At 45.0% G+C, this 54,650-nt stretch carries 51 protein-coding genes and 1 pseudogene (1 of these 52 only partly in view); 10 read left to right on the plus strand and 42 right to left on the minus strand.

Annotation, left to right across the window (positions count from 1 at the left end):
- The 27 genes from AB4493_RS07990 to trmJ all read right to left on the minus strand — a co-directional run.
- Positions 1 to 290, minus strand: the 5' end (the start) of a protein-coding gene (locus AB4493_RS07990; RefSeq protein WP_017062504.1) for an urease accessory protein UreD. 658 nt of this gene lie to the left of the window's left edge; only the first 290 of its 948 coding nucleotides appear in the window; its start codon is at positions 288 to 290; the stop codon falls past the left edge of the window.
- Entirely contained in the window at positions 287 to 982 is a 696-nt protein-coding gene (urtE, locus tag AB4493_RS07995; RefSeq protein ID WP_017062505.1) for an urea ABC transporter ATP-binding subunit UrtE, read from the minus strand. Before urtE ends, AB4493_RS07990 begins: the two co-directional genes overlap by 4 nt.
- Before the next feature lies 1 nt (position 983).
- Positions 984 to 1,826: an urea ABC transporter ATP-binding protein UrtD gene (gene urtD / locus AB4493_RS08000; RefSeq protein ID WP_017062506.1), complete on the minus strand. Its 843-nt coding sequence runs from the start codon at positions 1,824 to 1,826 to the stop codon at positions 984 to 986.
- Complete coding sequence (gene urtC, locus AB4493_RS08005; RefSeq protein WP_017071842.1) at positions 1,823 to 2,995, minus strand: urea ABC transporter permease subunit UrtC; 1,173 nt, start codon at positions 2,993 to 2,995, stop codon at positions 1,823 to 1,825. Before urtC ends, urtD begins: the two co-directional genes overlap by 4 nt.
- 10 nt (positions 2,996 to 3,005) lie before the next feature.
- The gene (gene urtB / locus AB4493_RS08010) at positions 3,006 to 4,634 is read right to left on the minus strand and encodes an urea ABC transporter permease subunit UrtB (RefSeq protein WP_372154804.1); all 1,629 of its coding nucleotides are present in this window, start codon (positions 4,632 to 4,634) and stop codon (positions 3,006 to 3,008) included.
- A gap of 160 nt (positions 4,635 to 4,794) precedes the next feature.
- Positions 4,795 to 6,081, minus strand: a complete 1,287-nt coding sequence (gene urtA, locus AB4493_RS08015; protein ID WP_004735113.1) for an urea ABC transporter substrate-binding protein — start codon at positions 6,079 to 6,081, stop codon at positions 4,795 to 4,797.
- 294 nt (positions 6,082 to 6,375) lie between these two features.
- Positions 6,376 to 6,603 (minus strand): zinc ribbon domain-containing protein, encoded by a 228-nt coding sequence (locus AB4493_RS08020; RefSeq protein WP_017056199.1) that lies wholly within the window; start codon positions 6,601 to 6,603, stop codon positions 6,376 to 6,378.
- 36 nt (positions 6,604 to 6,639) lie between these two features.
- Positions 6,640 to 7,641, minus strand: coding sequence for a sensor domain-containing diguanylate cyclase (locus AB4493_RS08025; RefSeq protein WP_029236536.1), 1,002 nt, complete (start codon positions 7,639 to 7,641; stop codon positions 6,640 to 6,642).
- Positions 7,642 to 7,930: 289 nt separating this feature from the next.
- Complete coding sequence (locus AB4493_RS08030; RefSeq protein WP_372154807.1) at positions 7,931 to 8,833, minus strand: alanyl-tRNA editing protein; 903 nt, start codon at positions 8,831 to 8,833, stop codon at positions 7,931 to 7,933.
- 131 nt (positions 8,834 to 8,964) lie between these two features.
- Entirely contained in the window at positions 8,965 to 10,446 is a 1,482-nt protein-coding gene (gene der, locus AB4493_RS08035) for a ribosome biogenesis GTPase Der (RefSeq protein WP_017062511.1), read from the minus strand.
- 158 nt (positions 10,447 to 10,604) lie between these two features.
- The gene (gene bamB / locus AB4493_RS08040) at positions 10,605 to 11,765 is read right to left on the minus strand and encodes an outer membrane protein assembly factor BamB (protein WP_372154809.1); all 1,161 of its coding nucleotides are present in this window, start codon (positions 11,763 to 11,765) and stop codon (positions 10,605 to 10,607) included.
- Between the two features lie 10 nt (positions 11,766 to 11,775).
- Positions 11,776 to 12,390: a YfgM family protein gene (locus AB4493_RS08045; RefSeq protein ID WP_372154811.1), complete on the minus strand. Its 615-nt coding sequence runs from the start codon at positions 12,388 to 12,390 to the stop codon at positions 11,776 to 11,778.
- Between the two features lie 79 nt (positions 12,391 to 12,469).
- Positions 12,470 to 13,738, minus strand: a complete 1,269-nt coding sequence (gene hisS, locus AB4493_RS08050) for a histidine--tRNA ligase (protein WP_004735105.1) — start codon at positions 13,736 to 13,738, stop codon at positions 12,470 to 12,472.
- Between the two features lie 70 nt (positions 13,739 to 13,808).
- Positions 13,809 to 14,930 carry a flavodoxin-dependent (E)-4-hydroxy-3-methylbut-2-enyl-diphosphate synthase gene (gene ispG, locus AB4493_RS08055; RefSeq protein ID WP_009848294.1) on the minus strand — a complete coding sequence of 374 codons (1,122 nt, stop codon included), beginning with the start codon at positions 14,928 to 14,930 and terminating at the stop codon, positions 13,809 to 13,811.
- A gap of 7 nt (positions 14,931 to 14,937) precedes the next feature.
- Positions 14,938 to 15,894: a cytoskeleton protein RodZ gene (rodZ, locus tag AB4493_RS08060; protein ID WP_372147193.1), complete on the minus strand. Its 957-nt coding sequence runs from the start codon at positions 15,892 to 15,894 to the stop codon at positions 14,938 to 14,940.
- Between the two features lie 440 nt (positions 15,895 to 16,334).
- Positions 16,335 to 17,477, minus strand: a complete 1,143-nt coding sequence (locus tag AB4493_RS08065) for a bifunctional tRNA (adenosine(37)-C2)-methyltransferase TrmG/ribosomal RNA large subunit methyltransferase RlmN (RefSeq protein WP_019822113.1) — start codon at positions 17,475 to 17,477, stop codon at positions 16,335 to 16,337.
- Positions 17,478 to 17,918: 441 nt separating this feature from the next.
- Positions 17,919 to 18,353 carry a nucleoside-diphosphate kinase gene (ndk, locus tag AB4493_RS08070; protein WP_016797173.1) on the minus strand — a complete coding sequence of 145 codons (435 nt, stop codon included), beginning with the start codon at positions 18,351 to 18,353 and terminating at the stop codon, positions 17,919 to 17,921.
- Positions 18,354 to 18,459: 106 nt separating this feature from the next.
- The gene (pepB, locus tag AB4493_RS08075) at positions 18,460 to 19,755 is read right to left on the minus strand and encodes an aminopeptidase PepB (RefSeq protein WP_372154813.1); all 1,296 of its coding nucleotides are present in this window, start codon (positions 19,753 to 19,755) and stop codon (positions 18,460 to 18,462) included.
- Between the two features lie 206 nt (positions 19,756 to 19,961).
- Positions 19,962 to 20,162, minus strand: coding sequence for a Fe-S cluster assembly protein IscX (iscX, locus tag AB4493_RS08080; RefSeq protein ID WP_004740335.1), 201 nt, complete (start codon positions 20,160 to 20,162; stop codon positions 19,962 to 19,964).
- A 134-nt stretch (positions 20,163 to 20,296) separates the two neighbouring features.
- On the minus strand, positions 20,297 to 20,635 hold the full coding sequence (fdx, locus tag AB4493_RS08085) for an ISC system 2Fe-2S type ferredoxin (protein ID WP_010440525.1): 339 nt from the start codon (positions 20,633 to 20,635) through the stop codon (positions 20,297 to 20,299).
- Between the two features lie 20 nt (positions 20,636 to 20,655).
- Entirely contained in the window at positions 20,656 to 22,506 is a 1,851-nt protein-coding gene (gene hscA / locus AB4493_RS08090; RefSeq protein ID WP_048658837.1) for a Fe-S protein assembly chaperone HscA, read from the minus strand.
- Between the two features lie 22 nt (positions 22,507 to 22,528).
- Positions 22,529 to 23,044, minus strand: a complete 516-nt coding sequence (gene hscB / locus AB4493_RS08095) for a co-chaperone HscB (protein ID WP_019822106.1) — start codon at positions 23,042 to 23,044, stop codon at positions 22,529 to 22,531.
- A gap of 84 nt (positions 23,045 to 23,128) precedes the next feature.
- Entirely contained in the window at positions 23,129 to 23,452 is a 324-nt protein-coding gene (gene iscA / locus AB4493_RS08100; protein ID WP_010440519.1) for an iron-sulfur cluster assembly protein IscA, read from the minus strand.
- Positions 23,453 to 23,549: 97 nt separating this feature from the next.
- Positions 23,550 to 23,927, minus strand: a complete 378-nt coding sequence (gene iscU, locus AB4493_RS08105) for a Fe-S cluster assembly scaffold IscU (protein WP_004740340.1) — start codon at positions 23,925 to 23,927, stop codon at positions 23,550 to 23,552.
- Positions 23,928 to 23,960: 33 nt separating this feature from the next.
- Positions 23,961 to 25,175, minus strand: a complete 1,215-nt coding sequence (locus tag AB4493_RS08110; protein ID WP_017629866.1) for an IscS subfamily cysteine desulfurase — start codon at positions 25,173 to 25,175, stop codon at positions 23,961 to 23,963.
- A 27-nt stretch (positions 25,176 to 25,202) separates the two neighbouring features.
- Positions 25,203 to 25,724 (minus strand): Fe-S cluster assembly transcriptional regulator IscR, encoded by a 522-nt coding sequence (iscR, locus tag AB4493_RS08115; protein WP_010440512.1) that lies wholly within the window; start codon positions 25,722 to 25,724, stop codon positions 25,203 to 25,205.
- Between the two features lie 116 nt (positions 25,725 to 25,840).
- Positions 25,841 to 26,569, minus strand: coding sequence for a tRNA (cytosine(32)/uridine(32)-2'-O)-methyltransferase TrmJ (gene trmJ, locus AB4493_RS08120; RefSeq protein WP_017062835.1), 729 nt, complete (start codon positions 26,567 to 26,569; stop codon positions 25,841 to 25,843).
- 181 nt (positions 26,570 to 26,750) lie between these two features.
- On the opposite strand from trmJ, the gene suhB reads away from it, so the two are divergent.
- Positions 26,751 to 27,554 (plus strand): inositol-1-monophosphatase, encoded by an 804-nt coding sequence (suhB, locus tag AB4493_RS08125; protein ID WP_017062836.1) that lies wholly within the window; start codon positions 26,751 to 26,753, stop codon positions 27,552 to 27,554.
- Positions 27,555 to 27,835: 281 nt separating this feature from the next.
- Here the strand turns inward: suhB and secF are convergent, their stop codons facing one another.
- The 5 genes from secF to queA form a co-directional block, all read right to left on the minus strand.
- On the minus strand, positions 27,836 to 28,783 hold the full coding sequence (secF, locus tag AB4493_RS08130; RefSeq protein ID WP_048658840.1) for a protein translocase subunit SecF: 948 nt from the start codon (positions 28,781 to 28,783) through the stop codon (positions 27,836 to 27,838).
- 14 nt (positions 28,784 to 28,797) lie between these two features.
- Positions 28,798 to 30,654 (minus strand): protein translocase subunit SecD, encoded by a 1,857-nt coding sequence (secD, locus tag AB4493_RS08135; protein ID WP_372154816.1) that lies wholly within the window; start codon positions 30,652 to 30,654, stop codon positions 28,798 to 28,800.
- 20 nt (positions 30,655 to 30,674) lie between these two features.
- Complete coding sequence (gene yajC, locus AB4493_RS08140; protein WP_010440492.1) at positions 30,675 to 31,004, minus strand: preprotein translocase subunit YajC; 330 nt, start codon at positions 31,002 to 31,004, stop codon at positions 30,675 to 30,677.
- Between the two features lie 111 nt (positions 31,005 to 31,115).
- Complete coding sequence (gene tgt, locus AB4493_RS08145) at positions 31,116 to 32,252, minus strand: tRNA guanosine(34) transglycosylase Tgt (protein WP_017056177.1); 1,137 nt, start codon at positions 32,250 to 32,252, stop codon at positions 31,116 to 31,118.
- Positions 32,253 to 32,447: 195 nt separating this feature from the next.
- A complete protein-coding gene (queA, locus tag AB4493_RS08150) occupies positions 32,448 to 33,500 on the minus strand; it encodes a tRNA preQ1(34) S-adenosylmethionine ribosyltransferase-isomerase QueA (RefSeq protein ID WP_017629870.1) in 1,053 nt (350 codons plus the stop codon).
- A gap of 334 nt (positions 33,501 to 33,834) precedes the next feature.
- Here queA and AB4493_RS08155 point away from each other — a divergent pair, with 334 nt between their 5' ends.
- Positions 33,835 to 34,281 (plus strand): CBS domain-containing protein, encoded by a 447-nt coding sequence (locus AB4493_RS08155; RefSeq protein ID WP_017062524.1) that lies wholly within the window; start codon positions 33,835 to 33,837, stop codon positions 34,279 to 34,281.
- 69 nt (positions 34,282 to 34,350) lie between these two features.
- Here the strand turns inward: AB4493_RS08155 and AB4493_RS08160 are convergent, their stop codons facing one another.
- Positions 34,351 to 35,256, minus strand: coding sequence for a hydrogen peroxide-inducible genes activator (locus AB4493_RS08160; protein ID WP_017062525.1), 906 nt, complete (start codon positions 35,254 to 35,256; stop codon positions 34,351 to 34,353).
- Positions 35,257 to 35,466: 210 nt separating this feature from the next.
- Between AB4493_RS08160 and AB4493_RS08165 the strand changes: the two genes are divergently transcribed.
- The 3 genes and pseudogenes from AB4493_RS08165 to AB4493_RS08175 all read left to right on the plus strand — a co-directional run.
- The gene (locus tag AB4493_RS08165) at positions 35,467 to 36,075 is read left to right on the plus strand and encodes a peroxiredoxin C (RefSeq protein ID WP_017062526.1); all 609 of its coding nucleotides are present in this window, start codon (positions 35,467 to 35,469) and stop codon (positions 36,073 to 36,075) included.
- A 311-nt stretch (positions 36,076 to 36,386) separates the two neighbouring features.
- A complete protein-coding gene (locus AB4493_RS08170) occupies positions 36,387 to 37,130 on the plus strand; it encodes a copper homeostasis protein CutC (RefSeq protein WP_017062527.1) in 744 nt (247 codons plus the stop codon).
- A 146-nt stretch (positions 37,131 to 37,276) separates the two neighbouring features.
- Positions 37,277 to 37,540, plus strand: a pseudogene (locus AB4493_RS08175) (hypothetical protein); the annotation flags it as partial.
- A gap of 9 nt (positions 37,541 to 37,549) precedes the next feature.
- Here the strand turns inward: AB4493_RS08175 and phoU are convergent.
- The 4 genes from phoU to AB4493_RS08195 all read right to left on the minus strand — a co-directional run bounded on the left by phoU (position 37,550) and on the right by AB4493_RS08195 (position 43,179).
- On the minus strand, positions 37,550 to 38,248 hold the full coding sequence (gene phoU / locus AB4493_RS08180; RefSeq protein WP_009848270.1) for a phosphate signaling complex protein PhoU: 699 nt from the start codon (positions 38,246 to 38,248) through the stop codon (positions 37,550 to 37,552).
- A gap of 74 nt (positions 38,249 to 38,322) precedes the next feature.
- Positions 38,323 to 39,141, minus strand: a complete 819-nt coding sequence (gene pstB, locus AB4493_RS08185) for a phosphate ABC transporter ATP-binding protein PstB (protein WP_009848269.1) — start codon at positions 39,139 to 39,141, stop codon at positions 38,323 to 38,325.
- Positions 39,142 to 40,851 carry a phosphate ABC transporter permease PstA gene (pstA, locus tag AB4493_RS08190; RefSeq protein ID WP_372154822.1) on the minus strand — a complete coding sequence of 570 codons (1,710 nt, stop codon included), beginning with the start codon at positions 40,849 to 40,851 and terminating at the stop codon, positions 39,142 to 39,144.
- 111 nt (positions 40,852 to 40,962) lie between these two features.
- A complete protein-coding gene (locus tag AB4493_RS08195; protein WP_372154818.1) occupies positions 40,963 to 43,179 on the minus strand; it encodes an ABC transporter permease subunit in 2,217 nt (738 codons plus the stop codon).
- A gap of 200 nt (positions 43,180 to 43,379) precedes the next feature.
- Here AB4493_RS08195 and ppk1 point away from each other — a divergent pair, with 200 nt between their 5' ends.
- Complete coding sequence (gene ppk1 / locus AB4493_RS08200) at positions 43,380 to 45,476, plus strand: polyphosphate kinase 1 (protein ID WP_017066137.1); 2,097 nt, start codon at positions 43,380 to 43,382, stop codon at positions 45,474 to 45,476.
- The gene (gene ppx, locus AB4493_RS08205) at positions 45,467 to 46,978 is read left to right on the plus strand and encodes an exopolyphosphatase (protein ID WP_210447367.1); all 1,512 of its coding nucleotides are present in this window, start codon (positions 45,467 to 45,469) and stop codon (positions 46,976 to 46,978) included. The genes ppk1 and ppx overlap by 10 nt, the downstream gene beginning before the upstream one ends.
- A 76-nt stretch (positions 46,979 to 47,054) precedes the next feature.
- Here the strand turns inward: ppx and AB4493_RS08210 are convergent, their stop codons facing one another.
- The 3 genes from AB4493_RS08210 to phoB are packed head-to-tail and all read right to left on the minus strand — an operon-like array spanning position 47,055 to position 50,050.
- Positions 47,055 to 48,011: a PstS family phosphate ABC transporter substrate-binding protein gene (locus AB4493_RS08210; protein WP_372154824.1), complete on the minus strand. Its 957-nt coding sequence runs from the start codon at positions 48,009 to 48,011 to the stop codon at positions 47,055 to 47,057.
- A gap of 17 nt (positions 48,012 to 48,028) precedes the next feature.
- Positions 48,029 to 49,327, minus strand: a complete 1,299-nt coding sequence (gene phoR / locus AB4493_RS08215; protein WP_004740365.1) for a phosphate regulon sensor histidine kinase PhoR — start codon at positions 49,325 to 49,327, stop codon at positions 48,029 to 48,031.
- A gap of 33 nt (positions 49,328 to 49,360) precedes the next feature.
- Complete coding sequence (phoB, locus tag AB4493_RS08220) at positions 49,361 to 50,050, minus strand: phosphate regulon transcriptional regulator PhoB (RefSeq protein WP_004735064.1); 690 nt, start codon at positions 50,048 to 50,050, stop codon at positions 49,361 to 49,363.
- 194 nt (positions 50,051 to 50,244) lie between these two features.
- Between phoB and rdgC the strand changes: the two genes are divergently transcribed.
- The 3 genes from rdgC to AB4493_RS08235 all read left to right on the plus strand — a co-directional run bounded on the left by rdgC (position 50,245) and on the right by AB4493_RS08235 (position 53,073).
- Positions 50,245 to 51,159 (plus strand): recombination-associated protein RdgC, encoded by a 915-nt coding sequence (rdgC, locus tag AB4493_RS08225; RefSeq protein ID WP_017062534.1) that lies wholly within the window; start codon positions 50,245 to 50,247, stop codon positions 51,157 to 51,159.
- A 206-nt stretch (positions 51,160 to 51,365) separates the two neighbouring features.
- Positions 51,366 to 52,784, plus strand: coding sequence for a tRNA 5-hydroxyuridine modification protein YegQ (gene yegQ / locus AB4493_RS08230; protein ID WP_017062848.1), 1,419 nt, complete (start codon positions 51,366 to 51,368; stop codon positions 52,782 to 52,784).
- Positions 52,785 to 52,818: 34 nt separating this feature from the next.
- Positions 52,819 to 53,073 (plus strand): YfhL family 4Fe-4S dicluster ferredoxin, encoded by a 255-nt coding sequence (locus AB4493_RS08235; protein WP_004735061.1) that lies wholly within the window; start codon positions 52,819 to 52,821, stop codon positions 53,071 to 53,073.
- Positions 53,074 to 53,115: 42 nt separating this feature from the next.
- Here the strand turns inward: AB4493_RS08235 and AB4493_RS08240 are convergent, their stop codons facing one another.
- Positions 53,116 to 53,424, minus strand: coding sequence for a hypothetical protein (locus tag AB4493_RS08240; protein ID WP_372154820.1), 309 nt, complete (start codon positions 53,422 to 53,424; stop codon positions 53,116 to 53,118).
- 273 nt (positions 53,425 to 53,697) lie between these two features.
- On the minus strand, positions 53,698 to 54,537 hold the full coding sequence (gene mepA / locus AB4493_RS08245) for a penicillin-insensitive murein endopeptidase (protein ID WP_017062537.1): 840 nt from the start codon (positions 54,535 to 54,537) through the stop codon (positions 53,698 to 53,700).
- Positions 54,538 to 54,650: the final 113 nt, after the last annotated feature.

Below are 54,650 nucleotides of genomic sequence, written 5' to 3' on the forward strand. Positions count from 1 at the left end.
TGCTCAAGATTCACGTTAATATTGAGAGTGTCACCACCTACCACTCCGCCGGGGGGATGGAGTAAGTAGGTGTGACACGTTTCCCCATCAGGATACAGGGGGCGTTGCACCGCAAGCGGACCAGACTGCTGACGATTCTTTAATACGGTTTTATCACCGCGGTCGACAAAAGTCAGATTTAGGCTTGCTTGCCAACCATCTCGAATATCTTGTTCGATGGTTTCATTCAGAGATAAAGCTTCTACTAAAGAAGCCTTGCTTACTTCATTCGGAGAAAAGAGAGAATTCATACGGTTAGGTACTCCTTAATCAAGGACTCATCGAGCCCTGTCATTTCACCTTCTGCCACTTGGCGTCCACGGTCGATAATGCAAAAACGGTCACCGACCTTTCTTGCAAACGGCAGCTTCTGTTCAACCAACAGAACCGTGAGCCCCATTTTCTCGTTGAGCATGCGAATGATGTCGCCAATCTCTTGCACAATATTGGGTTGAATACCCTCCGTCGGCTCATCCAAGATCAATAGCTTTGGATTAACCACCAGCGCACGCCCAATCGCTAGCTGTTGCTGCTGGCCACCCGATAAATCACCACCGCGACGATGTAGCATCTCTTTTAACACTGGGAAAATATCGAAGATGAATTCAGGGATCTTGCGGTCACCCTTTTTACGAATCGGTAAACCGACCTCTAGATTTTCTTGAACAGTGAGCATTGGGAAGATCTGGCGACCTTGCGGTACATAGCCGATCCCTTGGCGTGGACGGTCCTCGGCATCGGTTTTCAAAAGTGACTCACCCGATAAGGAGATGTCACCGCTTTCAACCTTCACCAACCCCATAATGCATTGCAGTAAGGTGGTTTTACCGACACCATTTCGCCCCATTAGCACCGTGCATTTACCTTCTGGGATCTGCATATCCAAATCCCACAGCGTGTGGCTCTCACCGTAATATTGATTAACTGATTTAACCTCTAGCATCCTATTCTCCGAGATAAACTTGTTTAACTTCAGGGTGAGCCTGCACTTGATCCATGGTGCCTTCAGCCAACACATGACCTTGATGAAGCACGGTGACATGGCTGGCGATAGAACGAACGAAATCCATATCATGTTCAACGACCACAACCGAGTGCTTACCTGCCAGTGAGTTAAGTAACTCAGAGGTGCGATCCATTTCTTGGTGAGTCATACCTGCCACGGGTTCATCCACCAGCAACAGCTTAGGGTTTTGCATCAATAGCATGCCGATCTCTAACCACTGCTTTTGTCCGTGAGACAGGTTACCTGCCAAATTCGCCGCTTCGTCTTTTAAATGAATCAGCTCAAGTACCGAGGTCAATTTGTCTTTCTGTTCACCAGACATCACAGCGGTGAACGTCGCCCACACTGAGCGGTCACCGGCCATGGCTAATTCAAGGTTCTGCCACACAGTTAAACACTCAATCACGGTCGGTTTTTGGAATTTACGCCCAACGCCTGCATTGGCGATTTCGGCTTCGTTCATCTTCAATAAGTTGATGTTCGAACCCAACCACACCTCGCCGGTGTCTGGCTTAGTTTTACCTGTGATAATGTCCATCATGGTGGTTTTACCTGCGCCATTAGGACCTATGATACAGCGTAGCTCTCCCTCTTTGATGTAGAGGTTGAGGTCGTTTATCGCTTGGAAACCATCGAAGCTTTTGTTGACGCCTTCGACATACAACAGCACGTTATGTCGAGTATCGATGGCAGGATGAATATCGGGTTTGAGGTAATCAAAGACTTCGTCTCGACGAGTGAACGCCTGAACCGATTCCTTTACGCTATTAAATGTGGTCATGCGATCACCTCCTTGGCCTTGTGCTGATCATCCTTATCTTTATCTTGGTTTTTCCCATTTGATGCCTTGCGCAGCTGCTGCCACTTTTCACTGACAAAGCCAATCACACCTTGTGGGAAGTACATGGTTGAGAGTACGAATAGTCCACCCAGAGCAAACAGCCACACCTCCGGGAACTCAACCGTAAACCAACTCTTGGCGTAGTTGATGATCAATGCACCGACAATGGCACCAAACAGAGTGGCACGACCGCCTAAGGCTACCCAAACCACAATCTCAATCGAGTTAAGAGGAGCAAATTCTCCCGGGTTAATGATGCCAACTTGAGGGACATATAAAGCCCCAGCAATACCAGCAATAACCGCTGAAAGAACGAAGACCCACAGCTTGATGCCATCGACGTCGTAGCCCATAAAGCGAGTACGTGACTCTGTATCACGAATCGCCAGTGCCACACTACCTAATCGACTGGTCACCACCATGCGACACGCGATGTAGCTGAGAATAAGCGCAATACCAGTCGCGACAAACAGACCTATCTTGACCGCATCACTCTGTAAGCTCAGGCCGATGATGTCTTTGAAATCCGTCAGCCCGTTGTTACCACCAAAGCCCATCTCGTTGCGGAAAAATGCCAGCATCAATGCGTAAGTTAACGCCTGAGTCATGATAGAAAGGTAAACCCCTGACACGCGAGAGCGAAAAGCCAGATAACCAAACAAGTAAGCCAACGCGCCCGGCACCAACACCACCATCAAGCAGGCGAACCAGAACTGATCAAAGCCCTGCCAAAACCACGGCAGCGCAGACCAATCAAGGAACACCATGAAATCTGGTAAGACTGGATCACCATAAACCCCACGGTCACCAATCTGACGCATCAAGTACATGCCCATCGCATAACCACCAAGCGCAAAGAAAGCACCGTGACCAAGACTCAAGATTCCGAGATAGCCCCACACTAGATCGAGCGCCAACGCCAACATTGCGTAGCTCAGGTATTTGCCCATTAGTGAGATAGTGAAAGTCTCGACATGAAGCGGGTGCCCACTTGGTAACATGGTGTTAGCCAGTGGGATAAGAATGACGGCCGCAAGAATGGCAAGGATGGTCAGTTGGCCACCTTTGTCACCACGCATTGCCGAAAGTACAAATGATTTTGACTGCATGATGTTGTCCTTAACCTTCAGCCGCACGACCACGTTGCGGGAAGAGTCCGCGTGGGCGTTTTTGAATAAACAGAATGATGAAAACCAGTACCAGAATCTTGGCGAGAACCGCACCAGCCCATGGTTCTAAAATCTTGTTGAAAAGACCAAGGCTTAAGCCAGCGACTAGCGTGCCCCATAGGTTGCCAACCCCGCCAAATACCACCACCATGAATGAGTCGATGATGTATGCCTGCCCCATATTTGGACCCACGTTGGTCAGTTGAGAAAGTGCCACACCCGCGACACCCGCAACGCCAGCGCCTAAACCGAAGGTCATCGCATCAACTCGCTCAGAACGAATACCCATCGCACGAGCCATGCCACGGTTTTGAGAAACCGCACGAACCTGTAAGCCTAGTGGTGTCTTTTTCAGAACCATTAATAAGCCCATAAACACCAAACCACAGAACAGGATGATATAAAGTCGGTTGTAAGTCAGGGACAACATTGGGTTCAATTGAAGTGCGCCAGACATCCATTCAGGTGTGCTCACTGAGCGGTTCAAAGGAGAGAAAATCGAGCGAACAGCCTGCTGCAAGATTAAGCTAATACCAAAGGTCGCGAGTAAGGTTTCCAATGGGCGACCATAAAGATGACGAATCACACTTCGCTCAATCGCAATGCCCACTAAGCCAGAAACAATGAATGCCGCTGGAATGGAAAGTATCAGCGCTAGGCCAATATGATTCGGCATCAACAACTGCAATACGTAGGTGGTGTAAGCGCCAATCATGATCAGCTCGCCATGAGCCATGTTGATAACGCCCATCACACCAAAGGTAATCGCTAAGCCAATGCCTGCCAGTACCAATACCGAGCCTAAGCTCAAACCGAAGAATACGGTTTCTACACCCGAATAGAGTGCTTGGCTTTGTTGATAGCTATCCATCGCACGTTCTGCTGCAGCGGTAATGCTTGGATCTTGCTCAGTGTTTAACAGTTGATTCAGTGTTTTCAGAACCACCGAGTGTTTGAAGTCACCAACTCGTTCAATTGAAGCCACACGATCTTCAATGGTGGCACTGTTATTAAGAGAAGTGGCAATCGCTAACGACAAATCCATTAGCTCAGCTACTTTGCCATCTGATTCATTGGCTCTGAGTTCAGTTAGTCGTTCGATAATGTCAGCGTCTTTGGTTCCTAACAAATCCAAAACCGCCTTATAACGCACATCAGGGTTGCCGCTGTTCAGTCCAATCGAGGCTATTTCCCCGCGTAATATCCCGCGAAGTTTGTTATTCACACGAACCTTTTTAAACTGTCTCGCATTCTCGATATTAAGCGTTGAATCATCCCATACTGACTGAGCTGACGTCGCTGTTTTGATACTTTGAATGAGGTAGAGCTGTTTGTACTGCTCGCTCTGTTTCTCATTGAAGTAGTAAAGGTTTCCGTTTAACCAGCCATCTAAAATAGCTTTCGACACGTCTCCTGTTTGCGTCTCAATCACCCAATCGATAGCTAATTCTTTATCCGATGTTTTCTTACCAACTAGCGCCTTGGTAAAGCTAGCTTCATCCGTTATTCCAGCAAAAGCCAACTGAGCACTGACTGCCATGAGCAACAGCACTTTAAATACGTTTAATACGTTTTTCATCCCTGCTTCCTTAACCAACCAAGTTAGATATTGTTATTTTTACTTGGAGGATGTGTGGATAGTGGTTGTTACCTGAAACGATGAGCCTTCCGTTCGCTTCGCCCGTTAAACAGACGCGTTCTTCCCAAACCGGAAGGCTCAATATTCCTGAATTGACGATCTAGTTACCGCCAGAACACTTCTTCGTTTCGACGTTAAACGCACCACATGAGAATGGCTTCGACCAGCTAGAGAACAGTTTTGCCGATTCAGGTAAGTAACTCGACCAAGCATCACCCGCCACTAGTCCAGTGGTTTCCCAAACGATATCGAATTGACCATCGTCTTGGATTTCACCGATCAGGACTGGTTTAGTAATGTGGTGGTTTGGCAGCATGGTAGAGTAGCCGCCAGAAAGGTTAGGTACAGACACGCCAATCAAGGCATCTTGCACAGATTCAGGATCGGTTGTGCCCGCATTAGTGACCGCTTGAGCCCACATATTGAAGCCAACATAGTGCGCTTCCATTGGGTCATTGGTGACACGCTTTTCACTCTTGATGAACGACTGCCACGTTTCAACGAACTCTTCATTAGCTTCAGTATCAACACTCATGAAGTAGTTCCATGCCGCTAGATGACCAACCAATGGTTCTGTGTCCATGCCTGACAGTTCTTCTTCACCAACAGAGAATGCAATAACTGGGATGTCTTCAGATGAAATGCCTTGAGCGCCTAGCTCTTTATAGAAAGGTACGTTCGCATCGCCGTTTACAGTAGAAACCACAGCGGTTTTCTTGCCAGCTTCACCGAACTTTTTGATGTCTGAAACGATAGATTGCCAATCAGAGTGACCAAATGGCGTGTAGTTGATCATGATGTCTTCTTCTGCGACACCTTTATCTTTTAGGTAGGCTTCTAAGATCTTATTGGTTGTACGTGGATAAACGTAATCGGTACCTGCAAGTACCCAGCGCTCGACTTCAAGCTCTTCCATCAAGTAATCCACTGCTGGGATCGCTTGTTGGTTTGGCGCGGCACCGGTGTAGAAAACGTTTTTAGAAGACTCTTCACCTTCATACTGTACTGGGTAGAAAAGGATGCTGTTGAGTTCTTCAAAGACAGGTAGCATGGATTTACGTGATACCGACGTCCAACCACCGAACACCACATCCACTTTCTCTTTTTCGATAAGCTCACGCGCTTTCTCAGCAAATAGCGGCCAGTTTGACGCAGGGTCAACCACGACAGGCTCTAGCTTCTTACCAAGCAAACCGCCCTTTTTGTTCTGCTCTTCGATGAGCATTAGCACGGTATCTTTTAGCGTTGTCTCACTGATCGCCATGGTGCCAGAGAGTGAGTGTAGAACACCGACCTTGATGGTCTCATCAGCAGCAAACACTGTTGCAGAAGAAAATGAAAGTGTTGTACACAGTGCAGCTAGCGATAAATTGAACACCTTGTTCATGATATTACTCCATAATTGTATTTTTGTTATTCAATTACAGAGTTACAAGAAGAGTGCCAAACTTATAAACCAACGAAATTATTTATAAGTAATTGTATTAATAGAATTTAAAAGAAACTCACACCAATAGAGTGCATAGCAATCATGTAACTATGTTTCATACTGGTGCAGTGACGGTGGGAATGAACCAAGATGCCACATTCCTGTTCTTCAGATACAAAAAAGACCCAACACTTTAGTATTGAGTCTCTGGTATAACATCACCGATGGTCGTTCAAACCATGTAGTTTAAGGCTATTCCGCAGGTTGAAATTCGAATTTTACTCTCGACTTTGATTTCAACTCGTTGCAATCACCGTTGCAAAAATAGCTCGCCGCACCACAGGCTTGAAGCTTCTCAAGTTGGCTGCTGCACTCAGGGCAAAACCCAACTTTAGTAAAGTGAGCCTGACAACTTTCACAATGATACTTGCCATCCCAAGCTAGCTCAGACTGGCACTTAGGGCAGATATTTTCACTCATTAGCATTTCCTAATTCACTACTATTTTTACAATCTACTACCGCTGAGACTTCGCTTGCTTGATTTGGTACATGTTCTTATCAGCTTGTGCGATCAACTGGTCTAATCCTTGAGGATCTTTGTCACAAGACAACCCAACACTCACTGAGAACTGCACATCATTGATATAAAGCGCTTGTTGCAGTGCTTTCTCTAAGCTGTGGTAGAAGCTAACAACGCTTTCTTGATCATCAAAGCAAGAGAACACCACAAACTCATCGCCACCATAACGGCCTATCTTGGCACATGCTGTGGTTGCCTCATCAAGAACTTCGGCAACCGCCAACAGCACATCGTCACCGAAACTGTGGCCATAGGTATCATTTATCGATTTGAACTTATCGACATCAACAAACAAACACGCCATCACCTTTTCAGAAAAGCATCGCTTGGCCAACACTTTCTCCGCTTCATTAAACAATGCGCGACGATTCAAGCAATGGGTTAAAGAATCTCGATTAGCGAAAAAGTTTAGCTGGTTCTCCAGCTCAAACTTCTCTAGTGCTACCGAATACAGGGAAGCCAGTAGCTCTAAGATCTCGAGCTCAAATTCATGTGGTTCAGAGATGTACTGACTATAAATAGCGAAGGTACCCAACACATTACCGCGTGACGAGATAATGGGGACCGACCAACAGGCATGCAAATTCGCTTGATTGGTGAGGGCCAGAAAAGGTGCCCAGTTTGGGTGTGCATTTATGTTGGAGATCATCACTGCTTTCTTAAGCGCAGCTGCCTCGCCACAAGAGCCTATCCCCGCACCAATTCCTACCCCTTCAATCTGTTGATTGTAAAAATCAGGCAGGTTTGGGGCATATTCAAGGTGTAACATTTTAGACTCTGAGTTGAGCAGTAGAATTGAAGCCATGCGCTGCCCAAAAAGCTGCTCGGTAAGCTGAATAATCTTGTGATTTAAATCTTTGCGATCCATCCCAAGCGCAAGCTTCCGTAGCAAGCTATTGACGGCTCGATGACCTTCTAATAAAAATTGTTGTTCCATTCACTAAGGCTTTCAATTGTGTAATCGGGTACAACTTGTTCTTATGCAAGCTTGTTATTGGTTAATAATAACACACTAAATTAGTACGACACACAATCGAAGATCATAGGTTGATCTTTCGCTTTATCTATTTTGATCAGCGATCTACCCCAAAAAGAATATTTATATCACCACACACCGAAAGCATAAGTTACATATGCTGCATTTCAATTTCAAATAGTCATTTATATCAAAAGTGACATGTAAAAATAAAATAAACAGCACAAGCCATTTCGATCTGTAGTCTAAATCATCGAATTACATGCGTCAGCATTTCAATGTTTTGGCCATCTAGCTGGGTCAGCTTAACGGACAGCGCACCAAGTTCTGAGGTATTTCCAATGTGTGTGCCACCACAAGGAATAGTGACCTGAGTATCTGCGTCAAGCTGCCACTCCCAGTAACGAGAGTCTGTTAACGCCTCGCCTTCTAGTCTCATCGCAACTGGCGTCGGCTCTGCAAGCCAGCCCGCAAGCATTTGGTTGATATCAGCTTCGATGTCATCAAGATTTGCTAGCATGTCTGCAACGTTCAAACCGCGCTTCTTCAGGGTTTTGCCTAAGCGATACTTATCGGTACACAGCTCTGGAGTCACAAAGCTCGTCACTTGTGCATAACTATTGAAGTCGTAACTGCCAAGCGGATCTTTTCTATCCGCATCTTTACGCCAGTAGCGCTCAGCCAATACTTTATTCAAAGCTAGGAAAGCGATGTGGCCAGCACTGTGACCACGGCTCAAACTGGCTTGGTACTCTTTATCAACCGACAACACGACTTCGTCGTTAACCTTAATCATAGAAGCAGATGTAGGTAGCTGGTGGACAACAACAAACGCCCACCCTTCCGTATCACGCTTAACAGGGATATCTGCTGCGATATGAAGCTTGCCAGTAGATTGTTCTATAGCACCAACAAGGCAGTCTTCAACGGGAAATTGCACGTCACCAACATTCACAAAGCCTTGGTCTGCAGGGTGATCGGGCCAAATATGACTCACTGGGTGGAAAGGTGTCACGTCGGTGATCAGGTAAGTTTTGCTGTCATCGCTTTCAACGTACTGCGCTTTAGCATTGAGCTGCCAAGCCTGATGACAAAATTGAGTGATGGTTGGTGTGATTGCTGACACAGGTGTAATCAAATCGCTAGTAGTCATATCGTTCTTCTTCTGGAATCTAGTCTGATTCGTTGAGCCATGATGATAAAAACGTATTGTTATGGCTTAACGTGAATTTTGCTTAAAAAAATACCCGAGACAGGCTCGGGTATCAAATCTATTGGAAAGGTTTACTTACGACCTTTAACCATGCTCATCATACGTTTACGTTTACGTTCTTGAGAAATTGTCAGCTTGTTAGTCTTAGCTTCAAATGGGTTCTCGCTGTTCTGGAATTGAATGCGAATAGGTGTACCCATGATTTCTAGTGAACGACGGTAGTAGTTCATCAAGAATCGTTTGTATGAATCTGGCAAGTTACGAACTTGGTTGCCGTGGATAACGATAATCGGTGGGTTGTAGCCACCAGCGTGCGCGTATTTCAGTTTCACACGACGGCCACGAACCATAGGCGGTTGGTGATCATCAGTCGCCATCTTCATGATACGAGTTAGCACAGAAGTACCAACACGAGTAGTCGCTGATTTGTAAGCTTCTTGTACAGACTCAAACAAGTGACCAACACCTGTACCGTGAAGTGCAGAGATAAAGTGAATACGTGCGAAATCAACGAAGCCTAAGCGACGGTCTAGCTCTTTCTTAACGCGTTCTTTAACGTCGTTATCTAGGCCATCCCACTTGTTTACGGCAATAACAATTGAACGACCAGCGTTCAACGCAAAGCCTAGCAAGCTTAGATCTTGATCAGAGATGTTTTCGCGAGCATCGATAAGCAGCAATACAACGTTAGCATCTTCAATCGCTTTCAGTGTTTTAACCACTGAGAACTTCTCTACCGTTTCGTTGATGTTTTTACGACGACGAACACCCGCAGTATCGATTAGAACGTATTCACGCTCGTCACGCTGCATTGGGATGTAGATAGAGTCACGAGTCGTACCTGGCATATCGTAAACAACCACACGCTCTTCACCAAGAATACGGTTCGTTAGCGTTGATTTACCTACGTTAGGACGGCCAATGATCGCTAGTTTGATCGGTTGATCTTGAAGACGCTTGAATTCTGCTTCAGCTTCTTCTTCTGTAAATTCAACCTGCTCTTCTTCTTCGTCTTCAAACTCAGTTAAGTCGCTTACTTCGCCATTCTCAGCTTTTAGCGCTTCTGCGAATGGGTTAAGAGCAAGGTCAATAAGTGCAGTAACACCACGACCATGCGCCGCAGCGATTTGGTACATGTCTTCTACACCTAGTTGCCAGAAGTCAGCACTTGCAGCATCAGGGTCGATACCATCAACCTTGTTTACTACTAGCATTGAAGGCTTTTCTAGTTGACGTAGGTGCTTAGCAATCGCCACGTCTGAAGGTGTTAGACCCGCACGGCCATCTACCATAAATAGAACGACATCAGCTTCATCAATCGCCGCTAGCGACTGTTCAGCCATTTTAGTTTCAACACCTTCTTCAGTACCGTCGATACCGCCAGTGTCAATAACAATAAAGTCATGCTCGCTAAAATGAGCATGACCGTATTTACGGTCACGCGTTAAGCCAGGGAAATCCGCAACCAATGCATCACGAGTTCGAGTCAATCGGTTAAATAACGTAGATTTACCTACGTTCGGACGCCCTACTAGAGCAACAACAGGTACCATAACAACCTCTACAATTTCTTCTCTAAATGTAGTTATAGGTAAGCACTTGTTCGCAAGTTTAAACTCTTACCTATAACCACACGGTTTATTAATTTTTAACAACAAAACGGCTCCTGGCTGTTACCAACCAGGAGCCGACTGTGAATTATATCACGCTTTTATTGGCTAATCGTTAGTTTCTTTACATCGCCATTGCGCGTCGTCACTAAGTAGCCTTCAGGCAGTTCAATTGGTGCAACCGCAAAGCCGCTATCATCGACAAGCTGTTGAGCAACAAACTCACCCGATGAACGATCCAACCAGTGCAGATAACCTTCAGTATCACCCACGACTACATAACCATTAATAATAGCAGGTGCTGTCAGTAAGCGGTTTTCTAACAATGGAGTGCTCCACAGTTCAGTACCACTACGCGCATCAACCGCAACCACATGGTCTTTGTCGGTAACAACGAACAAACGGCTACCATCACTTGCTAAATCAATCGCTGATGAGTAGTTACGTTTCCAAATTGGCTTACCAGAACGAAGGTCGATAGCAATCAGCTGACCATTGATACCTACGGTATACAGGGTGCCACCAAGAACAATTGGAGATGCATCAACATCAACCAAACGATCAATTTCCGTTGCACCTTTTGGTGTGCCTACTGGCTGTTGCCAAATAAGCTGACCACGGTCAACGATAGCCGCAGCTAGACGACCATTTGCTGTACCCCAGAATACACCACCAGAAACTGCAACAGGCGAGCTATCGCCACGGAGTGTTAGGCTTGGCACTTCAGTACTGATGGTCCACTTTTGTTCGCCACTTGCTTGATCTAGCGCGATCAACATACCGCGACTGGTATGAACAATGACCATGTTGCTATCAGTTGCTGGGGATGCAAGCATCTCGCCATTCACTGATACACGCCACAGCTCTTCACCGGTCGATTCTTCCAGTGCGATCACTTCGCCATTTTCAGAACCAACAAATACTTTACCGTAAGCCGCCGTTAAGCCACCCGATAAACGAGCCAGTACGTCTTTCTCAAGATCGACTTTCCACAGCTCTTTACCTGTATCAGGATCAAGCGCTTTAACCATACCTTCACGGCTTGCAACAAACACTTTGTCGTAAGCCAATTCTGGCGTTAGTTTTGAAAAGTAGTGACCAACACCATCACCAACCGACGTAGACCATTCCTGACTAGGAGTGAACTCGCTGTTTACCGTTGGTACTGGAGCCATGATTACGGTGTCTTCTTCACCCGCACAGCCAGCTAGTAGGCCAAGAGCAATCGCACACAACGCCGCTTTTGGAAACATCTTCTTCATTCAAAGCGCCTTATTTAGCTAGGTCGTCAAGTTTGATTTGAAGCGTTTGGCTAGCATCAACAGCTTGCTGTGCTTCTGTGTAAGCACTGTATGCTGCGTCAGTGTCGCCTTTACGAAGTGAGATATCACCACGCAGTTCAGCAACACGGCCTTTCCAAGATTCATCAGTCATAGCAGCAAGATCAGTCAATGCTGCGTCAAATTCACCTTGCTCAGCTTTAATGCGTGCAACACGGTAAGTAAGTAGTGGCGCAAGTGCCGCATCCTTAGTTGCCGATTTTGCCCACTCTAGCTGTTCAAGTGCTGCTGCTAGCTCACCCGCTTGCACTTGTACTTTTGCTAATTGCATAGCTGCAAGTATTGAGTACTCAGCGTCTTTGTTTGCGTCGATGAAAGCTTGAATATCAGATTGAGCATCAACGCCCTTAGTATCAAGAGCTGAAATTACAGAGGTGTAGCTTTCTGAAGCTGCTTCACGCGCTTCAACGACTGAATCTTGGTAATAGCGCCAGCCAAATAGACCACCTAAACCAATAACCGCACCAAAGATTACGGCTTTACCGTTCTCTTTCCACCAATCTTTAATGGCTTCAACTTGTTGCTCTTCGCTATCGTAAAGTTCCACTTCCTGTCCTCTTTAATTCTTTAAACGCCAGCATAGTGCTGACGTTAGTATTCATTATGAGCGTTTGCTCAATGGCTAATTAGATTAGCGCAGCAACTTTCTCTGCAACTTCCGTTTGAGACACGGTTTCTTGCTCGCCGCCAACCAGATCTTTTAGCACAACTGTATTGTCAGCAACTTCGTTCTCACCAAGTACCAGCGCCACAACAGCACCTACTTTGTCAGCACGTTTGAATTGCTTCTTGAAGTTACCACCACCGAAGTGGTTCATTACACGCACGCCTTCAACGGTGTCGCGTAATTGATTCGCTAACTGCATGCCCGCGATCATAGTACCTTCGCCAGCAGCAACTACGTATACATCAACGCTACGACGAACTTCTGTTAGCTCTAGCGTTTCCATCATCAGAACCAGACGCTCTAGACCCATTGCGAAGCCAACTGCATTGGTTGCTTTGCCGCCTAGTTGCTCAACAAGACCATCGTAACGACCGCCGCCACATACTGTACCTTGAGCACCAAGGCTGTCTGTGATCCACTCAAATACAGTGCGGTTGTAGTAATCTAGGCCACGTACTAGACGCTCATTAACTTGGTATTCGATACCAACAGCGTCAAGAAGTTCACACAAACCAGCAAAATGTTGCTTCGATTCTTCACCTAGATATTCAGATAGTCGAGGTGCGTCACCTAAGATAGCTTGAACATCAGGGTTCTTAGTATCAAGTACACGTAGAGGGTTAGTGTGCATGCGACGTTTGCAGTCTTCGTCAAGCACATCAATGTGTTGCTCAAGGAAAGCCACTAACGCAGTGCGGTAGCTAACGCGATCTTCTTGAGAACCGATTGAGTTCAGCTCTAGGCGAACGTGCTTGTCGATGCCTAGCTCACGCCATAGACGTGCTGTCATCATGATAAGTTCTGCGTCAACGTCTGGACCGTCTAGGCCAAACACTTCAACACCACATTGGTGGAATTGACGGTAACGACCTTTTTGAGGACGCTCGTGACGGAACATAGGGCCCATGTACCATAGGCGCTGTTCATCACGGTTGATAAGGCTGTTTTGAATACATGAACGAACACAACCTGCTGTGCCTTCTGGACGCAGCGTTAGGCTATCGCCATTGCGGTCGTCAAAGGTGTACATCTCTTTAGAAACAACGTCTGTCTCTTCACCAACTGCACGGCTAAATAGGTTTGTTTCTTCAACGATAGGCATACGTACTTCGTTGTAACCGTATGCGCTCACCACGCTTTTAACTGCGCTTTCTACTTTCTGCCACAGTGGTGATTGAGTTGGAAGGCAGTCGTTCATGCCTCGAATTGCTTGGATATTTTTAGCCACAGTATTTATTCCGTAATTTCTCACGACCAGGTGTTAGTGCGAATAGACAATCACACCCCATCGCGTTGTATTAATCTTCTAAGTTTTCTACATCAATGCGATTTGCTTTATCAAGCACTGACGCTTTTGCACGAATCTTAGCTTCAAGTTTGTCGACAAGGTCATCGTTGTCGAAGCGCTCTTTCTGACGCTTACCGTCTTCGTAGAAGGCACTCTTACGAGCACTACCGGCTAAACCTAAGTGAGACACTTCTGCTTCACCAGGGCCGTTAACCACACAACCGATGATTGACACATCCATTGGAGTAATCACGTCTTCTAAGCGTTCTTCAAGGGCATTAACGGTGTTAATAACATCGAACTCTTGACGAGAACAGCTCGGGCACGCAATGAAGTTGATGCCACGCGAACGAATGCGCAAAGATTTAAGAATATCAAAGCCAACTTTGATCTCTTCAACCGGATCAGCCGCTAGCGAGATACGCAGCGTATCGCCGATACCTTCAGAAAGAAGCATACCTAAACCTACCGCTGACTTCACAGAGCCAGCACGCGCACCACCCGCTTCGGTAATGCCAAGGTGAAGAGGTTGATCAATCTGCTTAGCCAGCAAACGGTAAGAACCGACTGCTAGGAATACATCAGACGCCTTAACGCTGACTTTGAATTGATCAAAGTTCAGACGGTCTAGGATATCTACGTGACGCATTGCTGATTCAACAAGCGCTTCTGCTGTAGGTTCTGTGTATTTCTCTTGGATCTCTTTCTCAAGAGAACCGCCGTTAACACCAATACGAATCGGAATATTCATATCACGTGCACAATCAACAACTGAGCGGATACGGCTTTCGTTACCGATGTTGCCTGGGTTAATACGCAGACAGTCAACGCCGTATTCGGCCACTTTTAGGGCGATACGGTAGTCGAAGTGAATATCAGCAACCAAAGGAACAGAGACCTGCTGCTTGATTAGCTTAAAGGCTTCAGCGGCATCCATAGTCGGTACAGATACGCGAACGATATCAGCGCCAACTTTTTCCAGAGCTCTAATTTGAGCAACGGTCGCGGCTACATCTGTTGTTCTTGTGTTGGTCATGGATTGCACAGCAATTGGTGCGCCATCACCGATCGGCACATCACCCACATAAATACGGGTTGATTTGCGACGAATAATAGGAGATTCGTGTTGCATATTAACTCTAAGGTAAGGTTATTCTAGCTACTTTGCCTGAAGTATACCCAGAAAGGTCGACAGGTTCACTTGCAAATGTCATTGATACGCCTTCTGGCGCACCTAGAATCACTTTATATGGCGCAGTTCCTGAAAGATTTAACGACTGACCTGCTTTTTTGATGCCAGTCGACAAGGTTTTACCCGTTGCATCTTTTACTTGGATCCAGCAATCAGCAGAGAACTGCATGACTAGCTCGTTAGCCACAGCTTCAGGAGCAGTGCTTGCTTCAACCGCTTCTGCATTCGCAGCAACTTCAGCAGTTGGCTCTGTCTCTGTTGCTTGTTGTGCAGGAGTTTCGTCAGCTGGAGTAACAGCATCTGAAGTATCTTCCGCATCGCTTATCGCAGCAAGGCCTTCAGTATCTTCAACAACAGAAGCACCCGCTTCATTTTGTTCAGCTTCAATCACTTCTAAAGATGTGAATTCAGGGGCAAGTGATTCTTCTACCGCGAGCTCTTCTGAGCTTTCGGTATTCGCTAAAGATTGAGATAGGGTGTCTTGTTGTTGGTTCTGCCACCACCAAAGTGAGGAGATACCCGCAATGACCGCAAAAATACTCCAAGTCAGGATCATAATACGGCTGTTGTGCTTCTCGGTTTTGGTCTTACGAGAAAAGCTCAACATTTCTTGCTCTTGATGCTGAGCATCACCGGCATGATGCAGCGCACTCAATACGACTTTTTCGTCAAGATTGACGTATTTCGCGTATGAACGAATATAGCCACGCATAAACGTCGCCACTTGATCTGACTCGAATTGGTTTTCTTCAATTTGTTGGATCAGCGTAACGCGAAGTTTCAAGCGATCAGAAATCTGCTTTTGCGTTAAACCAAGAGATTCTCGTTTGTTCTTAAGCAGCGTTCCCGCTTCCAAAGCTGGAGCTACGGTTTCTTGCGTTTGTGTATCTTGTTCTGTGTTCATAGAGAGTGAACTTCTAAAGTATTATCGCAGGTTGAGGAGAGCGTTTTCTTATTGTCGTTTAAGCTCAATCTAACAACCCACGTTATGTGGAATTTTTCCTGCTATCTAAATCATCAACCCTTAAAGGCGAACATCATTCATTTGTTATGGATGACCTTCTCAAGAAGCTAGTTTATCAAGTAGCCAACCTAAATAGACATATTGATGATCAGTAGCAAGCGAGCACTTAAATTAATTTAAGATTAGTTAATCATAAGCTAATGCCATTACAAGGCAAAAACACTTTAAACAAAATTTACCGTCAGCTCATGGTTTTGTCCAAAATTTGACGAAAAATGTAAGAAAGCGTGGGCAAGAAGTCCAAAAAATCAAAAACTGTACCCCAGAAAAGCAACAAGCCAGAAGTAGGACTTCTGGCTTGTTTAGGTTCTAATCGCGTTTTATACCGCTTTTACTTCAATCACACCACCGGCAATCAAGTTCGCTTCAGAGGCTGCTTTGATCATTTTGGTACGTTTGGTTCTATCAATCACATCACCGACTAACTGACCACACGCGGCATCAATATCATCACCACGAGTCTTACGAACGGTTACTGTGTAGTTGTATTCCATCAGCGTTTTTTGGAAGCGATCAATACGAGAGTTGCTTGGCTTCTTATAAGGCGAACCCGGGTAAGGGTTGAATGGAATCAAGTTGATCTTACAAGGCGTCTCTTTCATTAGCTCTGCAAGTTCACGTGCGTGGTCCATATCATCATTCACATGATCCAATAGCACGTACTCAACCGTTACTTTACCGCGGTTAGCGTTTGAAGATGCAATGTAACGACGAACAGATGCTAGGAAGTCTTGGATATCCCAACGGTCGTTGATCGGCATGATTTGGCTACGTAGTGCATCGTTTGGCGCATGTAGAGAAATAGCCAATGCGACATCGATGTTGTCTGTCATTTGGTCAAGGCCAGAAACAACACCAGAAGTTGATACGGTTACACGACGCTTAGACAGTGCGAAACCTAGATCATCAAGCATGATTTCTAATGATGGCATTAGGTTCTTCATGTTCAATAGAGGCTCACCCATACCCATCATTACAACGTTAGTAATTGGACGACGACCGGTTTCTTTTTCTAGGCCGATTTCGCGAGATGCGCGCCAGATTTGGCCAACAATCTCTGAAACTTTTAGGTTACGGTTGAAGCCTTGTTGAGCTGTAGAACAGAACTTACATTCAAGTGCACAACCAACCTGTGAAGATACACATAGCGTCGCACGGTCACCATCTGGGATGTATACCGTTTCAACGTCTTGGTCGCCAACGCTCATCGCCCATTTAATTGTGCCATCTGAAGAGTGTTGAGCTTCAGAAACAACAGGTGCAACAATCTCACAGCGACGTTGAAGTTTCTCACGTAACTTTTTGTTGATGTTATTCATTTGTTCGAAGTCATCGACACCGAAGTGATAAATCCACTTCATCACTTGCTCTGCTCGAAACGCTTTCTCATTCAGTTCTTCTGTGAAAAATTTACGAAGACCTTTACGATCAAAATCGAGTAGATTGACTTTAGCTGTGGTCATGATGCCTCTCAATGACGGAACAATAATTAAGGGCGCGAATTGTACAGGCTTTACGCAACTTCAACAAGCATTGTAAAACCCTGTGTTTATTAAGACATTCAAACTTAAGCGATTAAAATTTGAACGATTGTATTTATCGGCCTGAGATTACCCAATTTAAACAAAGATTCCCGATTACACTCCTTCGTCGCTTTCGGGAATGACGTAAATAATCACCAATTGCTCGATAATATTTACCACGAGATGGTTGCTCCAAAGTTCCCCGTCATTCCAGAACTGAGGAACGAAGTATCTGGAATCTCCAATAACAAAAACAGATTCCCGATTACGCTCCTTCGTCGCTTTCGAGAATGACGACTAAATTGATTATCGAGAGCGTAAAATCCACTTACAAAAAAGGCCTCACCGAGGTGAAGCCTTTAGAATAATTTGCAGTGCCGATTATTGAGCTGGGCGTGGGCAAATTTCAGATTCTGGGAAGAAGAATTCGATTTCGCGAGCTGCAGACTCAGGGCTGTCGCTGCCGTGAACTGAGTTGTAACGCATGCTGATTGCGTAGTCAGCACGGATAGTACCGCATGCCGCTTCTTCTGGGTTTGTTTTCCCCATAAGCTCACGGTAACGAGCGATAGCGTTTTCGCCTTCAAGCACTTGAACCATGATAGGACCAGAAGTCATAAACTCTTTAAGAGCTGGGAAGAACTCTTTACCTTCATGTTCAGCGTAGAAGCCACTCGCTTGCTCTTCAGTAAGACGAACCATTTTAGCAGCAATAATTTCTAGGCCTGCTTTTTCGATACGGTGGTAGATTTCACCAACAAGGTTACGCTTAACTGCATCCGGCTTAACAATTGAGAACGTTCTTTCTAGAGCCATAGGGATTCCTTCACTTCATTTTTTTGTTATTAAATACTGAAATTACTGAGATCTTTCGATCTGAGCTTTATGAATGAGCGGCACAAAATACCGCTCACCCTTATTATTATTTTGCTTGGTCGATAAGAAGACGAGCCAGTGTGCGAACGCCCATACCCGTTGCGCCTGCCGCCCACTTGTCACTTGCTGACTTACGGTAAGTACCCGCGCAATCCATATGAATCCAACCTTTTTTGTAATCATCTACAAAGTAAGAAAGGAATGCCGATGCTGTACTTGCACCCGGTGTGTAATCGCCTGTGCTGATGTTTGAAAGATCAGCAAAGTTTGAAGGCAACATACCACGGTGGAAATCAGCAAGAGGCAGTGGCCATAAGCCTTCTTTCTCTTGGTTTGCCGCTGTTAGCGCTTGGTGAGACAACTCATCATCGAAGCTTAATAGTGCGTGGTAGTCGTTACCTAATGCGTTTTTAGCCGCGCCTGTTAGCGTTGCACAGTCGATGATCAGCTCAGGGCTTTGTGCACTTGCGTACATCAGGCCATCAGCTAGCACTAAGCGACCTTCCGCATCAGTGTTCATGATCTCAACTGTTTTACCGTTTTTGTAGGTAATGATATCGCCAAGCTTCAATGCGCGACCAGAGATCATGTTCTCTGCGCAACATAGAATAAGCTTGATGCGCTTGTTAAGACCGCGTTCAATCGCAAGACCTAAACCACCAGTAATCGTTGCTGCGCCACCCATGTCAGCTTTCATCGCTGTCATGAATTGGCCTGGCTTGATACTGTAACCGCCCGAATCGAACGTAATACCTTTACCGACTAAACAGGCAAATACAGGTGCGTTTTCATCGCCTGTTGGGTTGAAGTCCAGTTGCAGCATTGCTGATGTACGCTCAGAGCCACGACCTACCGCGTAGATGCCTTCCCAACCTTCGGTTAGTAGATCCTTGTCTTTAACAATCTTCGCTTTAACAGTGCCCGCTGGTGCCACTGACTTGATGTATTCTGCAGCCATTGTCGCAAGTTGACGAGGTGCCACTTCTTCAGCGGTTTTATTGATAATGTCACGCGTCCAGTCAGTTGCGCGAATACGAGCTTCAAGCTCAGTTTGATCGGCTTCTGAAAGTGCATCCCATTCCAATGCATTCTTTTTCTTTGGTCCACGGTAGCCTTGGTAGAAAGCCCAAACGCTTTCTAGATCCCAACCTTCACCACGAAGTGAAACGAATGCGATACCTTGTCCGTCAAGCGTACGACCCGCACGTTGAACTGCGCCTAGATCGTGGCCTTCACCAATGTGAATTGTCGCTCCCGCTTCTGAGAACGATAAAATAGCTCTTGCTCCCCACTGAGGCTGGGCAGCTTCTTGACTTAAAAATACTGACATCTGTGTAGACATGATTTCTCCTTGTCATGAACCACTTCGAGAGTGTGATTCTGATTATTTTTTATTAGCTCACTGATGTTAGCATTATGTATGAGGAAAATGTCATTTTGATAAAAAAACGGACCATAAGGTCCGCTTTTTTTAGTAAGAATTGTTAACTTGGCTGCGTTTTATATTGGACTGATACCAACCCGCGACCAAATCATTAGACAAGAGGATTAATCCATCTCATCCATCCAGCACAAAATAATAGCCTCTAAGATTTTCTCATTCGAGTGGTTAGGCTCGTCGTCGAACTCTTCAAGGTCTAGCACCCATTGATGCAGATCGGTAAAACGTACCGTTTTAGGATCAGTATCAGGGTACAAATCACATAGCTCAATTGCGATATCTCGCGAATCAATCCACTTCAAGCTCATAACACTTCCTTATATTTATCAGCGACGCTCTGTCACCTTTATGATCTATATTCTAGGCCAGTTTTCTTAGTATGTTTGTCTAAGCAATAACTCTCTCAGTCATCGCTGTATTAGCCATGACTGAGAACAGGTTCTTAATGGTCTTCAGAAGCCAGGTTCAACGTGTACTTTGGAATCTCTACAACAAGATCCGTATCAGCCACTTTAGCTTGGCAACCCAAGCGAGATTCCATCTCTAAGCCCCATGCTTTATCTAGCATGTCGTCTTCTAGATCATCACTCTCTTCTAAAGAATCAAAACCTTCACGAATCACAACGTGACATGTTGTACATGCGCACGATTTCTCACATGCGTGTTCAATACCAATACCGGCCTTCAGTGCAACATCAAGAACCGTCTCACCAGTTTTTGCTTCTAAAACAGCGCCTTCTGGACATAGATCTTCGTGAGGTAAAACAATAATCTTTGGCATGTTTATCTATTCTCTAACTATTAAATATTATCGACTGACTGACCTGACAGTGCAGCACGAATTGATTTATCCATACGACGAGAAGCAAAGTCTTGGCTCGCTTTGTCGGTATTCTTAATTTCTAGTTCAATAGCATCAGCGTTGTCGCCATTACGCACTTCAATCAGTGCTTCAATCGCTTGAACAAGTTGTTGTTTGCCTTGCTCATCAAGTAGCTCGTCACCGTCGGCTTGCATTGCAGCGATAAGGCCTTCGATAACGCGATCCGCTTCTACGCGTTGCTCAGCAAGAGCACGCGCTTGCATGTCTTCTTTTGCAAACGTCATCGAATCTTTCAGCATGCTAGCCACTTCGTTGTCGCTTAGACCGTAAGAAGGCTTAACTTGGATTTCAGCTTGAACGCCAGTGCTCTTCTCCATTGCGGTAACCGATAGCAGGCCATCAGCATCCACTTGGTAAGTCACACGAATATGAGCAGCACCTGCAGTCATCGGCGGGATGCCTTTCAAAGCAAATCGAGCCAGTGAACGACAGTCGTCAACCATTTCGCGTTCACCTTGTACGGTGTGCACTGTCATAGCAGTTTGACCGTCTTTGAACGTGGTAAATTCTTGTGCGCGAGCCACTGGGATCGTGGTGTTTCGAGGGATGATCTTTTCGACCAAACCGCCCATGGTTTCGATACCAAGAGACAGAGGGATAACGTCCAGAAGCAGCATCTCAGAGTCAGGCTTATTACCGACTAAGATATCCGCTTGAATCGATGCGCCAATTGCAACCACTTCATCAGGGTTAATGCTGGTTAGTGGCGTACGACCAAAGAAGTCACCGACCATTTCACGTACAAGTAATGTGCGAGTTGAACCGCCGACCATCACGACTTCTAGAACTTCATCTGCATCAACTTCCGCATCTTTTAGTGCACGACGGCATGAAAGCAGTGTTTTCTTAACGAGCGGTTTGATGATCTCTTCAAACTCTTCACGAGTTAATGAACCAGACCAACCTAGTACTTCAACCTCAACGCTTTCAGCTTCAGATAAGCCAATCTTAGCTTCTGTTGCGGCGTCTAGAAGAATACGGTTCTGCTCTGCAGTTAGCTCCGATAAGCCCATTTGCTCTTGGAAATGATCCGCAACTAAATGGTCAAAGTCGTCGCCGCCTAATGCAGAGTCACCGCCCGTAGCTAGAACTTCGAAGACACCTTTAGATAGGCGTAGGATAGAGATATCAAACGTACCACCACCTAAGTCATAAACAGCAATTACCCCTTCTTTACCTGAATCCAAACCGTAAGCAATCGCAGCGGCAGTCGGCTCATTAAGAAGACGTAACACGTGAAGACCAGCAAGTTGCGCCGCGTCTTTCGTACCCGCACGCTGTGCATCATCAAAGTAAGCAGGAACGGTAATAACAGCACCAGATAACTCGCCACCAAGTGTTGACTCAGCACGTTGACCTAGCGCTCGCAGAATGTCTGCAGATACTTGAATTGGGTTTTTGTTACCTTGCTCTGTGCGAATCACAGGCAAACCATTATCACTTTCTTCAAATTGATATGGCAGAGATGGGTATCGCTGTTGAATATCTGACAGTGAGCGACCGATTAGTCGCTTAACTGAGATAATGGTATTTTTAGGATCAGTCTGTGCATTTGCACGAGCTTCATCACCAGTCGTGTATGACTCTGACGTATAGTGAACAACGGAAGGAAGAATACTGCGACCCTGTTGATCAATCAGTGTGCTCGCCTCACCACTGCGCACTGCCGCAACCAATGAGTTTGTTGTACCTAAATCAATACCCACAGCAAGCTTGTGCTGGTGAGGAGCGGCGCTTTGCCCTGGTTCTGCAATCTGAAGTAGTGCCATGGATGTGTCCTTGTTATACGAACTAGCCGATCAGACGATCTTCAACTAACTCGATTTCATTCTTTAATTTTGCAATAAACTTAAGCTTTCTTACTCGGTCTGCAGCTTCTAGCCAAGCCTCACTGTCGAGTTCTTGTTGGATAGCGCTTAATTGTTGTTTATACATTTTGCTAACCTTTCCTTCAAATGCAAACAAAGCATCTTCAGGTTCAGAACTGTCGGCGATATCTTCAAGCTCTTCACGCAATTCCATTTGCTCCATTAGGAACATAGGATCTTGCAGGGTCTGCTGTTCACCACGAATATCCTCACCATGTTGCACTAACAGGTATTCAGCTCGGCTGATTGGATTCTTCAATACCTGATACGCATCATTGATTTGCGCAGCTTTTTGCACGGCTAGCAGGCGATCACGCTCAGAAGCAGTGGCAAATTTATCAGGGTGGAATTGGCGTTGCAGATCTCTAAACTGAGAAGAAAGAAGGCTACCATCCAGTTGAAACTGAAGTGGTAGCCCAAATAATTCGAAATGATTCATGTAACGGTGGTCCTAAGTTTAGGCTCTTCAATCAGAGCCTAATTTTATTCTTCGCTCACTATAAACGCTTAACGATTGAAGCGTTTATACGTTGAAGCTCTCACCACAACCACATTCGCCTTTCGCGTTAGGGTTGTTGAATTCAAAACCTTCGTTTAGGCCTTCTTTTACGTAATCAAGCTCAGTTCCGTCTAGGTAAACTAGGCTCTTTGGATCAATGATGACCTTAACACCTGAATGCTCGAACACTTCGTCTTCTTCGTTAAGCTCGTCAACGAATTCTAGTACATACGCCATACCCGAACAGCCAGTCGTTTTTACCGCTAAGCGTAACCCGATACCTTTACCTCGGTTATCTAGGAAAGCTTGAACTCGGCTTGCTGCCGTATCTGTCATGGTGATGGCCATACTACAACCTTGTGTTTTATATAAATTGAGAACTCAGGGGGAGCACAAAGGATGCTCCCAAATATTGCTTATTTTTTGTGATTACTTAATGAGACGATTAACGCTTCTTTTTGTAATCCGCAACAGCTGCTTTGATTGCATCTTCAGCAAGAATTGAACAGTGAACTTTCACTGGTGGCAACTCTAGCTCTTCTGCGATTTCAGAGTTTTTGATAGCTGCCGCTTCATCAATACTTTTGCCTTTAACCCACTCAGTTACTAGTGAGCTAGAAGCGATTGCGCTGCCGCAACCGTAAGTTTTGAATTTTGCATCTTCGATAATGCCTTCTGGCGTTACCTTGATTTGCAGTTTCATTACATCACCACAAGCTGGTGCGCCAACCATACCGCTACCAACACTTGGGTCTTCTTTATCAAACGAACCTACGTTACGTGGGTTTTCGTAGTGATCAATTACTTTTTCGCTATATGCCATGATAGTTACCTCGAATCCTCTATTTCCGTGAGATTAGTGATGAGCCCACTCAACAGTGTTCAAATCAATCCCTTCTTTATACATATCCCATAGAGGAGACATGTCGCGTAATTTGTTTACCGCTACACGAATTTGTGCAATCGCGTAGTCGATTTCTTCTTCCGTTGTGAAACGGCCGAATGAGAAACGTACTGAGCTGTGTGCCAGTTCATCGTTCAGGCCAAGAGCTCGTAGAACGTATGAAGGCTCTAGGCTTGCTGATGTACATGCAGAACCTGATGATACTGCTAGGTCTTTTAGAGACATAAGCAGAGACTCACCTTCGACGAAAGCGAAGCTAACGTTTAGGTTGTGTGGTACACGTTGGTCTAAGTCACCGTTTACCGTTACCGCTTCTAGATCTTGAACACCTTTCAATAGGCGCTCACGAAGTGCTAGTGCGTGATCGTAATCTTTCTGCATGTCTTGCTTAGCAACAGCACAAGCTTCGCCCATACCCACGATTTGGTGAGTAGCAAGCGTACCTGAACGGAAACCACGCTCATGACCGCCGCCGTGCATTTGCGCTTCAAGACGAATACGTGGCTTACGACGAACGTAAAGTGCACCGATACCTTTAGGGCCATACATTTTGTGAGCTGAAAGTGAGATTAAGTCAACTTTCATCTCTTGTACGTCTAGTGGGATTTTACCCGCAGACTGAGCCGCATCAACGTGGAAGATGATCTTACGAGAACGACATAATTCGCCGATTGCAGAGATATCTTGGATTACACCAATCTCGTTGTTAACGTGCATGATAGAAACTAGAACAGTGTCTTCACGCATTGCAGCTTGTAGCTTGTCTAGATCGATGATGCCGTTTGCTTCTGGCTCAAGGTAAGTTACCTCAAAACCTTCACGCTCTAGTTGGCGACATGGATCAAGAACCGCTTTATGTTCTGTTTTGCACGTAATTACGTGCTTACCTTTCTTCTCGTAAAAGTGCGCTGCACCTTTAATAGCAAGGTTGTCTGACTCTGTAGCACCTGAAGTGAAAACAATCTCACGTGGGTCTGCATTTAATAGGTCAGCAATTTGCTCACGAGCATTATCTACTGCTTCTTCTGCCTGCCAGCCGTAACGGTGTGAACGAGATGCAGGGTTACCGAAGTTACCGTCCATCGTCATGCACTGAACCATTTTCTCAGCAACTCGTGGATCGACTGGGCATGTAGCTGAATAGTCAAAGTAAATAGGCAGTTTCATTTTCTACTCCAATGTAAAAACTGACCGCTAAGAGCGGGCATTAACACCGTGAGGTGCTGCACTAATCGTTGTAGTGCTCGTATTTTTATGTGCAAAACCATTATTAACCGCAAGATCGATATCTTGACGATCAGAAATTTCTAAAACTTCGTTATCTTTCATTAGCTCACCGAGCGTAATGTCGTTTAAGAAGCTGCTGATTCGGGAGCTTAAATCACGCCATAGAGTGTGAGTTAAACAACGACTACCACCCTGGCAATCTGCTCGACCGTGACACTTAGTCGCATCCACTGATTCGTCTACTGCTGCAATCACAGTTCCGACAGCGATGTCGCTCGCTTCAGCTCCTAAACGGTAACCACCACCAGGGCCGCGAACACTAGCAACTAAGCCAGCTTTACGTAACTTAGAAAAAAGTTGCTCTAAGTAAGATAACGAGATGCCTTGTCGCTCTGAAATGTCAGCCAGAGGAACTGGGCTTTTTTGCGAATGCAGTGCTACATCGAGCATAGCTGTTACCGCATATCTTCCTTTAGATGTAAGTTTCATATCACACCGTATCCACATTGTTTATGTGGTTGGAATCTTCCCATACCCGACTAAATTGGTCAAGTATTTAGTTGACTATTTTAGTCAGGTATTCACCCTTAGTTTTCACGTGGGCTTTATTTATCGTTTTTGCTCTTCTCAATTGAAGTCAAAATGCCACGTAGAGTATTGATCTCTTGCAGCTCTGGACGAGCTCGGCTAAACAGACGACGCAGCTTATTCATCACCTGCCCCGGCTTATCCTTAGAGATAAATTGGGTATCAATGATCACTTTTTCAAGGTGCTCGTAGAACATTTCTAGTTCTTCGTGACGAGGGTACTCATCTTGTTGCTGTGGTTGATATTGGCTAGCGACCATATCAAGGTGGGCGACACGCACTTCGTAGCTCAGAGTCTGTACCGCCATTGCTAGGTTTAGCGAGCTGTATTCAGGGTTAGCTGGGATACATACATGGAAGTGGCACTTCTGAAGCTCATCGTTAGTCAAGCCCGTACGCTCACGGCCGAATACTAATGCTACTGGGTGCTTCTGACCTTCAATTGCAAATTTTTGTCCACACTCACGAGGCTCAAGCATTGGCCATTCAAGTGTGCGTGAACGAGCACTCGAACCAACTACTAAACCACAGTCTTTTACTGCTTCGTCCAGTGTGGAAACGATAGTCGCGTTTTCTGCGATGTCACCAGCACCCGCAGCCAGTGCTAAGGTCTGCTCGTCAACTTCACATTGAGGGTCTACAAGAACTAATTGACTCAAACCCATCACTTTCATTGCGCGAGCTGCTGATCCGATATTTCCCGAATGAGACGTACCAACCAGAACGACTTTTACATTGTCTAACATGCTATATGACACCACTTTAAAAATAATCGCGAGATATTAACACATAGCAAAGTAAAATGGTCAGACCCTTCGCGCAATGTGAAACCAAGAGTTCAAAAAATAACCACTTCCCTTTTGGTAAAACTTTGGTATACTCGCCGCCGCTTTAAATTGTTCTTTAACATCTTGTGGGAAAAACCATATGCATCCAATGCTAAACATTGCGATACGCGCTGCGCGTAAAGCTGGCAACCATATTGCTAAATCTCTAGAAACAACTGATAAGATCGAATCGTCTCTAAAAGGTAACAACGATTACGTTACTAACATTGCTCAAGAAGCTGAGTACATGATCATTGAGACAATCAAAGCATCTTACCCAGAGCACAGCATTATTTCTGAAGAGAAAGGCCTGACTGAAGGTAAAGACTCTGACGTACAATGGATCGTTGACCCACTAGATGGCACCAACAACTTTGTAAAAGGTTTCCCTCACTTCTCTGTATCTATCGCTGTTCGCATGAACGGTCGTACAGAAGTTGCTTGTGTTTATGACCCAATGCTAAACGAGCTATTCACAGCTCAACGTGGCGCTGGCGCTCAACTTAACAACGCTCGTATGCGTGTTACTCAACTAAAAGACCTTCAAGGTACTGTTCTAGCGACTGGTTTCCCATTCAAGCAAAAACAACACTCAGAATCTTTCATGAAGATCATCTCTGGTCTATTCATTGACTGTGCTGATTTCCGTCGTACAGGTTCTCCTGCTCTTGACCTATGTTACCTAGCAGCTGGCCGTGTTGATGGTTACCTAGAACTAGGCCTTAAGCCATGGGATCTAGCAGCTGGTGACCTAATCGCTCGTGAAGCTGGTGCTATCATGACCGACTTCGCTGGCGGTACTGATTACATGACTTCTGGTAATGTTGTTGCTTCAAGCGCACGTGGTGTTAAGTCTATTCTTAAGCACGTTCGTGAGAACGCTAACGAAGGTATGCTGAAATAATTCAGACCTTACGTTAAAGCTCCCTGTTTTAAGGGCGCATAAAAATTCCAAAGCCTCGCTAGATAGCGAGGCTTTTTTGTATCTGCGATTTGAGATACGAAATACGAAATACGAAATACGAAATACGAAATACGAAATACGAAAATGGTGCTCTTAGTGACAGTATATGCAACTCAACTTGCCGATAAGTTACGTTGAGCTTATCGACAATATACAGACGTAAAAAAACCGCTAGTTGCCTAGCGGTTTTTTTGGTTTAGCGAAACTTGTTAAGCCAAGGCCTAAGGCATTTCGTCAAACTCTTCACCTTCTTTTTCCACTTGTGGTGGCATTAGGTGTTCACGTGTAATACCCAACTTCATTGCTAGTGCAGATGCAACGTAGATAGAAGAGTAAGTACCAACCGTAATACCCAATAGAAGGGCAGTTGCGAAGCCGTGAATCATAGCGCCGCCCTGAACGAACAGTGCGATAACTACGAATAACGTGGTACCAGAAGTGATCAATGTACGACTCAATGTTTGTGTGATTGAGCTGTTCAGTACTTCAGGCGCTTCACCTTTACGCATCTTACGGAAGTTCTCACGAATACGGTCGAATACAACGATGGTATCGTTGAGGGAGTAACCGACTACCGTTAGCAAGGCTGCTACGATGGTAAGGTCGACCTCAATTTGCATTAGAGAGAACACACCAAGTGTGATGATAACATCGTGCGCCAGTGCTAATACCGCACCCGCAGCCAAACGCCATTCAAATCGCACTGATACGTAGATCAAGATACAGATAAGAGAAACTAGGATAGCAAGGCCACCCGCTTCTGTTAGCTCATCACCTACGTTAGGACCAACGAACTCGATACGACGCATTTCAACTTGCTCACCAGTACCATTCTCAATAGCAGAAAGGATTTGGTTACCAAGCGTTTCGCCCGCTACGCCATCACGTGGACGTAAACGAACCATCACATCACGAGCTGAACCGAAGTTCTGTACCGTTGCATCACCAAAGCCTTCGGCTTCTAGTGCACTACGGATATCAGGAAGGTGTGCCGGTTGTTCAAAACCAACTTCAATCAGAGTACCGCCAGTAAAATCTAGACCCCAGTTCAACGATTTCGTTGTTAGGGTGAAGATAGCAGTACCAATCATCAAGATAGAAAAAACAAAGGCAACCTTTGACCAACGCATAAAGTCGATCATTTTGTCTGCTTTTAGAATCTGAAACATATTAATTCCTAGCCTTAGATCGACAGTTTTTTAACGCGTTTGCCGCCATACATCAGGTTCACGATACAACGTGTTCCCACAATAGCTGTAAACATTGAAGTCAAGATACCGATAGACAGCGTTACCGCGAAGCCTTTGATAGCACCAGTACCCACAGCAAATAGAATAATTGCTGTTAGTAGCGTGGTGATGTTGGCATCGGCGATTGTGCTGAATGCGTTCGCGTAACCTTGGTGAATCGCTTGTTGTGGACTACGTCCATCTCGAAGCTCTTCACGTATACGCTCAAAGATCAGAACGTTGGCATCAACCGCCATACCGACCGTTAATACGATACCGGCAATACCTGGCAGGGTCATAGTAGCCCCCGGAATCATCGACATCACACCGATAATCAACACCAAGTTAGCCATTAGCGCAACGTTCGCAATCAGACCAAAGCTGCGGTAGTAAAGCAGCGTAAACAGCATTACAGCAGCCATACCCCAAACCATCGCCATGATACCCATATCGATGTTTTGTTGCCCCATAGATGGACCAATCGTACGTTCTTCTACAATCGAGATAGGCGCAATCAGAGCACCAGCACGCAGTAGAAGTGCCAAGTTATGAGCTTCAGCCGTTGAATCGATACCAGTAATACGGAAGTTACGGCCTAGCGCAGATTGAATCGTCGCTTGGTTAATCACTTCTTCGTGCTTACTCAAGATAACTCGACCTTCCGGTGTTTTACGACCGCTGTCTTTGTACTCTGCAAATACCGTTGCCATTAGCTTACCGATATTCTGACGAGAGAATGCAGACATCTTGCTACCACCTTCGCTGTCTAGCGAGATGTTAACTTGAGGACGACCATATTCATCAACACTTGAGCTTGCATCAGTAATACTTGAGCCGCCTAGAATAACGCGCTTCTTAAGTACCACAGGACGACCATCACGATCTTGCTTGATTTCGCTACCCGCAGGGGCACGACCAGAAGCGGCAGCGGCTAAGTCAGCACTGCTATCCACTTCACGGAACTCAAGCGTCGCGGTAGCACCAAGAATTTCTTTAGCGCGAGCCGTGTCTTGAACACCAGGCAATTCCACTACGATACGGCTAGAGCCTTGACGTTGAACCAAAGGTTCAGCAACACCAAGTTCGTTAACACGGTTACGTAGAATGGTAATGTTTTGCTCGACCGCATAGTTGCGGATTTCTTGAAGACGAGCCTCTGTGAAGCTAGCAACCAAAGAAAAACGACCATTAGATTCAGAATATACAAACGTCATGTCTTGGTGCTTAGATTGCAGTAGCGATTTCGCTTCAGCAAGCTGCTCGGCGTTACGTAGAATCACTTCAACCGCATCTTTACCAGATGGGCGAATTGCACGGTAACGGATTTTTTCTTCACGAAGTTCGCTACGGAACGCTTCTTCTTGTTGGCCAACCAGCTTTTGCATCGCAGCGTCCATATCCACTTCCATCAAGAAGTGAACACCACCACGTAGGTCAAGACCAAGCTTCATTGGTGCAGCACCAATAGATTCAAGCCAATCAGGAGTTGAAGCAGCTAAGTTTAAAGCAACGATTACGTCTTCATCTAATGCTTCAGTGATGACATCACGAGCACTAATTTGAGAGTCTGTATCGTTAAAGCGAACAAGAATGGAACCGTTTTCTAGAGCAACGGATTTAGTAGAAAGGTTTTCAGCTTCAAGAGCATTGGTGACAGCATCCAGCGTAGACATATCTACAGAGGCGCCGCGCGCCCCTGTAACTTGAACTGCCGGATCTTCACCGTATATATTCGGAAGTGCGTACAACGCAGCGATGGCGATAGTAAACACCACCATCAGGTACTTCCATAACGGGTAACGGTTTAGCACAGCGAGGATCCTCTAGCTGTTTATAGAGATTTCAGAGTACCTTTTGGTAGCACTGCTGTAACGAAGTCTTTCTTGATAACTACTTCGTTGTTTGCATTCAGTTCGATAGCAACGTAGTCGCTGTCTTCTGCAATCTTAGTGATCTTGCCAATTAGGCCGCCGCTTGTAAGAACTTCATCACCTTTGCCCATAGAAGACATAAGGTTCTTGTGCTCTTTAACACGCTTAGCTTGTGGACGGTAGATCATGAAGTAGAAGATCACAGCGAACATACCTAGCATGATAAGCATTTCGAAACCGCCGCCTGCTGGTGCACCTTCTGCTGCTGCGTGAGCTTGAGAAATAAACATTTAAAACATCCTCTATTTATATTTTCGTAATTGTTTGTCTAATTGGGTCGCATCCCTTTATTTTCAAGCCCCATCACTCGGAAGAGAGATAGGGCTCGCAAAAAAGAAATACTAAGATTCTTTACCTAGTGGTGGCACTTCACGCCCCATTCTTGCGTAGAACTCTGCAACGAACTCTTCAAAGCGGTCTTCATCGATAGACTGACGAATGTCTGACATTACTCGTTGGTAGAAACGCAGGTTATGAATCGTGTTCAGTCGAGCACCTAGGATTTCGTTACAACGATCCAAATGGTGTAAGTACGACTTGCTGTAGTTCTTACAAGTGTAACAGTCACACTCTGAATCTAGTGGTGTTGTATCGGTTTTATGCTTCGCATTACGGATCTTGATCACACCTTCAGTCACAAACAGGTGGCCGTTACGTGCATTTCGCGTTGGCATTACACAGTCAAACATGTCGATACCACGGCGAACACCTTCAACCAAGTCTTCCGGTTTGCCTACGCCCATTAGGTAACGTGGCTTATCTTCTGGCAGTTGAGGACATGTGTGCTCAAGAATGCGGTGCATATCTTCTTTTGGTTCGCCTACTGCTAGGCCACCTACTGCGTAACCGTCAAAACCAATTTCTGTTAGGCCTTTAACGGATACATCACGAAGGTCTTCGTACACGCCACCTTGAACGATACCGAACAGTGAGTTCGGGTTTTCAAGTTTGTCGAAGTGGTTACGTGAACGCTCAGCCCAACGAAGAGACATCTCCATTGAGTCTTTTGCTTCTTTGTGTGTCGCAGGGTAAGGCGTACACTCATCGAAGATCATTACGATGTCTGAACCTAAATCTTTTTGGATTTCCATAGACTTCTCAGCGTCCATGAAGATCTTGTCACCGTTTACAGGGTTACGGAAATGAACACCCTCTTCAGTGATTTTACGCATTGCACCTAGGCTGAATACTTGAAAGCCGCCTGAATCAGTCAGGATAGGACCGTGCCAGTTCATGAAATCGTGCAGGTCACCGTGCATTTTCATGATTTCTTGACCAGGACGTAGCCATAGGTGGAATGTGTTACCTAATAGGATTTCAGCACCTGTGTCTTTTACTTCTTCAGGTGTCATACCTTTAACAGTACCGTAAGTACCTACAGGCATGAATGCTGGGGTTTCAACGGTACCGCGTTCAAACTGAAGTTGACCACGACGTGCGCCGCTATTAGTTTTTTTAAGTTCGTATTTTAATTTCACGAAGCCTCCAATATGCCAGAGAAACAATCTGACTGTTAATTCAGAACCTTAGGCCAAACAAAAGTTCAGTCTAGTGGGTTCTATGAGGAGCGGTCGCGTATTCCTTGCGAGAGATTAGACAGACACCCTGCCCGACTCCTAGCTTACTGCTAGCACCCGTAAATTCTAATGTATATCGTTTATAACTAGCTTAAATTAGCTTGTTTTCTTATTGATGAACATGGCATCACCGTAGCTGAAGAAACGATATTCGCTCTTCACTGCGTGATCGTATGCGCCCATCACGTTGTCGTAACCTGCAAATGCACTCACCAACATAATCAGTGTTGATTCTGGCAAGTGGAAGTTGGTAATCAAGCAATCCACCAACTGGTATTCATAGCCAGGGAAGATGAAGATTTCTGTATCACCAAAGAAAGGAACGAGCTCAGTGCCTTTCTTCAATGCATCTTGAGCTGCACTTTCTAGTGAGCGTACTGATGTTGTACCAACAGCAATAATACGGCCGCCACGGGCTTTTGCTGCAGCTACGGCGTCAACCACTTCTTGCGGCACTTCAACGTACTCAGCATGCATGTGGTGATCGTTAATATTATCAACTTTTACTGGCTGGAACGTACCAGCACCAACATGAAGCGTCACGTAAGCAAACTCAACACCTTTTTCTTTCATGTCAGCCATTAGCTTGTCATCAAAGTGAAGGCCTGCTGTTGGCGCTGCAACCGCACCCGGCTTTTCATTATAGACAGTCTGGTAGCGCTCTTTATCTGCATCTTCATCAGGACGATCGATGTAAGGAGGCAGTGGCATGTGACCAACACTGTTAAGAATCTCTAAAACGCTTTGATCAGATGTGAAATGGATTTCGAATAACGCATCGTGACGCGCCACCATTTCAGCTTCATATTCATCGTTCTCACCAAGGAACAACTTGGTACCCGGCTTCGGTGATTTAGAACAACGAACATGCGCAAGAATGCTTTTCTCATCAAGCATACGTTCAACCAGCACTTCAAGCTTACCGCCTGATGCCTTGCGACCGAACACGCGAGCTGGAATCACTCGAGTGTTATTGAAAACAACAAGATCGCCTGGCTCAACCAAGTCTAAAACGTCTTTAAACGAACCATCCGTCAGGTTGCCATTATTGCCGTCTAATTTAAGTAGGCGGCTTGCTGTACGCTCTTCTTGAGGGTAACGAGCAATAAGTTCATCTGGTAGGTCAAAGTGAAAATCTGAAACTTGCATGTGTCTAGTCTTGTCTTAGTTGATGAGATTTGTGCCGTTGACGAATCATAAATCGTAGTTGCTGGATAATCGTTACGGTAAGTCAATCGTTACCAGAAACACATCGCAAACACGACTAAAAATTTCGCAGTGGGCTAGTATAGGCACACGAGCCGCAATAGCAAGGTTTACAGCACTGGATTATTGTAAAGAGGCGTAAAATAATGCGACTGATTCACCTCCTCAAGCTAAAGAATTAGTTGCATAAAACTCACCCAAGAATGCGTCAGATCTCAGTTATTTTTTGGATAAAAAACTATAGTAATAGCAACAAATAAAAAAGAAGGAGGTTCGTATGATCAAGGTTGAAGATATGATGACTCGCAACCCTCATACCCTATTGCGCTCACACTCACTGGCCGATGCTAAGCACATGATGGAAGCACTTGATATCCGCCATATTCCGGTCGTCGATTCCGACAGGCAACTACTAGGTGTCGTCACACAGCGAGACGTTCTCGCCGCTCAAGAATCCAGCCTACAAAACATCCCACAAGCTCAATCTTTTACTCTTGCTACTCCCCTCAACGACATCATGCACAAAAGTGTTATGTCGGTAGAGCCGCGTGCAGGATTAAAAGAATCGGCTATCTACATGCAGAAACATAAAGTGGGCTGTTTACCTGTCGTAGAAAACCACGAACTAGTAGGCATTATTACAGACAGCGATTTTGTCACGATAGCGATCAATTTACTGGAGCTGCAAGAAGAAGTAGAGCCAGAAGAAGCGGAAGTAGAGTAACGCTCGGAATTGATATAAAGAAGAGCGGCCAATTCAGCCGCTCAGAGGGATTGTTGTCGCAGCGGCTTATTATAGAAGCTCAGATACCACATCCGCTAATTGATGGAATGTCTCACGACGCGAAGAGCTTGGTCGCCAGACAAGGCCAATATCTCGGTAGGCCTGCTGACCAGGAGGATCGATCACAACGAGATTCTGGTTTTCCAATAAACCGTGGTCGATCGCCATTTGCGGAATAAAGGTGGTTCCTAAACCATTGGCCACCATTTGCACCAATGTGTGAAGGCTCGTCGCAGTGAACGGGTTGATCTTCTCTTTATCCGTTAACTTACAAGCCGACACAGCATGCTCGGTTAAGCAATGCTCGTTCTCCAACAAAAATACAGATTCGTCTGGCAGGTCATCGTATTTAATCGGAACGCGAATACCATCAGCTTGATTGCGACTGATCACCATCCGGAAAGGGTCTTGCCCAACAACTTGGCTTTCCATATTGTCGATATCGACAGGCAAAGCCAGAATCAGCACATCTAAGTCTCCATGACGCAGCGCAGCCAATAGGTTGGTCGTTGTGTCTTCACGTAACAGCAAATTTAATTGTGGAAAGCGCTGGTTGGCTTCCTGTACCAAATCGCACAAAAGGAACGGCGCTATAGTAGGAATACACCCGACTCGCAACTGCCCTTGCATCGCATCCCCGTTACATAGATTTCCAAGCTCTACGAGATCTTGTCCTTTCGCTAGTAGCTCTCGACCGTGCTTGACCACCAGCTCACCTGCTTGCGTGAAAACTAGCGGGCTCTTTTTATCTTTCTTCTCATAAAGCGGGCAACCAATCAGCTCTTCTAGGTTTTGAATGCCTTTACTTAGCGTAGATTGACTGACGAAACAGCGATCTGCGGCATCACTGAAATGACGAGTTTCGTGAAGAGTAACAAGATAGTGAAGTTGCTTAAGACTTGGCCATTTATTCATGAAATTACTTTGTAATATGAGTAGGATAAGTTAGGTAAAGGTCATTCGACCTAAGGACAGGACAAAGAATAAGCTTATCGCTTTTTTCGATTAACTTAATCTATTTAATTCGCTTTTTTCTATAGTACCGATTGTACTATAGTTTGTCCCGTAGAAACGGAGCCCAAACAAAGATGTGTTGGGCCAACTAATTTTTTAGGAGATTCCAAAATGGTACTAGTAGGTCGTCAAGCCCCTGACTTTACTGCAGCAGCTGTTCTAGGTAACGGTGAGATCGTTGATAACTTCAACTTCGCAGAATTCACTAAAGGTAAGAAAGCTGTAGTTTTCTTCTACCCACTAGACTTCACTTTCGTTTGTCCTTCAGAGCTAATCGCTTTCGACAACCGTCTTGAAGATTTCCAAGCTAAAGGCGTTGAAGTAATCGGTGTTTCTATCGATTCTCAATTCTCTCACAACGCATGGCGTAACACTGCTATCGCTGATGGCGGTATCGGTCAAGTTAAATACCCTCTAATTGCTGACGTTAAGCACGAGATCTGCAAAGCATACGATGTTGAGCACCCAGAAGCAGGCGTTGCTTTCCGTGGTTCTTTCCTAATCGACGCTGACGGTCTTGTACGTCACCAAGTAGTTAACGATCTTCCACTAGGTCGTAACATCGACGAAATGCTACGCATGGTAGACGCACTAAACTTCCACGAGAAGAACGGTGAAGTTTGTCCTGCACAATGGGAAGAAGGCAAATCAGGTATGGACGCATCTCCAAAAGGTGTTGCAGCATTCCTATCTGAGCACGCTGACGACCTAAGCAAGTAATTACCTCTTAAGCCCGAACTCAACGCGGGTTAATGGTTGGAAGATTCTCTTTAAAGAGACATAAAGCATAAGCTAATAGCGCAAAGCGCACCGCCAATCAGTTAAGAAGTAAAGTCCTATTAAAAGCCCGAAGTTAACGCTTCGGGCTTTTTGTTTTCCCCCTCCTCGCTCCCCTAGACTGACTCTTGTAATAGATAATTGAGGTAGCGATAAACCTAAACTTTACCTCTATTTTCCCTTATCCCCATCTATTCAGAATCACACCTAGATTGCTATTATTTCATCAGTATCTTTTTGAACGGATAAACACGATGAACACCGAAATTGAAGTCTGTATCGATAACTTAGAATCTCTTCATACCGCACTATCTGGTGGCGCGAATCGAATTGAGCTTTGCTCTTCATTAGCACTTGGCGGATTAACTCCAAGCTTCGGAATGATGAAACAAGCGGCAATAGTTTCGTCGGTTCCGGTCTACGCTATGATACGCCCAAGACAAGGCGACTTCATTTTCGATAACGACGATATGCTCTGTATGCTTGAAGATATTGAAGCTTGCGCAAATGCAGGATTGGATGGGGTCGTACTTGGTGTGTTAGCGCCGAACGGAAGTATTGATATGCCAAAGATGCAACAACTGGCTGACAAAGCGCACTCGTTAAAGCTTGGGATTACCTTCCACAGAGCCATCGATCAAAGCTCTGATTTCCAAGCAGCATTAGAACAAATCATTACACTTGGATGCGAAAGAGTCCTGACATCAGGGCTTGCTGCTAATGCTGAGCAAGGTATCGATGTATTGGCTGCAATGGTCAAACAAGCCGATGGACGAATTGATATCATGGCGGGGGCTGGCGTTAACGCTGCGAATGCCAAAATGATTCAAAGCGCTACCCAAGTACCTGCTCTTCACCTTTCAGGTAAATCGACAAGGCCGAGTCTAATGGAAAACAACTCAAGTGCTCAAATGGGCAGTGATAATATTGATGATTATCAGATCCCAGTGACAGATGCGAGTAAGATATCTGATGTGAGAGCCGCCCTCACCGCTTAGGGCAATAGTCGCCAGCATAAATCCAGAGAACCTCGCTGACTAATCTAACTGACTGACGTATATTAGATTTAATAGCGCAGAAAATTTTCATGGATAGATATGGCTAAAGACTTATTCAGCTCTCTTGATTTAAACCTGTTACGAAGCAAAACATGTTTGGAAGAAACCAAATCCACGGCTTTCAGGCTGAAATTGGCGTGGCAAGTTATGACGGTACGAAAACGCGCTCATGCGAAGTAGAAGAGAAAACAACACATGGTATAAGCCTAGGCGGGGCCTACGTTTACCAAGCGACACCAATGCTTGGATTACGTGCTGGTGTTGATATGAATATTTTTGATCACAACAAAACCTTTGTGCCTTACGACACAACGGTCAATTTCAATCTTGGTGCAATAATTAGCTTCTAAAGATAAGCTCTATTTGAGTGCGTCATCAAGGCTTTGATCGCCTAGGTGACGTACATCTTTACCCTTCACAAAGTAAATAATGTATTCGCAGATATTTTGGCAGCGGTCTCCCACTCGCTCAATCGCACGCGCTGACCACATCACCTGCAAAATATTAGGAATGTTCTTAGGGTCTTCCATCATATAGGTCATTAACTGACGAATAACGGCCTCGTACTCCGCATCCAACTTATCATCAAGCTTGTGAACTTCAGCTGCCGCATCAACATCCATACGAGCAAAAGCATCTAATACTTGATGAAGCATGGTGATAGCCTGACGGCAAAGAGGCTCTAAAGATACGTGGAATTTCTGCTCTTTGGTTGAAGGGATCTCAATAGCACCTTGCGCAATTTTAGAAGCAACATCGCCAATACGTTCCAGATCGGTAATCGTTTTGATGATCGCCATAATCAAACGCAGATCCTTCGCTGTCGGCTGACGCTTTGCAATGATTCGAGTACAAGCCTCATCAATCGACACTTCCATCGCATTCACTTTGTGGTCATCACGAATCACTTTTTTGGCCAATTCAACATCGTCTTTATGAAGCGCCTGCATTGCAAACGAGAGTTGCTGCTCCACTAACCCGCCCATGGTCAATACATGAGTACGGATCGATTCTAACTCGACATTGAATTGCCCTGAAATGTGGCGACCGAAATGCATACTTGCTCCTTGAAAGAAATGAAGAAAGCCATTTTTGTAGAGTGACTTAGCTCTAGATGACACCTTTGGAGAGGTTAGCCATATCTACCAGTAATGTAGTCTTCCGTCTGGTTTTTCAATGGAGACGTAAAAATTGAGTCCGTATCTGAGTACTCGATCAATTTTCCCATATGAATAAAGGCAGTATGGTCACTTACACGCGCGGCTTGTTGCATGTTGTGGGTAACAATCACCACTGTGTATTGCGTTTTGAGATCGTTGATCAACTCTTCAATCGTCAAAGTAGAAATCGGATCGAGTGCCGATGTCGGCTCATCTAACAACAGCACTTCAGGCTCAATCGCAACCGCACGAGCGATAACCAAACGCTGCTGTTGACCGCCAGATAAACCAAAAGCATTCTCATGCAACCGATCTTTCACTTCATCCCATAACGCAGCAGCGCGCAGAGAGCGTTCAACCGCATCATCAAGGTCTCGGCTGTTGCTAACGCCTTGTAGCCTCAAGCCATAAACCACATTCTCATAGATAGATTTAGGAAAAGGGTTTGGACGCTGGAATACCATACCCACACGGCGTCGTAAGGTCGCAACATCCACCTTAGGGTGATAGACGTTCTTGCCATGAAGCTTCACTTTCCCGGAAACCTTACAGCCTTCAACAAGATCGTTCATGCGATTAATGCAGCGCAGCAGAGTCGACTTACCACACCCAGAAGGGCCGATAAACGCCGTCACCTGCCCCTTCGGGATCTGCATCGAGATATCATCAAGTGCTTGGCTCTCTTTATAGTAAAGATTTAGCCCTTCGATCGAGATAGCAATTTGCTCATCCTTCAGATTGTGAACATCAAGTGGTGCTTGGTAACCCAAGGTTTCATTAATCGAGAACATCTAATCTTGTCCTAAGGTTCGGTATTTTTCACGCAAGTTATTACGGATATTGATGGCTGTTAAGTTCAACCCAACAATCACCGTAACCAATAAAAATGAAGTCGCATACACTAAAGGTCGTGCCGCTTCGATATTAGAGGTTTGAAAACCAACATCATAGATATGAAAGCCTAAATGCATGAACTTTCTATCTAAGTGTAAATACGGAAACTGACCATCGACTGGCAAGCTGGATGCCAATTTAACAACACCCACCAGCATAAGTGGTGCAACTTCCCCCGCGGCTCTCGCGATTGCCAAAATTAAACCAGTGATAATCGCTGGGCTTGCCATCGGTAAAACAATGCGCCAAAGCGTCTCAAATTGAGTCGCACCAAGCGCTAATGAACCGTGCCTCACTGCACTAGGAATACGCGTTAAGCCCTCTTCCGTGGTTACGATAACGACTGGAAGCGTCAAGACCGCTAAGGTTAGTGCTGACCAAAGTAGACCCGGCGTACCAAATGTCGGTGCTGGCAATCGCTCTGCATAGAACAACGTATCAATCGAGCCACCAATGGTATAGACGAAAAAGCCTAAACCAAAAACGCCATACACAATCGACGGTACACCCGCCAAGTTAATCACGGCGATACGAATTAAACGTGTTAGTGCGTTGTTTTTTGCGTATTCATGAAGATATATCGCAGCGACTACCCCAAGAGGCATCACGACGATCGACATGAGAATAACCAACAGTACTGTGCCAAAAATAGCAGGAAACACACCGCCTTCAGAGTTTGAGTCTCGTGGGTTCTCTGATAAGAACTTCCAAACTTGTTTGCCCCAGTGCCCAACCTTTTCTAGGTAAGACATATTATTTGGGTACCAATAATCCAGAATGTGACTTAGCGAAATCTCGACCTGCTCGCCTGTCATATCCTCAACGAGTAAGCTTTCGACATTAAGTTGCGTTCTAAGGTGCTCAAGCTTAACTTCGGCTTCACCTAACTGGCGATTTAATTCCAGTTTAGTTTGAGTATAGGTTGTAAGGTATTCATCACTCACTGACTCATTGAGTTCAAGCTTACGCTTTTCTAAGCGCAGGTTTTCCAATTGCCAGCTGATATTGCGAATTTCTTGGTTCACGACACGCGACGTTTCTTTACGTAACGTATCAGCGAACGCCAAGCCTTGTTCGAGCTTTTGGTCTATGTTCGAATCAAAGGTGCCAGAAGCAGTTTTAAAACCCACCGGCTTACCAAAGAAATAACCACCTCGACTTCGTTCAATCACAACCCAATCTAGCGGGGTAGTGGGTTCACGTAAGTTAACATCCAGAATAGAAACAAAGTCCGCAGGGTACAGTTCTCTGTTAGCAACTTTGATGCTTAAGCGCTGTATCAGCCCAGTCGACAAATTTTGAGGAGACAAAAGGTCATGGACTTGTGGAACTTGCTCTATCGGGATGTATTTTCGTTCATATAACTGACCAACCAATACATCTTGTTTTGATACGGTTTCGTCAAGATCGACCACTAGCGATAAGTCTTTGGAGTCAACTTGCCATTGATACAAAGGTGCGGGCCAAAAATAGGTTAAGCCCTTCCAACCAATCAGCAGCATTAGGCCAAGAACAGAAAGCATACTGATGCTCACCGCCCCGCCCGTAAGCCAGATCCACGGAGAGCCCGATTTAACCCAAGATAATAATGACTTCAGTTTATTCATCATGATCGACCTTGCTCTTGGCGTGCTGAAATCAAGGAGCTGCAAAGATCAAGAGACACGCTAGTCAAGCCACTAAAAGCCATTGATACACATTGAGGCAAACCTTTAAAACTACAGCGCACGATATTTATCTCTCAGTCTTTGTCTAACCCACTCAGCAACTGAGTTCACCGCGAATGTAAAGATAAACAGCAAGAGTGCAGCCAAGAACAGCAAGCGGAAATGAGAACCACCCACTTCTGATTCTGGCAGCTCAACAGCAATCGTTGCCGATAAAGTTCTCATCCCTTCCAAAACATTCCAGTCAAGAATTGGGGTGTTACCTGTCGCCATCAAGACGATCATGGTTTCACCAACTGCTCGCCCTAGGCCCATCATAACCGCAGAAAAGATACCTGGACTCGCCGTCAATAGCACCACATAAATAAGCGTCTGCCACGCCGTCGCACCCAACGCTAATGACCCATCAGACAAATGTTTAGGTACAGAGAAAATAGCATCTTCAGCAATAGTGAAAATCGTTGGGATGACCGCAAAGCCCATAGCAAAACCAACCACTAGCGCATTGCGTTGGTCAAAGTCGATACCATAGCTAGCCAAGAAGGTACGAATATCACCACCAAATAACAAGGCTTCAATGTTGTTTCCACCAGCAAACACCGCAACCACTGTAATCACCAATACCGGAATCAATATCAGAGCATGCCAACCGTTAGAGAAGCGACCCGTTACCCTCTTCGGTAAACAGAACCAAACAAGTCCAGTCAACAGTGTGCTCAGTGGTAATAGCATCATTAATGAGAAGACAGCCGTTAAATGTGTTTCAACGATTGGAGCAAACCAAAGCCCAGCCAAAAATCCGATGATCACGGTTGGAAGAGCTTCCATCAGCTCTATCGAAGGCTTCACCACTCTTCGCATGCGTGGAGACATAAAATAAGCGGTGTAAATAGCTCCGAGCACAGCAACCGGCACGGCAAACATCATCGCAAACAGAGCGGCTTTGATAGTACCGAATGTGATAGGTACTAAACTGAATTTCTCTTCAAAGTCATCATTCGCCGATGTTGATTGCCAAACGTATTGCGGCTCAGGGTAACTTTCATACCAGACCTTTTGCCAAAGCGAGGAGAATGAGATTTGTGGGTATTCATTGTCGACTTTAGCCACACTGATGATGCCATCAATCAACGTTGCCAGATGCAGTTCATTGGCAGACATAGCGGCTAGTTGTGGTGATTTATCAAATGCGCGTTCAAACAACGACAGCTTTTCACTGGTCGTATAGTGGCTTTGTAATGTGCCGTTCTTATAGAAGCTATAAAAACCCTTTCTATAAGTATCAGGAAGAATAAATTGCACTTGTTCAGCAAGTTGGAAGTCTCGAATATGGGTCAGGCTACGCTTTTCATCTTTGAGTACATCGAACCATTGAGAAACCTGTCCGTCCTCATGCGTAACCAACAACGAGTATGCGCCAGACAATAAATCGATGCTTTTCACGGAATGCTTCGCATCATTTAAGCTAAGATCAATCACTTCACGAACATCAAAACCGTTATCTGATAGTTTCAAAACAACCAAATCCGATTGTGCTCGTAGGTATAAGGTTTGCCCATCAGGTGTGACAAGCAGTTGCTGCTGCAAGCCCAACTTATCCGATAGCCATTGGCTCTTCTGAAAAACATACTGACCAGTAAGGTCACTCTGATACCACTTAACCAAGACTCGTTGGTCACTTAACTGCGCGGCAACCGTAATCCCACGTCCATTTTTAGAGAATGCGAATTTGTCGATCGTCGCCCCATTTGAGGGTTCATCATTTAAAAACGATTCAGGGAGAGTGATTTGCTCAATTTTAGGTTCGGCTTCGCTGCCCTTTTTCAGCACAGGCGCACTATACTCAGGATAGAAAAAAGTAAGATTGCTTGCGCTGTCGGCAAAGGCAAACCAGTTTTCAGATGGGGTGTTTCGAGAAAAGGCGATGGGGTTGGCTACAACATCACGCTCAAAGTAAGAGTGTGTATTTTGAGACTCTAAATCCCAAAACTGTACCAAACCAGATTTTTCGATAGTAAATGCATGCTGACCGTATTCATCAACCGATAAGACGATAGGTTTTTCTACGGCAACGGTCTTTACAGCTTGGTCTGTCTCTAAACCAGTATCAGAAAATACCGGTAAAATGACCATCGCCAAGTAAACAAAGATCAATACTAGGGCAGCTAGAACACTGACCGCGCCACATGTCACCGAAAAACGGACGAGACGATCTTTCAACCATCTTTTTTTGTCGCGCTCTTTCAATGAAAATTGGGCTGATGCCATCTGTTTATCTACCTTTTTTTAGCTACTGACATAATATGTACGTTAGATGACAATTATATTACAAGTTACGTTAAACAACTGAAACTAATAACAAGTTTGTTAGCCATATTTCTTAAAGTAAGATCATAGATTTTGTGAATTTTGCCATTCTAATTTAAAGTAATCAGCTCTATAGCCAGTACTCAAGGATTCTCATCTCGATGGAAAAAGACTATGTCACAAAAGAACTTAGCTGGTTATCCTTCAACGAAAGAGTGCTCCAAGAAGCGGCAGATAAGTCAGTCCCCTTAATCGAAAGAGTTCGTTTTTTAGGTATTTACTCGAAAAACCTCGATGAGTTTTACAAAGTCCGATTTGCTGATGTGAAGCGAAAGATCTTACTTCAAGATCCACAGCTAACCTCCAACTCGCCGAAAAGCCTACTGACTAAAATGCAGAGCAAAGCAAGCAAGCTCGATGCTCAATTCCATGAACTGTATAACGACTTGCTATTGGAATTGGTACGCAATCGTATTTTTCTGGTCAACGAACAACAAATCAGCGAAGAACAAAGTGGCTGGATAAAAAAGTACTTTAAGAAAAAAGTGCTGCCACACTTAACTCCGATTCTCTTGAACGAAGATAGCCAGTTACTTAATATTCTCAAAGATGAACAAAGTTACTTAGCCATCGACATCGAGCGTGATGCATCATCTCAATATGTCTTACTCGAAATCCCATCAGAAGCACTCCCTCGATTTGTTAAGTTACCGGAAACTTCGGGTTCGCAGCGTACAACTTTGATCTTGTTAGATAATATAGTTCGATTTTGTTTGGATGACTTACTTAAAGGATTCTTTGAGTATGACTCATTGCGTTGTTTTGCGATAAAAATGACACGTGATGCCGATTATGATCTGCAAGAGGACAATGAAAATAACCTATTAGAATCGATGTCTTTAGGTTTAGAACAGCGCTTAACGGCACTGCCGATACGTCTGATCTATGAATCTGAAATGCCAACTGAAATGCTCAACTTCTTACAAGTCAGACTTAAACTGTCTGACTATGACAGTGTCATCGCAGGTGGTCGCTATCATAACTTCAAACATTTCTCTGAGTTCCCAAGCCTTAACCGACGTGATTTAGTTAATCGTCCTCTACCCGCGATTAAGTGCGCGCATTTCAGCCATTACCCAAACTATTTCGAAGCGATCAAAGCTCGCGACATCTTACTGCATTATCCTTATCACACCTTTAGTCACATCACTGAACTGGTTAGGCAGGCTTCCTTTGACCCGAAGGTAACCTCCATCAAAATAAACGTTTACCGTGTTGCGGAAGGCTCAAAACTCCTCAGCTCGATCATCGATGCGGCGCACAATGGCAAAAAGGTCACTGTGGTTGTCGAGCTGCAAGCACGCTTTGATGAGCAAGCCAACATTCAATGGACCAAGAAACTTCAAGAAGCGGGTGTAAAAGTCATCCATGGCATCCCAAGTTTGAAGATCCATTCCAAGTTGCTGCTCATCAAACGAAAAGAAGGCAAGCATACCGAGCATTATGCCCATATTGGCACTGGCAACTTCCATGAAGTTACAGCGCGCGTGTATACCGATTTTTCTCTGCTCACTGCGAATGAAGATTTGACTCAAGAGGTGAGACAAGTCTTTAAGTATATTGAAAACCCTTATCAAAAGTCCCAGTTCAAGCAACTGATTGTGTCACCAAAGAATACTAGAAAACGTCTGTACCAATTGATAGATAATGAAATACAAAACGCGATAGAAGGTAAACCTGCAAGCATCACTCTAAAACTCAACAACTTGGTCGATCGAGAGATCATTGAAAAGCTCTATCAGGCTAGCCAAGCCAATGTAAAAGTCAGAATGGTCATTCGCGGCATGTGCTCTCTTGTCCCTGGCATACCCAACATCAGTGATCATATTGAGATAGTCAGTGTGGTCGATCGTTTCCTCGAACATCCGAGAGTGATGATATTTGGTAACGCTGGAAAGCCGAAGGTCTATATATCTTCCGCTGACTGGATGACACGAAATTTTGATCACCGCATCGAAGTTGCAGCTCCAATTTTAGATCCAAAGATCAAGCAAACCATTATCGATATCACCGAGTTTCATTTCGATGACAGCAACAAAGCTCGAGTGCTAGACCAAGCGATGAGCAACTCTTACACACAACCACCAGCAAACCTACTTGATTACCCGACGTCACAACTCTCCACTTACCACTATATTAAACGTATGGAGAAACTTGCTCGCAAGAAGTACAAACAAGAGAAGAAATCATGCCGCTAATTGATAACAAACATTCTCGATGTATTGCCGCTATCGACTTGGGTTCGAACAGCTTTCACATGGTGGTTGCCCGAGTATTCGATCAACACCTGCAATTAGTCAGCAGACACAAACAGAAAGTGAGATTAGGTGATGGATTGGATGAACGTAACGTCCTATCTGAAAGCGCTATCGAGCGAGGCCTAGAATGCCTCAAGGTGTTCGCAGAACGACTGGCGGATTTTGAGCTTGATGATGTCAGAGTTGTTGCGACTCATACCCTAAGAAAAGCCAAAAACGCTAAAGACTTCTTAGAGCAAGCCAAGCCACTGTTTCCTTTTCCAATAGAGATCATTTCCGGTCAAGAAGAAGCTCGAATAATCTATAACGGAGCAGAACACACTCAAACCGCTTCTGAATCTAAGTTGGTTATTGATATCGGTGGAGGGAGTACGGAACTCGTCGCCGGACAAGGCTTTACTCCTCTAATTATGCGCAGTTTACCGATGGGATGCGTCAACTTCACTCAACGTTTCTTTGCTGACGAAGGGCTAACTTCACGACACTTCTCAGATGCTTATACCGCAGCTACTCGTCTATTGATGCCATTGATTGAAGAATACACAAAAGCCCCTTGGGAAATCGCTTTTGGCTCATCTGGTACCACGAAATCAATAAAAGAAGTACTCATTGGCTTAGGGTTCACCGATGGTCTCATTACGCCCCAACGCCTGTCCTATTTAAAGAATCACTTATGTGAGTTTTCATCATCCAACACCGTAAATCTTTCAGGCTTAAGTGATGAGAGAAAGCCTGTGTTTGCTGCAGGCGTCACCATTCTTTCAGCAGCAATGGATACGCTAGACATCAAGGAGTTACATTTTTCTGATGGTGCCCTGAGAGAAGGCGTTCTTTATGACATGGAGGATAGGTTTAAAGATATTGATATTCGAACAAGAACTGCCGAAACGCTCGTCTCTCGATACCATGTAGACGTAACTCATGGCGAGAAAGTGAAAGTGCTCGCTCTTTCATTGCTGAAACAAGTACAGCCTCAAGTGACAACTGCGGTCACTAATGAGCTGTATGATCTGCTTGGTTGGGCTGCAGTACTTCATGAGGTAGGACAAAGCATTGCATTCCAAGGCTATCACCGCCATTCGGCTTATCTGCTTAAGCATACGACAATGCCAGGCTTTAATACTGAGCAACAACGCCTTATATCAGCATTGGTTCGCTATCAAAGAAAAGCGCTCAAACTACAAGATTTGCCGGAACTTTCTCTGTTTACTCAGCAACAAGTCACCCTGCTGATTCGTATATTGAGACTCGCTATCTTACTCAACCGTCAGCGAAATCAAGCACTGGCCCCAGACGTGACTCTAACGATTGAACAACAGGATAACTGGGAATTGAAAGGAACTAACAGCGATTGGTTGGCCCAAAACCAACTGCTTGATTATGAGCTCAGAGAAGAGCAACAACGTTGGAAAAATGCAGAATGGTCGTTGCAGCTAAAATAACGAACAGTCAAAATAAAAACAGCTTGCGACGCGCAAGCTGTTCATACGTTTTTTTCTAAGTTTGTCGTAGCCTGAATTAGAGCCCGACTTTTGCCAATTCTTGCTCTGCGAACTCAGACGGTATCGCTAAATAGCCATCTTTCTCTACAAGTTCTTGTCCTTGCTTTGAGAACACAAAAGTGAGGAACTCTCTTTCAACGGGAGAAAGCGGTTTATCTGGGTGTTTGTTCACGTATACGTAAAGAAAGCGTGATAGAGGGTAATCACCGCTCAAGATATTCGCTCGAGTCGGCTCTACATAATCAGAACCATGCTCAGCAATAGGAATTAACTTAACGCCAGCGACACGATAGCCAATACCTGAGTAACCTATGCCGCTGATTGATGATGCGACCGACTGTACAACCGATGCAGAACCTGGCTGCTCATTGACTCGGTTCTTAAAGTCACCACCACATAGTGCGTTTTGTTTGAAATAGCCATAGGTTCCCGAAACGGAATTGCGCCCAAACAACTGGAATCGATGCTTCGCCCAAGGTTGGTCGACGCCTAGATCTTGCCAATCGTTCAGCGGTTTTGTCGCACCACAGCGTAATGTCTCTGAAAAGATGCCATCAATCTGACGAAAGTTGAGCCCCTCAATAGGGTTATCGCGGTGCACAAAAAGCCCAATCGCATCGATCGCCACTCGCAGTGCTGTCGGTTTATAACCATGTTCTCTTTCAAACGCTTCAATTTCTCGCAAGCGCATCGGGCGACTCATTGGTCCCAGATGAGCAGTCCCTTCCGTCAATGCAGGAGGCGCAGTAGAAGAGCCCGATGCTTGGACCTGAGCGTTCACATTCGGGTAGTAGGATTTAAACTCCTCTACCCACAATGTCGTCATCCCAGCCAAAGTATCAGACCCGACCGATAACAAGCTTCCAGAGATACCAGGAACTTTGGAATAATCAGGCAATGACTCAACACTCTGCTCAGCGAAGCTTGGACACGCCAATACCATCGCTAACAGTGAACCAATTGGCAAACGCATCCTGCGTATTAAGTCACTCATGACACAGTCAATCGGTTTGGCAACGTGAAATGGAAACGACTGCCGACGCCCACTTCACTTTGAATTTCGAGATGTGAATCGTGGTGGCTAAGCGCATGCTTTACAATCGCTAATCCAAGACCACTACCACCGGTATCACGAGAGCGGGCTTTATCTACACGATAGAAGCGCTCTGTGAGTCGATGTAAGTGTTGAGGCTCAATACCATCACCAGTATCTGACACATCTAAGCACGCGCCTTGGCTGGTTTGATACCAACGCACTTTGACCGTTGCACCTGCGGGTGTGTATTTAACCGCGTTATAAACCAAATTCGATATCGCACTTCTCAATTGGTCTTCATCGGCAAGAACTCGTAGGCTCTTATCGATATCAAACTCAAGCTTATGTTCGCGCTCACCGCTAAGGCTCGCCGCTTCTTTCTCAAGAACCTCAAGCATCGCCGGAACGTTGACCACTTCATCCAACTCATGCATTGGCGCCGCTTCAATTTTCGAAAGCGTGAGTAGTTGATTAACCAAACTGTTCATTCGATTGAGCTGCTCAGTCATTACGCCATGCGCCTTGGTCCACATTGGGCCAACGATCATGTCTGGATCTTCGGTCATTTCAAGGTAACCTTGAAGGACGGTCATCGGCGTACGCAATTCATGAGAAACGTTAGCGAAGAAGTTACGGCGCATGCCTTCTAACTGCTTAAGCTGGGTCACATCACGTACCACCATCAGGTGTTCACCCTCGGTATACGGCACAATACGCAGCTCGAGCATACGCTCCACATTCAATGGAGAAGGCATCTCTAATGGCTCAGAGAAATCTTGCTTATTAAGGTACTTAATAAAATCTGGAGTACGAATCAAATTCGAGATCGGTTGACCTGAATCATCTGGCCAACGAAAGCCCAGCAAATACTGAGCTAGCTTGTTACACCAAACGATATTGCCTTCACCGCGAAATACCACAACGGCATCGGGAAGCGATTCTGCACCGTTACGGAAACGGCGGATAAGGTTAGTCAGTTCTTTGCGTTTGCGACGCTGTCTCTGCTGCATACGATAAATACCGTTAAACAGAGATTCCCAGTTCCCAGAGCCTGAAGGTGGAGTTAGACGCTTCTCATCCCACAGCCATGCGGACAAACGCATTTGGTTGTGTAGATGCCAGCCGAGCTGCAATACCGTAGCAGCCAGCAGCAACCAAGGTAGGTAACCGAATATCCATCCGACTAAAACCCATGGTGCGTAAAAAAAAGCCAGCTCCCAAGCCAGCTTTTTCCAGGTTAACTTTTCAACCATTCAGGACTCCGTAAACTGGGCAGCGAAGCCACATTAAGCCTTTGTAGAAAAACGGTAGCCAGCGCCACGAACCGTTTGGATTAGCTTATCGTGACCTGCAGACTCAAGCGCTTTACGCAGGCGTCGAATATGTACATCAACCGTTCGGTCTTCAACGTAAACATTGGTACCCCAAACGTTGTTAAGCAGCTGCTCTCGGCTGTACACACGCTCTTGGTGAGTCATAAAGAAATGCAGCATTTTGAACTCTGTTGGTCCCATATCAACTGGACCTTCGCTTGCGGTAACACGATGAGATACTGGGTCTAGCTTAAGACCTTGTACATCAATCACATCTTCTAGTGCAGTAGGCGTTACACGGCGGATAACCGCTTTCAGGCGAGCAACGAGCTCTTTGGGTGAAAATGGCTTGGTGATGTAATCATCAGCACCCACTTCTAAACCACGCACCTTATCTTCTTCTTCGCCACGAGCCGTTAGCATCACCACTGGGATGTTGCGAGTTAACTCTTCACGCTTCATGTGCTTGATAAAGTTTATCCCGCTACCACCAGGTAGCATCCAATCTAGTAATACTAGATCTGGGAAAGGTTCACATAGCTTGTTTACCGCTGTATCGTAATCTTCAGCCTCTACTGCTTGGTAGCCTTTTTGTTCAAGCACGAAGCACAGCATCTCACGAATAGGTGCTTCATCTTCAACGACCAGAATCCTTCTCGACATAATTGAATAGCCTTTGTATTTAATCAACGCATTGCATTATCTGAGTTAATTATGACACTTTTGTGACCTTTGAAAACAAATTTTCATATAACTGTCTCAAACATTTCACTTTATAACTTTTGATACAGAGCTAGGGACAAATCGAATTAGATCTCATATCATGAAGCACTTCTAAAAAGGTATGAGAAAAATTTATGTGGTTTAAAAATTGCCTAGTCTATCGCTTCAACCGTGATATTGATTTCAACGCAGATCAGCTAGAGAAACAACTTGAAGAATTCCGCTTTACTCCTTGTGGTAGCCAAGACAAACAGAAGTTTGGTTGGGTACACGCAATGGGTAGACATGGCGATATGATGACGCACGTATCAGAAAACCGCATTCTTATCTGTGCAAAGAAAGAAGAGAAAATGCTACCCGCTTCTGTGATCAAAGAATCATTGAACGCAAAAGTAGAAACGCTTGAGGCAGAGTCTGGTACCCCTCTGAAAAAGAAAGAGAAAGACAGCCTAAAAGAAGACATCATCATTGATCTACTTCCTCGAGCATTCAGCCGCAGCAACTTCACTTACGCGCTGATCATGCCAAAAGAAGGTTTCATTGTGGTTGATGCGAGCAGCTACAAAAAAGCAGAAGATGTATTAGCATTGCTACGTAAGACAATGGGTAGCCTGCCAGTAGTGCCAGCTATCCCAGAGCAAGCGATCGAAACGACTCTTACAGAATGGGTGAAATCAGGTGATACGCCACAAGGCATCACTATGCTTGATGAAGCAGAACTAAAATCTATTCAAGAAGACGGCGGTATTGTTCGAGTTAAGAAACAAGAACTAGAAGCTGATGAGATTAAAAACCACATCGAAGCCAATAAGATGGTGACGAAACTTCTTATCAACTGGCAAGACCGTATTGAATTCATTCTTGCAGAAGATGGCAGCATCAAACGCCTAAAATTCAGTGATGAGCTCAAAGACGAAAACGACGATATTCCTCGTGAAGATCAAGCTGCGCGTTTTGATGCGGACTTCTCTCTACTTTGTGGTGAGTTCAGTGTTTTCCTTCCAAACCTATTTGAATCATTAGGCGGGTTAACTCAACCTAACGCTTAATCAGTCAAACTATAGGCTCAGGTGCTAACGGTATCTGAGCTTATTTCTCACTAAGTTCTCACTTATATCTGCCTCTAGACCCTCTTGTTAATGTCATTGCTATCTTTAGGGCTATCAACCAAACTCATTTTAGCGTAAAATTTGCGCCCCTTTGATATCACTTGGTGGTATCAACCTGACTTGAGATCAGATTAGAGAACGAAGCAATGACTACACAAAAACCATTTGTACCTGAACTATTATCACCGGCAGGAAGCCTCAAAAACATGCGTTACGCATTCGCCTACGGCGCAGATGCAGTATACGCAGGCCAGCCACGTTACAGCCTTCGTGTTCGTAACAACGAGTTCAATCACGAAAACCTACAAATCGGTATCGATGAAGCTCATGCTCAAGGCAAAAAGTTATATGTTGTATGTAACATTCAGCCGCACAACTCTAAATTAAAAACATTCATTCGCGACCTCAAACCAGTTGTAGACATGGGCCCTGACGCGCTTATCATGTCAGATCCTGGTCTTATCATGATGGTTCGTGAAGCATTCCCTGAAATGCCAATCCATCTTTCTGTTCAAGCAAACGCAGTAAACTGGGCGACCGTTAAGTTCTGGTCAACTCAAGGCGTTGAGCGTGTGATCTTATCTCGTGAGCTATCGCTTGAAGAGATCGAAGAGATTCGCGAACACTGCCCAGAAACAGAGCTAGAGATCTTTGTTCACGGAGCTCTTTGCATGGCTTACTCAGGCCGTTGTCTGCTTTCTGGTTACATGAACAAGCGCGATCCAAACCAAGGTACTTGCACCAACGCTTGCCGCTGGGAATACAAAACAGAAGCAGCGAAAGAAGACGAAAACGGTCAGATCGTTGAAGCAAACCCTACTGGTGTTGCTATTCAAGAAGTAGAAACGCAAGACATTGAAGTTCAAGATGAGCGTCCAGACAACACACTAGGCCTTGGTAAACCAACAGACGAAGTGGTTCTGCTTTCTGAATCACACAAGCCAGAAGAGAAAATGGCAGCGTTTGAAGATGAGCATGGTACTTACATCATGAACTCAAAAGACCTTCGTGCAATCCAACACGTTGAGCGCCTAACGAAGATGGGTGTTCACTCTCTGAAGATTGAAGGTCGTACTAAGTCTTTCTACTACTGTGCACGTACTGCTCAGGTTTACCGTAAAGCTATTGACGATGCAGTGGCAGGCAAACCATTCGATGAAAGCCTAATGGGTACACTAGAGAGCCTAGCTCACCGTGGTTACACTGAAGGCTTCTTACGTCGCCATACACACGATACATACCAAAACTACGAGTACGGTTACTCTATCTCTGACACTCAACAGTTTGTTGGTGAGTTCACAGGTAAGCGCCGTGGTGACCTAGCGGAAGTAGAAGTGAAGAACAAGTTCCTAGTAGGCGACAGCTTAGAAATGATGACACCGAAAGGTAACGTTGTTTTCAAACTAGAAGTTATGGAAAACCGCAAATCTGAAGCGGTCGACGATGCGAAAGGTAACGGTCACTTTGTATTTATTCCTGTACCAGCAGATCTAGATCTAGAGTACGGCTTGCTGATGCGTAACTTGAGCGAAGGCCAAGATACACGTAACGCATCAGGCAAATAATTTTTACTTAAGCGACTTACTTGAGAAGAAAATAATGGCTCTGTTAATTACTGACAAGTGCATAAACTGCGATATGTGTGATCCTGAATGCCCAAATGGTGCAATCACTATGGGCGACAGCATCTTCGAGATCGATCCTGATTTATGTACAGAGTGTAAAGGTCACTATGAAAAGCCAACATGCCAGTCAGTGTGTCCGATTACAAAATGCATCATCACTGACCCAAACCATATTGAAACTGATGACGAGCTACTTGAGAAGTTTGTTATCATTCAAGGCTTGACCTAAAAGAAGAAAGGTTCAACTTAACCATAAGTTGAACCTTTTTTTTCATCCTGATTTTCCGATTGTATAAATATTGCAGAAGAGCTCTTTTTCAAATTGATATTCGAGTCGTTCTCGCCAGTTTATTGATTGAGCTATAGGAACAAGATAAAAGTTTTCCCTGCTGGTATCGGTCACAAATGCCATTCCATACTGCATCAATTCATAGTGAACATCATTTACGAAACTAGGGTCTAAACGTTGTCTGCCTGTTAGCTGATTGATGTCATCTCTTGAAATTGAAATACCCGAGCTTTCAGCGTTGAACCTATGTCTTAACCATTCTGAAAATTCCTTCGCACAAATCATAGTCATAGTCTTATCCTTGAATTATCTATCGACGGGTATCAGACTCTGATTTCGCATACTGCATATAAGCCGCATCTTTCACCCCAAAACACTCAATCCCTGACCAAACCTTGTCAAATTCGCCATCGCCCTTGCTGATACCGTTATTGCTTTTATTAATATCAAACGATGTTCTTAATCTCGTGTTTATAAACTCTAGACAAAAGTGTGATATTTCTCCAGTTTTAGAGTCGAAAAAACCAGTGGCAGTACCACTGTAAAAAGCCTCGGTGAACAGGATTACTTATTCGATATCAAGGCCAAACACTGACTTGGCATCACTTTAACTTTTTTCTTTTTCTTAGTTTTCGCTACTTTTTTAGGAGGTGGAACTGGAACAGTCTTTGGAGCCCAACTTGCAAGTTCATCTCCACAACCGTCACCTTTAGGAGGGCTCGCTTGAGCTATGCAGTTTGAACTGCCTTCAGGACACTTTAAACGAACGTGGAAGTGGGAGTGGTGTCCCCACCAAGGTCTTATTTTGCCTAACCAAGCTCTATCATTAGCGTCAGAGTTTTCTTGTTCACAAAGGGTTTGCTTGATCACTGGATGAACAAAAATACGCACCACTTTTTCATCTTTCGCCGCATAACGAATAACTTGAAAATGATCATCGGTCCAATTCGATTCACGCAATTTGTAGTTGGTAAGATCCACAACGCTCACAGGTTTAGGCACAGCTAATTCGTTCTCTGACAACCTCTTACTGGTTAACCTTAGCCATATATCAATATCTAACCCTGTTTGATGACTTGAATGACCTGAAGAAAAGCGCCCTCCTCTGGGAAGAGAAATATCACCGATCAATAAATTAGTATTGAGCTTCTCGCTGGTCGTGACTCCTAACCTCTCAATAAACTTTATAGCTTCTGTATGGCCATAGTAGCGCTCTCTTTGAGGGCGAATGATCTGATACCCCAAACCATTAATAGGCAAAGCCTGCGCGCCGTCTAGACAGCCATTGGCATAGCTTCCAATTGATGAGGGTGAATTTCTAGTAGGGTGACTCTCTTTTTCCCACGAAGTTGCTGATAGAGAAAATGAACAAAAGAATACAACCAGTGCAAAAAAGAACCTCATAATAATCCCAAATTACTGACGCTTACTCATTATATTAGTCGCCATTTAGGATTAGGTGCATATCGTACTTAAGTTTTTGGTGGTAGCTAGTGAATTATACCAATTAAAGTAAA

Origin of the sequence: Vibrio sp. 10N.222.55.A1 (assembly GCF_041473835.1) — a bacterium.
Classification (GTDB): domain Bacteria; phylum Pseudomonadota; class Gammaproteobacteria; order Enterobacterales; family Vibrionaceae; genus Vibrio; species Vibrio crassostreae_C.

Bases quoted from the DNA above. Each gene is read 5' to 3' on its own strand.
- urtE (WP_017062505.1), bottom strand. From the start codon at position 982: ATGCTAGAGGTTAAATCAGTTAATCAATATTACGGTGAGAGCCACACG.
- urtD (WP_017062506.1), bottom strand. From the start codon at position 1,826: ATGACCACATTTAATAGCGTAAAGGAATCGGTTCAGGCGTTCACTCGT.
- urtC (WP_017071842.1), bottom strand. From the start codon at position 2,995: ATGCAGTCAAAATCATTTGTACTTTCGGCAATGCGTGGTGACAAAGGT.
- urtB (WP_372154804.1), bottom strand. From the start codon at position 4,634: ATGAAAAACGTATTAAACGTATTTAAAGTGCTGTTGCTCATGGCAGTC.
- urtA (WP_004735113.1), bottom strand. From the start codon at position 6,081: ATGAACAAGGTGTTCAATTTATCGCTAGCTGCACTGTGTACAACACTT.
- AB4493_RS08020 (WP_017056199.1), bottom strand. From the start codon at position 6,603: ATGAGTGAAAATATCTGCCCTAAGTGCCAGTCTGAGCTAGCTTGGGAT.
- AB4493_RS08025 (WP_029236536.1), bottom strand. From the start codon at position 7,641: ATGGAACAACAATTTTTATTAGAAGGTCATCGAGCCGTCAATAGCTTG.
- AB4493_RS08030 (WP_372154807.1), bottom strand. From the start codon at position 8,833: ATGACTACTAGCGATTTGATTACACCTGTGTCAGCAATCACACCAACC.
- der (WP_017062511.1), bottom strand. From the start codon at position 10,446: ATGGTACCTGTTGTTGCTCTAGTAGGGCGTCCGAACGTAGGTAAATCT.
- bamB (WP_372154809.1), bottom strand. From the start codon at position 11,765: ATGAAGAAGATGTTTCCAAAAGCGGCGTTGTGTGCGATTGCTCTTGGC.
- ispG (WP_009848294.1), bottom strand. From the start codon at position 14,930: ATGCAACACGAATCTCCTATTATTCGTCGCAAATCAACCCGTATTTAT.
- rodZ (WP_372147193.1), bottom strand. From the start codon at position 15,894: ATGAACACAGAACAAGATACACAAACGCAAGAAACCGTAGCTCCAGCT.
- AB4493_RS08065 (WP_019822113.1), bottom strand. From the start codon at position 17,477: ATGACCACAGCTAAAGTCAATCTACTCGATTTTGATCGTAAAGGTCTT.
- ndk (WP_016797173.1), bottom strand. From the start codon at position 18,353: ATGGCTCTAGAAAGAACGTTCTCAATTGTTAAGCCGGATGCAGTTAAG.
- pepB (WP_372154813.1), bottom strand. From the start codon at position 19,755: ATGTCTACACAGATGTCAGTATTTTTAAGTCAAGAAGCTGCCCAGCCT.
- iscX (WP_004740335.1), bottom strand. From the start codon at position 20,162: ATGAGCTTGAAGTGGATTGATTCGCGAGATATCGCAATTGAGCTATGT.
- fdx (WP_010440525.1), bottom strand. From the start codon at position 20,635: ATGCCAAAGATTATTGTTTTACCTCACGAAGATCTATGTCCAGAAGGC.
- hscA (WP_048658837.1), bottom strand. From the start codon at position 22,506: ATGGCACTACTTCAGATTGCAGAACCAGGGCAAAGCGCCGCTCCTCAC.
- hscB (WP_019822106.1), bottom strand. From the start codon at position 23,044: ATGAATCATTTCGAATTATTTGGGCTACCACTTCAGTTTCAACTGGAT.
- iscA (WP_010440519.1), bottom strand. From the start codon at position 23,452: ATGGCCATCACCATGACAGATACGGCAGCAAGCCGAGTTCAAGCTTTC.
- iscU (WP_004740340.1), bottom strand. From the start codon at position 23,927: ATGGCATATAGCGAAAAAGTAATTGATCACTACGAAAACCCACGTAAC.
- AB4493_RS08110 (WP_017629866.1), bottom strand. From the start codon at position 25,175: ATGAAACTGCCTATTTACTTTGACTATTCAGCTACATGCCCAGTCGAT.
- iscR (WP_010440512.1), bottom strand. From the start codon at position 25,724: ATGAAACTTACATCTAAAGGAAGATATGCGGTAACAGCTATGCTCGAT.
- trmJ (WP_017062835.1), bottom strand. From the start codon at position 26,569: ATGTTAGACAATGTAAAAGTCGTTCTGGTTGGTACGTCTCATTCGGGA.
- suhB (WP_017062836.1), top strand. From the start codon at position 26,751: ATGCATCCAATGCTAAACATTGCGATACGCGCTGCGCGTAAAGCTGGC.
- secF (WP_048658840.1), bottom strand. From the start codon at position 28,783: ATGTTTCAGATTCTAAAAGCAGACAAAATGATCGACTTTATGCGTTGG.
- yajC (WP_010440492.1), bottom strand. From the start codon at position 31,004: ATGTTTATTTCTCAAGCTCACGCAGCAGCAGAAGGTGCACCAGCAGGC.
- queA (WP_017629870.1), bottom strand. From the start codon at position 33,500: ATGCAAGTTTCAGATTTTCACTTTGACCTACCAGATGAACTTATTGCT.
- AB4493_RS08155 (WP_017062524.1), top strand. From the start codon at position 33,835: ATGATCAAGGTTGAAGATATGATGACTCGCAACCCTCATACCCTATTG.
- AB4493_RS08160 (WP_017062525.1), bottom strand. From the start codon at position 35,256: ATGAATAAATGGCCAAGTCTTAAGCAACTTCACTATCTTGTTACTCTT.
- AB4493_RS08165 (WP_017062526.1), top strand. From the start codon at position 35,467: ATGGTACTAGTAGGTCGTCAAGCCCCTGACTTTACTGCAGCAGCTGTT.
- AB4493_RS08170 (WP_017062527.1), top strand. From the start codon at position 36,387: ATGAACACCGAAATTGAAGTCTGTATCGATAACTTAGAATCTCTTCAT.
- phoU (WP_009848270.1), bottom strand. From the start codon at position 38,248: ATGCATTTCGGTCGCCACATTTCAGGGCAATTCAATGTCGAGTTAGAA.
- pstB (WP_009848269.1), bottom strand. From the start codon at position 39,141: ATGTTCTCGATTAATGAAACCTTGGGTTACCAAGCACCACTTGATGTT.
- pstA (WP_372154822.1), bottom strand. From the start codon at position 40,851: ATGAATAAACTGAAGTCATTATTATCTTGGGTTAAATCGGGCTCTCCG.
- AB4493_RS08195 (WP_372154818.1), bottom strand. From the start codon at position 43,179: ATGGCATCAGCCCAATTTTCATTGAAAGAGCGCGACAAAAAAAGATGG.
- ppk1 (WP_017066137.1), top strand. From the start codon at position 43,380: ATGGAAAAAGACTATGTCACAAAAGAACTTAGCTGGTTATCCTTCAAC.
- ppx (WP_210447367.1), top strand. From the start codon at position 45,467: ATGCCGCTAATTGATAACAAACATTCTCGATGTATTGCCGCTATCGAC.
- AB4493_RS08210 (WP_372154824.1), bottom strand. From the start codon at position 48,011: ATGCGTTTGCCAATTGGTTCACTGTTAGCGATGGTATTGGCGTGTCCA.
- phoR (WP_004740365.1), bottom strand. From the start codon at position 49,327: ATGGTTGAAAAGTTAACCTGGAAAAAGCTGGCTTGGGAGCTGGCTTTT.
- phoB (WP_004735064.1), bottom strand. From the start codon at position 50,050: ATGTCGAGAAGGATTCTGGTCGTTGAAGATGAAGCACCTATTCGTGAG.
- rdgC (WP_017062534.1), top strand. From the start codon at position 50,245: ATGTGGTTTAAAAATTGCCTAGTCTATCGCTTCAACCGTGATATTGAT.
- yegQ (WP_017062848.1), top strand. From the start codon at position 51,366: ATGACTACACAAAAACCATTTGTACCTGAACTATTATCACCGGCAGGA.
- AB4493_RS08235 (WP_004735061.1), top strand. From the start codon at position 52,819: ATGGCTCTGTTAATTACTGACAAGTGCATAAACTGCGATATGTGTGAT.
- AB4493_RS08240 (WP_372154820.1), bottom strand. From the start codon at position 53,424: ATGACTATGATTTGTGCGAAGGAATTTTCAGAATGGTTAAGACATAGG.
- mepA (WP_017062537.1), bottom strand. From the start codon at position 54,537: ATGAGGTTCTTTTTTGCACTGGTTGTATTCTTTTGTTCATTTTCTCTA.